General features: G+C 51.5%; 52 protein-coding genes (1 of these 52 running past the window's edge). 43 read left to right on the top strand and 9 right to left on the bottom strand.

Translation table 11 applies throughout. The features are described from left to right. Both asnB and ACI7RC_RS21635 read right to left on the bottom strand, forming a co-directional pair. Positions 1-14 carry the 5' portion of an asparagine synthase (glutamine-hydrolyzing) gene (asnB, locus tag ACI7RC_RS21640; protein ID WP_408110272.1) on the bottom strand. Its footprint begins 1,831 nt before the window's first position, so 14 of the gene's 1,845 nt are visible here — the first part of the coding sequence; the start codon lies at positions 12-14; the stop codon falls past the left edge of the window. Positions 15-110: 96 nt separating this feature from the next. Beyond that, positions 111-482: a MerR family transcriptional regulator gene (locus tag ACI7RC_RS21635; protein WP_408110271.1), complete on the bottom strand. Its 372-nt coding sequence runs from the start codon at positions 480-482 to the stop codon at positions 111-113. Positions 483-773: 291 nt separating this feature from the next. On the opposite strand from ACI7RC_RS21635, the gene glnA reads away from it, so the two are divergent. The 15 genes from glnA to ACI7RC_RS21560 all read left to right on the top strand — a co-directional run bounded on the left by glnA (position 774) and on the right by ACI7RC_RS21560 (position 15,634). Next, entirely contained in the window at positions 774-2,114 is a 1,341-nt protein-coding gene (gene glnA, locus ACI7RC_RS21630; RefSeq protein ID WP_408110270.1) for a type I glutamate--ammonia ligase, read from the top strand. Continuing rightward, complete coding sequence (locus tag ACI7RC_RS21625; protein ID WP_408110269.1) at positions 2,081-2,407, top strand: hypothetical protein; 327 nt, start codon at positions 2,081-2,083, stop codon at positions 2,405-2,407. The genes glnA and ACI7RC_RS21625 overlap by 34 nt, the downstream gene beginning before the upstream one ends. A 196-nt stretch (positions 2,408-2,603) precedes the next feature. Beyond that, complete coding sequence (locus tag ACI7RC_RS21620) at positions 2,604-2,819, top strand: WYL domain-containing protein (RefSeq protein ID WP_408110268.1); 216 nt, start codon at positions 2,604-2,606, stop codon at positions 2,817-2,819. Positions 2,820-2,955: 136 nt separating this feature from the next. After that, positions 2,956-4,101, top strand: coding sequence for a GerAB/ArcD/ProY family transporter (locus ACI7RC_RS21615; protein ID WP_408110267.1), 1,146 nt, complete (start codon positions 2,956-2,958; stop codon positions 4,099-4,101). Further along, entirely contained in the window at positions 4,098-4,844 is a 747-nt protein-coding gene (locus ACI7RC_RS21610; protein ID WP_408110266.1) for an SDR family NAD(P)-dependent oxidoreductase, read from the top strand. The genes ACI7RC_RS21615 and ACI7RC_RS21610 overlap by 4 nt, the downstream gene beginning before the upstream one ends. Before the next feature lie 15 nt (positions 4,845-4,859). Then, positions 4,860-5,672, top strand: a complete 813-nt coding sequence (locus ACI7RC_RS21605; protein WP_408110265.1) for a MerR family transcriptional regulator — start codon at positions 4,860-4,862, stop codon at positions 5,670-5,672. Between the two features lie 34 nt (positions 5,673-5,706). Beyond that, the gene (locus tag ACI7RC_RS21600; protein ID WP_408110264.1) at positions 5,707-6,999 is read left to right on the top strand and encodes an MFS transporter; all 1,293 of its coding nucleotides are present in this window, start codon (positions 5,707-5,709) and stop codon (positions 6,997-6,999) included. Positions 7,000-7,745: 746 nt separating this feature from the next. After that, positions 7,746-8,744: a LacI family DNA-binding transcriptional regulator gene (locus ACI7RC_RS21595; protein ID WP_408110263.1), complete on the top strand. Its 999-nt coding sequence runs from the start codon at positions 7,746-7,748 to the stop codon at positions 8,742-8,744. Continuing rightward, positions 8,741-9,670, top strand: a complete 930-nt coding sequence (gene rbsK / locus ACI7RC_RS21590) for a ribokinase (protein ID WP_408110262.1) — start codon at positions 8,741-8,743, stop codon at positions 9,668-9,670. The genes ACI7RC_RS21595 and rbsK overlap by 4 nt, the downstream gene beginning before the upstream one ends. A 4-nt stretch (positions 9,671-9,674) precedes the next feature. Next, a complete protein-coding gene (gene rbsD, locus ACI7RC_RS21585) occupies positions 9,675-10,070 on the top strand; it encodes a D-ribose pyranase (protein WP_408110261.1) in 396 nt (131 codons plus the stop codon). 17 nt (positions 10,071-10,087) lie between these two features. Continuing rightward, on the top strand, positions 10,088-11,596 hold the full coding sequence (locus ACI7RC_RS21580) for a sugar ABC transporter ATP-binding protein (RefSeq protein WP_408110260.1): 1,509 nt from the start codon (positions 10,088-10,090) through the stop codon (positions 11,594-11,596). Further along, positions 11,586-12,542 carry an ABC transporter permease gene (locus ACI7RC_RS21575; protein WP_408110259.1) on the top strand — a complete coding sequence of 319 codons (957 nt, stop codon included), beginning with the start codon at positions 11,586-11,588 and terminating at the stop codon, positions 12,540-12,542. The genes ACI7RC_RS21580 and ACI7RC_RS21575 overlap by 11 nt, the downstream gene beginning before the upstream one ends. A 23-nt stretch (positions 12,543-12,565) precedes the next feature. Then, entirely contained in the window at positions 12,566-13,516 is a 951-nt protein-coding gene (rbsB, locus tag ACI7RC_RS21570) for a ribose ABC transporter substrate-binding protein RbsB (protein WP_408110258.1), read from the top strand. Between the two features lie 395 nt (positions 13,517-13,911). Next, positions 13,912-15,120, top strand: a complete 1,209-nt coding sequence (locus ACI7RC_RS21565; protein ID WP_408110257.1) for an MFS transporter — start codon at positions 13,912-13,914, stop codon at positions 15,118-15,120. A gap of 34 nt (positions 15,121-15,154) precedes the next feature. Beyond that, complete coding sequence (locus tag ACI7RC_RS21560) at positions 15,155-15,634, top strand: YbaK/EbsC family protein (RefSeq protein WP_408110256.1); 480 nt, start codon at positions 15,155-15,157, stop codon at positions 15,632-15,634. Here the strand turns inward: ACI7RC_RS21560 and ACI7RC_RS21555 are convergent. After that, positions 15,624-16,091 carry a DUF3995 domain-containing protein gene (locus tag ACI7RC_RS21555; RefSeq protein WP_408110255.1) on the bottom strand — a complete coding sequence of 156 codons (468 nt, stop codon included), beginning with the start codon at positions 16,089-16,091 and terminating at the stop codon, positions 15,624-15,626. The genes ACI7RC_RS21560 and ACI7RC_RS21555 overlap by 11 nt on opposite strands. A gap of 158 nt (positions 16,092-16,249) precedes the next feature. Here ACI7RC_RS21555 and ACI7RC_RS21550 point away from each other — a divergent pair, with 158 nt between their 5' ends. From ACI7RC_RS21550 to ACI7RC_RS21520, 7 genes are all read left to right on the top strand, one after another. Beyond that, positions 16,250-16,447: a hypothetical protein gene (locus tag ACI7RC_RS21550; protein ID WP_408110254.1), complete on the top strand. Its 198-nt coding sequence runs from the start codon at positions 16,250-16,252 to the stop codon at positions 16,445-16,447. 43 nt (positions 16,448-16,490) lie between these two features. Continuing rightward, positions 16,491-16,952 (top strand): NUDIX domain-containing protein, encoded by a 462-nt coding sequence (locus tag ACI7RC_RS21545; protein ID WP_408110253.1) that lies wholly within the window; start codon positions 16,491-16,493, stop codon positions 16,950-16,952. A 45-nt stretch (positions 16,953-16,997) separates the two neighbouring features. Further along, positions 16,998-17,387 (top strand): VOC family protein, encoded by a 390-nt coding sequence (locus ACI7RC_RS21540; protein ID WP_408110252.1) that lies wholly within the window; start codon positions 16,998-17,000, stop codon positions 17,385-17,387. Between the two features lie 42 nt (positions 17,388-17,429). Next, a complete protein-coding gene (locus ACI7RC_RS21535; protein ID WP_408110251.1) occupies positions 17,430-18,566 on the top strand; it encodes an MFS transporter in 1,137 nt (378 codons plus the stop codon). A 114-nt stretch (positions 18,567-18,680) separates the two neighbouring features. Further along, on the top strand, positions 18,681-20,885 hold the full coding sequence (locus tag ACI7RC_RS21530) for a sensor histidine kinase (protein ID WP_408110250.1): 2,205 nt from the start codon (positions 18,681-18,683) through the stop codon (positions 20,883-20,885). Positions 20,886-20,896: 11 nt separating this feature from the next. Then, on the top strand, positions 20,897-21,538 hold the full coding sequence (locus ACI7RC_RS21525; protein WP_408110249.1) for a response regulator transcription factor: 642 nt from the start codon (positions 20,897-20,899) through the stop codon (positions 21,536-21,538). A 221-nt stretch (positions 21,539-21,759) separates the two neighbouring features. Continuing rightward, on the top strand, positions 21,760-23,139 hold the full coding sequence (locus ACI7RC_RS21520; protein ID WP_408110248.1) for a DJ-1/PfpI family protein: 1,380 nt from the start codon (positions 21,760-21,762) through the stop codon (positions 23,137-23,139). A gap of 3 nt (positions 23,140-23,142) precedes the next feature. On the opposite strand, the gene ACI7RC_RS21515 is transcribed toward ACI7RC_RS21520, so the two are convergent. After that, the gene (locus ACI7RC_RS21515; protein WP_408110247.1) at positions 23,143-24,663 is read right to left on the bottom strand and encodes a sensor domain-containing diguanylate cyclase; all 1,521 of its coding nucleotides are present in this window, start codon (positions 24,661-24,663) and stop codon (positions 23,143-23,145) included. 332 nt (positions 24,664-24,995) lie between these two features. On the opposite strand from ACI7RC_RS21515, the gene ACI7RC_RS21510 reads away from it, so the two are divergent. Both ACI7RC_RS21510 and ACI7RC_RS21505 read left to right on the top strand, forming a co-directional pair. Next, entirely contained in the window at positions 24,996-25,523 is a 528-nt protein-coding gene (locus ACI7RC_RS21510) for a GNAT family N-acetyltransferase (RefSeq protein WP_408110246.1), read from the top strand. Between the two features lie 282 nt (positions 25,524-25,805). Next, positions 25,806-27,866, top strand: a complete 2,061-nt coding sequence (locus tag ACI7RC_RS21505; RefSeq protein ID WP_408110245.1) for a HelD family protein — start codon at positions 25,806-25,808, stop codon at positions 27,864-27,866. Positions 27,867-28,551: 685 nt separating this feature from the next. Here ACI7RC_RS21505 and ACI7RC_RS21500 read toward each other — a convergent pair. Further along, entirely contained in the window at positions 28,552-28,857 is a 306-nt protein-coding gene (locus ACI7RC_RS21500; RefSeq protein WP_408110273.1) for a transporter, read from the bottom strand. Here ACI7RC_RS21500 and ACI7RC_RS21495 point away from each other — a divergent pair. The 16 genes from ACI7RC_RS21495 (at position 28,794) to ACI7RC_RS21420 (ending at position 47,544) form a co-directional block, all read left to right on the top strand. Next, positions 28,794-29,012 (top strand): hypothetical protein, encoded by a 219-nt coding sequence (locus ACI7RC_RS21495; protein ID WP_408110274.1) that lies wholly within the window; start codon positions 28,794-28,796, stop codon positions 29,010-29,012. The two genes, ACI7RC_RS21500 and ACI7RC_RS21495, sit on opposite strands and share 64 nt — an antisense overlap. A 270-nt stretch (positions 29,013-29,282) precedes the next feature. Next, the gene (locus tag ACI7RC_RS21490) at positions 29,283-29,627 is read left to right on the top strand and encodes an aminoglycoside 6-adenylyltransferase (protein WP_408110244.1); all 345 of its coding nucleotides are present in this window, start codon (positions 29,283-29,285) and stop codon (positions 29,625-29,627) included. Positions 29,628-29,896: 269 nt separating this feature from the next. Beyond that, positions 29,897-30,736 carry a DUF6612 family protein gene (locus ACI7RC_RS21485; protein ID WP_408110243.1) on the top strand — a complete coding sequence of 280 codons (840 nt, stop codon included), beginning with the start codon at positions 29,897-29,899 and terminating at the stop codon, positions 30,734-30,736. A gap of 296 nt (positions 30,737-31,032) precedes the next feature. Beyond that, the gene (locus ACI7RC_RS21480) at positions 31,033-32,358 is read left to right on the top strand and encodes an MFS transporter (RefSeq protein ID WP_408110242.1); all 1,326 of its coding nucleotides are present in this window, start codon (positions 31,033-31,035) and stop codon (positions 32,356-32,358) included. 164 nt (positions 32,359-32,522) lie between these two features. Then, positions 32,523-33,998: a protein adenylyltransferase SelO gene (locus ACI7RC_RS21475; RefSeq protein ID WP_408110241.1), complete on the top strand. Its 1,476-nt coding sequence runs from the start codon at positions 32,523-32,525 to the stop codon at positions 33,996-33,998. Between the two features lie 245 nt (positions 33,999-34,243). Further along, positions 34,244-34,918, top strand: coding sequence for a PspA/IM30 family protein (locus ACI7RC_RS21470; protein ID WP_408110240.1), 675 nt, complete (start codon positions 34,244-34,246; stop codon positions 34,916-34,918). Between the two features lie 27 nt (positions 34,919-34,945). Then, positions 34,946-35,977 (top strand): TFIIB-type zinc ribbon-containing protein, encoded by a 1,032-nt coding sequence (locus ACI7RC_RS21465; protein ID WP_408110239.1) that lies wholly within the window; start codon positions 34,946-34,948, stop codon positions 35,975-35,977. Then, positions 35,950-36,768, top strand: a complete 819-nt coding sequence (locus tag ACI7RC_RS21460) for a TPM domain-containing protein (protein ID WP_408110238.1) — start codon at positions 35,950-35,952, stop codon at positions 36,766-36,768. The genes ACI7RC_RS21465 and ACI7RC_RS21460 overlap by 28 nt, the downstream gene beginning before the upstream one ends. Before the next feature lie 20 nt (positions 36,769-36,788). Beyond that, a complete protein-coding gene (locus ACI7RC_RS21455) occupies positions 36,789-37,775 on the top strand; it encodes an SPFH domain-containing protein (RefSeq protein WP_408110237.1) in 987 nt (328 codons plus the stop codon). A gap of 597 nt (positions 37,776-38,372) precedes the next feature. Beyond that, positions 38,373-40,445 (top strand): thioredoxin domain-containing protein, encoded by a 2,073-nt coding sequence (locus tag ACI7RC_RS21450; RefSeq protein ID WP_408110236.1) that lies wholly within the window; start codon positions 38,373-38,375, stop codon positions 40,443-40,445. A 287-nt stretch (positions 40,446-40,732) separates the two neighbouring features. After that, positions 40,733-41,557: a transketolase gene (locus tag ACI7RC_RS21445; RefSeq protein ID WP_408110235.1), complete on the top strand. Its 825-nt coding sequence runs from the start codon at positions 40,733-40,735 to the stop codon at positions 41,555-41,557. After that, positions 41,558-42,511, top strand: coding sequence for a transketolase family protein (locus ACI7RC_RS21440; RefSeq protein WP_408110234.1), 954 nt, complete (start codon positions 41,558-41,560; stop codon positions 42,509-42,511). A 105-nt stretch (positions 42,512-42,616) separates the two neighbouring features. Then, a complete protein-coding gene (locus tag ACI7RC_RS21435; protein ID WP_408110233.1) occupies positions 42,617-44,347 on the top strand; it encodes a thiamine pyrophosphate-binding protein in 1,731 nt (576 codons plus the stop codon). A gap of 80 nt (positions 44,348-44,427) precedes the next feature. After that, a complete protein-coding gene (locus tag ACI7RC_RS21430; RefSeq protein WP_408110232.1) occupies positions 44,428-45,339 on the top strand; it encodes a sugar phosphate isomerase/epimerase family protein in 912 nt (303 codons plus the stop codon). 86 nt (positions 45,340-45,425) lie between these two features. After that, positions 45,426-46,193 carry an IclR family transcriptional regulator gene (locus tag ACI7RC_RS21425; protein ID WP_408110231.1) on the top strand — a complete coding sequence of 256 codons (768 nt, stop codon included), beginning with the start codon at positions 45,426-45,428 and terminating at the stop codon, positions 46,191-46,193. 94 nt (positions 46,194-46,287) lie between these two features. Then, on the top strand, positions 46,288-47,544 hold the full coding sequence (locus ACI7RC_RS21420; RefSeq protein ID WP_408110230.1) for an ArgE/DapE family deacylase: 1,257 nt from the start codon (positions 46,288-46,290) through the stop codon (positions 47,542-47,544). A gap of 78 nt (positions 47,545-47,622) precedes the next feature. Here the strand turns inward: ACI7RC_RS21420 and ACI7RC_RS21415 are convergent, their stop codons facing one another. From ACI7RC_RS21415 to ACI7RC_RS21405, 3 genes are read right to left on the bottom strand one after another with little or no spacing between them, the layout of a single operon-like run. Further along, positions 47,623-48,957, bottom strand: a complete 1,335-nt coding sequence (locus tag ACI7RC_RS21415; RefSeq protein WP_408110229.1) for an allantoinase — start codon at positions 48,955-48,957, stop codon at positions 47,623-47,625. A 21-nt stretch (positions 48,958-48,978) separates the two neighbouring features. Continuing rightward, positions 48,979-50,367, bottom strand: a complete 1,389-nt coding sequence (gene allB / locus ACI7RC_RS21410) for an allantoinase AllB (RefSeq protein WP_408110228.1) — start codon at positions 50,365-50,367, stop codon at positions 48,979-48,981. Positions 50,368-50,382: 15 nt separating this feature from the next. After that, entirely contained in the window at positions 50,383-51,786 is a 1,404-nt protein-coding gene (locus ACI7RC_RS21405) for an NCS1 family transporter (protein ID WP_408110227.1), read from the bottom strand. A 289-nt stretch (positions 51,787-52,075) separates the two neighbouring features. Between ACI7RC_RS21405 and ACI7RC_RS21400 the strand changes: the two genes are divergently transcribed. Both ACI7RC_RS21400 and allC read left to right on the top strand, forming a co-directional pair. After that, positions 52,076-53,767, top strand: a complete 1,692-nt coding sequence (locus tag ACI7RC_RS21400) for a PucR family transcriptional regulator (protein WP_408110226.1) — start codon at positions 52,076-52,078, stop codon at positions 53,765-53,767. 216 nt (positions 53,768-53,983) lie between these two features. Beyond that, positions 53,984-55,216, top strand: coding sequence for an allantoate deiminase (gene allC / locus ACI7RC_RS21395; protein WP_408110225.1), 1,233 nt, complete (start codon positions 53,984-53,986; stop codon positions 55,214-55,216). Between the two features lie 74 nt (positions 55,217-55,290). On the opposite strand, the gene ACI7RC_RS21390 is transcribed toward allC, so the two are convergent. Further along, positions 55,291-56,991 (bottom strand): pyruvate oxidase, encoded by a 1,701-nt coding sequence (locus tag ACI7RC_RS21390; protein WP_408110224.1) that lies wholly within the window; start codon positions 56,989-56,991, stop codon positions 55,291-55,293. Between the two features lie 182 nt (positions 56,992-57,173). Between ACI7RC_RS21390 and ACI7RC_RS21385 the strand changes: the two genes are divergently transcribed. Continuing rightward, on the top strand, positions 57,174-57,602 hold the full coding sequence (locus ACI7RC_RS21385; RefSeq protein ID WP_408110223.1) for a DUF2935 domain-containing protein: 429 nt from the start codon (positions 57,174-57,176) through the stop codon (positions 57,600-57,602). The last annotated feature ends 69 nt before the right edge of the window (positions 57,603-57,671 follow it).

The following is a 57,671-nucleotide window of genomic DNA, read 5'->3' as shown; positions in this document are numbered from 1 at the left end:
GTAATGCCGCACATGTCAAATCATCTCCTTGAGGTAGGTAGAATGGTCCCGCACGAGTTTAGATTATGTTTGATCTTAGGCTGTGGTTAGTCGAAATTATTGGAGCGGGATTAATCAGAATTCAACATATTTGTTATATAATGTAACATACTGTTGGATTGATTGAGCGTCTGATGCCGGTTAAACTGGGCGTTGATCTGACCCTTCAGCAACTCCTCGCGGATCTTCTCCTTGCTAAAGCGGGTCTTCTCTTTTTCCCGCAGCTTGCGGATCTCAAAAGTATGCAGGCCGTCTTCCATTTTATTTGCGATCTCCACCAGAGTGTCGACATCTTCAAACGAAAACTTTCGCGTACCGCCCTTCGTGCGATCCGGGATTACCAGCTTTCGCTCTTCGTAATACCTGATCTGTCTTACGGACAACCCCGTCAATTCGCTGACAGTACCGATTGGGATCACTTTTTTCTCTCTGTATGATGCCACTTTCAATCCCTCCTTGTGTTCAATCTTCGTTCTGAGAGAAGCGAATATCACGGAGCTGCAAGTTATTTACAGGTAAAAATAACACAAGACTTATGCTTGAAAAACATTTATGTCAGATAATATAACATATAAATTTCCGTATTGACGTAAGGGAAGAAAAAAAGAAGGTAGGCAGGTTGAAAATCCGTGAATTTTGCACATTTTGTGTTAGATTATCTTACATAACTATGGTGCAAGAGGATTTTGTGTGAAAAAATGATCTTGTCATTGATCAGACTTGGAGGGGTGCATATGGTTGCGAAAAACTACTCAAAAGAAGACATACTGCGAATCGCGAAAGAGGAGGATGTCAGGTTTATCCGCCTGCAATTTACCGATTTAATGGGCATTATCAAAAATGTGGAGATTCCCGTCAGCCAACTGCCGAAGGCGCTGGACAATAAAATGATGTTCGACGGCTCCTCGATCGAAGGCTTCGTCAGGATCGAAGAATCAGACATGATCCTTCAGCCCGAATTAAACACCTGGATGATCTTCCCCTGGTTGACCGGGAACGGCAAGGTGGCCCGTTTGATCTGTGATGTGTACAATCCGGACGGAACGCCTTTTGCCGGTGATCCGCGCGGAGCTTTAAAGCGCGTGTTGAAACAGGCGGAAACACTGGGCTTTACCGCGATGAATGTCGGCCCGGAACCGGAGTTCTTCTTGTTCAAGACCGACGCCAACGGGGATGCGACGCTGGATGTGAACGACCAAGGCGGCTACTTTGACCTGGCCCCGAGCGATCTGGGCGAAAACTGCCGGCGCGACATCGTTCTGACGCTGGAAGACATGGGCTTTGAAATCGAGGCCTCACACCATGAAGTGGCTCCCGGTCAGCATGAGATCGATTTTAAATACGCCAACGCCATCGAGGCAGCTGACAATATCCAGACGTTTAAACTAGTCGTCAAAACGATTGCCAGACAGCACGGGCTGCACGCCACCTTTATGCCGAAGCCGCTGTACGGCATCAATGGCTCGGGGATGCACTGCCATCAATCGCTGTTCAAAGGCAAGGAAAACGCATTTTACGACGAATCCGACGAGTTGGGTTTAAGCGAAACAGCCAAACACTATCTGGCGGGCCTGCTCAAACATGCCAGGGGATTTGCCGCGATCACCAATCCGACCGTAAACTCCTACAAGCGTTTGGTTCCCGGCTATGAGGCTCCCTGCTATGTGGCCTGGTCGGCGAAAAACCGCAGTCCGTTGGTTCGCGTACCCGCCAGCAGAGGACTTAGCACCCGAATTGAACTGCGCAATCCGGATCCCGTTGCCAACCCGTATCTGGCGCTGGCCGTCATGCTGGCAGCAGGCTTGGACGGCATCGTAAACAAACTGCCGCTCGGCCCTGCCACCAACCAAAACATCTACACGATGGACGAAGCGGAAAGGAAAGATAAAAATATTGACAGTCTGCCGGCCACACTGAAGGAAGCGCTGGAGGAATTGAAACAGGATGCGGTAGTGACAGATGCGCTGGGCGAGCATATCGTCTCCCGGTTTATCGAAGCGAAAGCGATTGAATGGGACCTGTTCCGCGTGGAGGTTCATCCGTGGGAGCGCAACCAGTACATGAATACGTACTAACAGTGACGAACCCCTGCATTTTTCGGATGCAGGGGCTCTTTGTTATCAAGCAACGGCAGCAGGTACGCCGATTGCCGGGAAAGCATCTCGCTCTGTATGCTGGCATGGAAGTGACTGGCAAGATCGCAGACCCCCGGCATTTTCCAGCTATCAAGGGAACAGCTCCAACAGTAGAGTCGCTTGGGGGCAAATGGGCGCAGGATTCAGATGATGGGCCGATTCTATCCGCGTTTATCGCGGTTTTTTTATTTAATAGGTCCAAGTACTTGATAGTTGCCGCGATGGAACTTTAATCCTCAGCACAGACGGTAGACAAGGGGATGTCAGTCTACAACATGATTTCCATCAAACATAGGTTGCGAACTTGTGTTCTTATTTATATACTAATCATACAATTGCGCATGATAATACTTTCCTTCATTCAGCGATCTTGTGCTCAGTTTCGTGATTGGTTTAGATAACTAACGTTCCCGTATGGAGGCGAACACGATGAAAAAGGAATTGGAACGGGCATGTAAAAACCATCAGCTTGTGCGGATGATCTACCTGGATCAGAATGGACAGACGACAAAACGAACACTGCGGCCATTGCACGTAACGAACCATCATTTGAAGGCATATTGCATGGTACGCAGGGCACCTCGGGTATTCGCTTTGGAGAACATCCTAGCCATCGAACCAGTGGTGAATCGACACGCAGTCTGACCCCAAGCAAAAGTTCCTGGCGATATGATGTGGCGAATCAAGTACTGGAAGCACGCTTAATATCCTCCTAAGGACTGGTTACAAAAACCGCCGTATGTAAATAATGAGAAAGGCTTGAACAAATTTACCAGAGGGAATGACTGCATGCATGCTGCAAAACGGCCAAATATCCCTGAAACAGTTTACAGTGTTGGTAATACTAGCCACAATTGGAGATTCGATCCTGGTTTTGCCTGCCATTCCCGCCATGGAAGCAAAACAAGACGCTTGGATCGTAGCCGTTTTTAGCGTGATCGTCGGATCCTTGCTGGGATTTTTGTATTATGCGGTTTGGAAACGGCATCCTGATTTGACTTTGATCGAGTATAGCGAAGAAATCCTCGGGAAGTGGTTGGGAACGGTTGTCTCGCTGTTATTTTTAGGGTATTGTTTCATTAATTCAGCAGCGTATCTGAGGGAAATTGGAGATTTTTTAACGACCAACATCCTGCCGCAAACTCCGATCGAAGCCATTCACATCATCTTTCTTCTCATCGTGCTGATGGGAGTCCGGTTGGGATTGGAATCCATTGCCCGCACGGCAGAAATCTTTTTCCCTTGGGCGATCATCCTTGTCTTGTTTTTAACCATCGCTTTGCTGCCTCAAGCCCATTTCCAAAACATAAAGCCAGTCCTTGAGGGTGGGGTTAAACCCATCTTGCGAGGATCAATCACATTTATTGCCTACCCGTTTATGGAACTGGTGATTGTTCTGATGGTTTTGCCTTATGTGAACACCGATGCGAGAAAAAAAGTGAGAAACAGCCTGGTCGCAGGGATGGTATGGGGAGGGGCGGTTTTATTCCTTGTAACCACTTTGGCCATTCTCGTTCTTGGCGTCGATTTTACGACCAGACATTTATACCCCAGCTATACGTTAGCCAAAAAAATTAACATAGGTGAATTCATCCGCAGGTTCGAAGTGGTTGTGGCGATTATCTGGTTCCTGACGATTTTCTTCAAATTCATTTTGTATGTTTATGGACTAAGTATTGGGTTGGCGCAGATGTTGAGATTAAAGGAGTATCGGGCGCTGACGCTTCCGCTGGGGATGATTCTCATTCCACTGTCGATCATCATCAGTCCGAATATCGCTTACCTGCTTACTGTAGAGAGGATTTACTGGCCCTTATTTGATGCGACATACAGTCTGCTTCTGCCATTATTGTTGATCTGCGCAGCTGCCTTGCGGAAAAAGAGGCGAAAACAGATAAATGACAAAGGAGAGGAGAAAAAACAATGACGATAGCAGGAAAAGCAGTAATCGTGACGGGGGCAGGAAGAGGAATTGGCCGTACGATTGCCATAACATATGCCCAACAAGGAGCAAGCGTGATCATCGCAGATAAAGATCCGGACGGTTTGCAGCAGACTGCCCGGCTTATCGAGGATGCGGGAGGTTCCGTGTACTCACGGGTTCTCGACCTGAGCCGGCCTGAGGAGATCGAGCGTTTTTTTGGCGACATACAAGAAACGGCTGAAGGAATCGGGATTCTGATCAATAATGCCGGGCTCAGCAAGTGGAAGTCGCCTTATGAACTGACTGTCGATGAATGGGATACCATCATCGATACGAACCTCAGAGGAACGTTCCTCTGTTCCCGTGAAGCGGCAAAAATCATGAGAAAGCACGGCGGCGGGTCGATCATCAATCTCGCTTCAACCCGTGCGCTGATGTCAGAACCTGACTCAGAAGCTTATGCCGCTACAAAAGGAGGGATCCTCTCCTTGACCCATGCGCTCGCCGTCTCGCTCGGACCGGACCACATTCGGGTAAATGCCATCAGTCCCGGGTGGATTGAGACGGGGGATTACGAAAAACTCCGGCAGGAAGACCATCTGCAGCACCCGTCCCAGCGGGTAGGCAAACCGGAGGATATTGCCCGCGCCTGTTTGTTCCTTACCGATCCAAACAACGATTTTATCAACGGGGTAAATCTGGTGATAGACGGCGGGATGACCAGAAAAATGATCTACCTGGAGTAAGGAGAGGTTTGGGCAATGTTGAAAATCGGGGATTTTTCCAGATTAAACAAAATTTCCATAAAAACGCTCCGCCATTACGACGAGATCGGCCTGTTCAAACCGGAAAGCATTGATCCGCAAACCGGTTATCGCTATTATTCGGCAAGCCAATTGCCCAGGCTGCACCGCATCTTGGTACTCAAGGATTTGGGTTTTTCTTTAGCCGAGATCGCCCAAATGGTCGACAACCCGCTCACGACCAATCTTGTCGCTACCACGCTGCGCCATAGAGAACGTGAACTGCAGGCGGAGATCAGGGAGCTGCGGGAGAAATTGGCTCGTTTGCAGTCCTTTATTCGAAATATTCAAGAGGGGAAACCCGACTTGTTGAAATACGATGTTGTCATAAAAGAAGTGGAGCCATTGCGGGTGATCTCCATTCGGGAGTGGACGGAAGATTACGCCAAGCAGCATGCCTTGTGGGAAGAGCTTCTGTCACATATTGGCGGGAAGCATCCCAAAATGCTGACGCCTATCGCCCTTTATCTGGACGTCGAAGCCGCGGGCGGGGCCAATATCGAGGTTGCTGTCCCATATGCAGGCGACATGTCTGAAACAGAGCGGATTCGTTTTCGGACATTGGAGCCGGTAAAGGAAGCGGCCTGTGTCATTCACAGAGGGAGCAGTGAAACGTTGGCTGATGCCTACACCGCGCTGCAGAAATGGATCGAGGAAAACGGGTATCGGATGTACGGTTCTGTTCGGGAAGTGCATCTGGTAGGATATTTGACCACGGAAGACACAGACAAACACATTACCGAAATTCAGATTCCGGTGACACGCTTGTAGACTTGCGCTTGACTCTCCCCCGACAGGAGGATTTATGGTAGGACGGTACCATCATCCAGGAAGGGAGAGGATTGCGTTGTCATCTCCAAAGGCAGTCTTGCGTCACCCGTTTGTCCAGGTCAGTTTGCTTTCCAGCGTATTTTCTCAGATCGGCATTTGGGTGCGGAATTTTTCTGTTTTGCTCTTTGTCATGGAGAAAAGCGGCGGTGACGCTTTTGCCGTATCCATGATCTCGGTGGCCGAGTACGGGCCGATTTTTCTGTTTTCTTTTATTGGCGGTGTCTTTGCGGACCGCTGGAAGCCGAAAAAAACGATGGTTTGGTGTGACGTCCTGAGTGCTGTCTCGGTATTTCTCGTGCTGGCGGCGCTGCTCTTCGGAGAATGGCAGGCGGTTTTCCTGGCGACTTTAGGTTCTGCCATCTGTTCCCAGTTCTCACAGCCGTCCGGGATGAAGCTGTTTAAGCAGCACCTGCCGGATGAGCAAATGCAAACCGGAAGCATCTCGCTGCTGCAAACCGTATTCGCAGTGTTTATGGTGCTGGGGCCGTTGCTTGGAACCCTTGTCTACCAAAGCTTTGGGATCGTGACAGCGATGGTGTTGACAGGAATCGCTTTCCTGCTGTCCGGCGCGATGCTGACACTCATCCCGGCAGACCGCGAGCTATCGAGGGAGGCTGGTGCCGGACAGCAGACTTCCCTGTTCAGAGAAATGGCCGAGGGTATCCGCTGCGTGTGTACTCAAAGGAACCTGTTGTTCTTAAGCTTGTGTTTTGCGGCGGTTGGCCTGGGAGTGGGACTGATCTCGCCGCTCTCGATTTTTGTTGTGACCGAGAAACTTGGGCTGCCGCCGCATTACCTGCAGTGGATGTCGATTCCATACGGATTGGGGGAGATCATCGGAGGCGTATTAACTTTCGCTGCAGCCAGCAAAATCGCACCAGAGAGGCTGCTCGCTTTGGGCCTGTTGGTAAATGCCGCAGCGATTGTCGGGATCGGACTGTCCCAGGTATTGTGGCTGACGCTTTTGGCCCAGTTTGTCCTGGCGTTGCTGCAGCCGGCCATCTTTGTCGGGAACAACGCACTGGTGATGCGGCAGACGGACGCAGCATTCATCGGCCGGGTGATGGGGATTCGCACGCCGCTGATGACAGGGTCCATGGTTGCGATGATGAGCGTGGCCGGCATCCTGAAAGAAATGTGTTCTCTGACCAGCTTGTTTTTACTGGCGGGCGGATTCTTTCTGATCGGCCTCTTGTTTACCTTGCCTGTTTATCGGGGGAGCGCGAATGCGTCTGGGTCAATTCGCTCTGAAGCGGATCATGCCTGAATCGCCGTTCTTTTCCAATTATGATAAAGGGTAATTTCAAAGACAGGGGATGTCTTGATGTCTGCGTGGGTTCTTAACTAAAGAATTGGATAGAGGCAATCCAGTTGTAGAAAAAACCGCTTTATGAGTGGTTTCTGTCCGCATGGGAAAATGGATTTGCCCCGATTAGTTAAGAACATGGGACATCATCTATTATCTGTGACAGGTAATTGACGGCAAACAACTGTGTTCTTATGCACAGTTTTTTTATCTGTACGGTTTGCAGCCAATTCATGAGGACAGAAGATGGACGTTATGTTCATTTTCTGTCCTTTTTTTCATGGGAAAAAATGCGGGCTCTTCTCTGTCAGCTGCAAACAGCTCCCGCCCCAACGTACCAGTGAATCGCCTCGCCGAGCAGCAAGCTGCCTGACAGTACCCCGAAGAGCGGCGCTAAAAACAAATGAAAAGACGGATGTCGTTTTTATCTATCGGAAGGACGTTTTTCTCACTAGTGTGTTCAAGAAATTTCTTGAATTCCTTTCATGATGAAGGCCTTCTTTACGGGGAGGCCTCTGCCATGCAAAGAAAGCGTCTATGGCGGCGAACAACTTTTGACAAAGAAAGGCTCTTGACACCGCTCACTGGCCGAGCGTATAGTATAAGCAGAAAATGTGTAACCGGTTACAGATGATAGATATGATGTTTTTTCTTTATTTTTTTATATGATGTGTAACCGGTTACACATATATGGCGGTGGAGAGGGAATGGCGACGATTCGCGATGTAGCAAAGCTGGCGGGGGTATCAGTAGCCACGGTATCACGCGTAATAAACAAGAATGGCTATGTCAATAAAGAGACGGAACAGAAGGTAACAAGGGCGATTGAGCATCTTCGGTATGAACCGAATGCCGTTGCCAGAGGCTTGGCAGGCAAGCAGACGGGAACGATCGCGCTGGTCCTGCCGGACATCTCTAACCCGTTTTTTCCGGAGGTGGCGCGGGCGGTGGAAGACATGGCCCAGTCGCACGGCTATACGGTGATCTTATGCAACTCGGATGACCAAGGTTCAAAAGAGAAGTTATATATCGAAGTGTTAAAAAAGAAGTACATCGACGGCATTATTTTCGCCTCCAATACGCTGGAGCAGGACGATGTAGAGAGATTGGGCAAGGTTCCGCTGGTGGTGCTCGACCGGGCGCCGATGAGCAATATTTGCAGCGTGATCCGCTCCAAAAATCAGGAAGGGGCCAAGCTGGCGGTCAAGCATTTGCAGGAGGTGGGCTGCAAAAAAATCGCCCATATCTACGGACCGCAGGAATTGGTCACGGCGAAAAAACGGCTTTCGGGATATGAGGAAGCGGTCAAGGAGTTTTCCTGGTTTTCGCCAAGCTTGATGGTCCCCGGCTTTTTCCGCATTGACGGCGGACTGCGGGCGGTGCAGGAGCTGATGAGCAAGCATCCGGACGTAGACGGCATCTTTGCAGGAAACGACCTGATGGCGATCGGCGCGATCAAGGGACTGAACCGGATGGGCATCCGTGTGCCGAAGGATGTGGCGGTTTGCGGGTTTGACGGCATCGGCCTGACAGAAGTGACCGAGCCGGAGTTAACCACCATCGCTCAGCCGATTTATGATATGGGTGCCTTGGCCACCCGGGTCCTGATCGAGAAGATCGTGACGGGAACAGAGGAGATAAAGCTGTATGAGCTTGATGTAACGCTGGTACAGCGCGATTCGACGAGGAGGGTGAACGAGCGATGAAAACGGCTCCGCAGGTTGTCGTGATCGGCAGCTTAAACATGGATATCGTGGTGGAAGCAGACAGACCGCCGGCAATGGGCGAGACAGTGAGCGGCAATCAGGTTCATTTTATCCCCGGCGGCAAGGGGGCCAATCAGGCGGTTGCGGCAGCCAGGTTGGGCGCAAAGACACGGATGATCGGAGCCGTGGGAGATGACGCTTTTGGTGCGCAATTGCTCGCCTCTCTTGAACAGGACGGCATCGGAACTCAAACGGTGAAAACGGTTGCGGAAGTGGCGACGGGCATTGCATCGATCCTGCTGTCGCAGGGAGACAACAGCATCATCGTCGTGCCGGGAGCCAATTACCGCTGTCTGCCTGAAGATGTTGACCGCCACATGGAAGCGCTGGAGCAGGCGGATGTCATTCTCCTGCAGCTGGAGATCCCGCTTGAGACAGTCGTCCATGCGGCGAAGCGGGCAAAAGCGCTGGGCAAGAAAGTGGTACTCAATCCGGCGCCGGCACGCGAGCTTCCCGACGAGCTGTATCAACATGTCGACGTGATCATTCCCAACGAGACGGAGCTGGCATTGCTCTCCGGAATATCCGGCGAAGGGGATGAGCAGTTGACGGGAGCGATGAAGCGCCTGCTGGCAAAAGGCGTACAAACCGTCATCACCACGCTGGGGGCACAAGGAGCGGCTTACCTTGTACGCGGCGGGCAGCTTGGCAAAGCGGCCGGCCACAAAGTAGAAGTAGTCGACACGACGGGAGCGGGCGATTCGTTCAACGCAGGATTTGCCGTTGCCCTGGCAAGCGGAAAATCTCTTGCCGAGGCTGTCTCTTATGCCGGCAGAGTAGCTGCCCTGGCCGTAACCAGGCTGGGAGCCCAGCGCGGAATGCCAACGAGCGATGAAGTAGCACATTTTGAACAAATACAAGGGTGACATCATGAAGAAAACAGGTTTGTTAAACAGTGAACTTTCCAAGGTCATCAGCGAATTGGGACATACGGATCAAATCGTGATTTGCGACGCCGGATTGCCGATTCCGCCAAACGTGAAACGGATCGATTTGGCTCTGACTCCGGGCCTTCCCCCGTTTCTCGATACACTTCGAGCGGTCCTCTTGGAGATGCAAGTGGAAAAGGTGATTGTGGCCAAGGAGATACAGACCGCCAGCCCGGATTTATTGAAACAGATCGATTCGCTGTTGGCCGGTGTCGAGCAGGCAAGCGTCAGTCACGAAGAGTTTAAACAACGGACCAGTCAGGCAAAAGCAATCATCCGAACGGGAGAATGTACCCCCTATGCGAATGTGATTTTGCAAGCAGGGGTTATCTTCTAAAAGGCAGGGGTGTTTTCATGACCGAATTACTTTTGGAAATGAAGGAAATCGACAAGTCGTTTCCCGGCGTGAAGGTGCTCGACGGCGTGGAGCTTACCTTGCAGCGAGGCGAAGTTTTGGCCTTGATGGGGGAAAATGGCGCGGGGAAATCGACGCTGATGAAGATATTGGGCGGCATTTACGAGCGGGACAGCGGTTCCATCACCGTAAAAGGCCAGGCGCAGCAGCAGATGTCAACCGATCTTGCCGCCAGGTTGGGGATTGCAATTATCCATCAGGAGTTAAACCTGATCCCCCATTTGACCATCGCAGAAAATATGTTTCTTGGCCGGGAGTATACCTGGGGTAAAACAAGGGTGATCAACTGGCGGAAAATGGCCGCGGAAGCAAGGCGCTATCTGACCGAGCTCGGCATGGAGATCGACCCGAACACCGTAGTCGGAGAGTTGTCCGTCGGTCAGCAGCAGATGGTAGAGATCGCGAAGGCGCTTTCGATTCAGGCAGACATTCTTGTGCTTGATGAACCGACAGCGGCATTGACCAACCGAGAAATTGAATCGCTGTTTCGGGTCATCGATTCCCTGAAGAAACGCGGCGTCGGCATGATTTATATCTCCCACCGGATGGAGGAGATTTTCCAGATCAGCGACCGGATTACGGTTCTGCGAGACGGCCAGTACGTAGGGACGAGAGTGACGGCGGAAACGAATATGGATGAGCTGGTCAAAATGATGGTCGGACGCGAGATCAAGGATCGCTTTCCCAAAATAGAGATTCCGTTGGGCGCAGAACGGCTGCGGGTAGCAGAGTTATCCCGCAAAGGAAAGCTGCAGCACATCTCGTTTGCCGTCAACAGCGGCGAAATCCTGGGTATAGCCGGTCTGATGGGAGCAGGACGGACGGAGCTGGCACGAGCCTTGTTCGGTGCAGACGCGTTCGATTCGGGCAAGATTTATCTGGATGGCGAGGAGGTTCGCATCGCTTCGCCGAGTGACGCGATCAGCGCCGGGATAGCCTTGATTACCGAGGACCGCAAAGGAGAAGGGTTGATCCTCTCCCAATCAGTCAGAGAGAACCTTTCCCTGCCCAATCTGTCCAGCTTGTCCGCCCTGCGGGTCGTCAACCGCGGCAAGGAGTCGGAGCTGGCGGATGTGACGATCAAAAAGCTGTTGATTAAAACAGCCGGGATGGAACAAACCGTAGGCTCGCTCAGCGGCGGCAATCAGCAAAAGGTAGTAATTGGAAAGTGGCTTGCCGCCAAGCCGAAAGTGCTCATCCTGGACGAACCGACGCGCGGTGTGGATATTGGGGCAAAAAAAGAGATTTACGATGTAATGAACAAACTGGCCCAGGAGGGTGTCGCAATCATCATGATCTCCTCCGAAATGCCGGAAGTCCTGGGGATGAGCGACCGGATTCTGGTGATGCATGAAGGGCGCATAACAGGGGAATTCAGCCGCGAGGAAGCAACCCAGGAAAAAATTATGCATGCTGCGGCAGGAGGGGGGAATATGTATGCAAGCTGAGGTTGTGCAAACGAAAAAGAAAAATGTGGGCTTTTTTCAAAAGCTGGGCCCGTTCGTCGGGCTTGCCTTAATCGTCATTGTCCTTTCGGTCGTAAGTGATAATTTTCTAACGGTCAGCAATATTTTCAACGTTTTGCGGCAAATCTCCATTAATGCCTTGATTGCCTTTGGGATGACCTTTGTCATTTTGACAGGCGGAATCGATTTGTCGGTCGGCTCCATCCTTGCCCTCTCCGGTGCGATCACAGCCGGACTCATGGCGGGCGGAATGGATACATGGCTCTCCGTCCTGATCGGACTGCTTGCCGGCGCGGTGATGGGAAGCATCAACGGCATTTTGATCTCCAAGGGGAAAGTGGCGCCTTTTATCGCCACCCTGGCCACGATGACGCTGTTCCGCGGTTTAACCATGGTCTATACCTCGGGAAAACCGATTACCGGCCTGCATGACGGATTCGGTATGCTGGGCAAAGGCTTCTTTCTGGAGATCCCGATGCCGGTCATCTGGATGCTGATCTCTTTTGCCATACTTTATTTTGTGCTGAAGCATACAACCTTTGGCCGCCATGTATACGCCTTGGGCAGCAATGAGGAAGCGACACGGCTGTCCGGGATCAAGACAGACCGGGTAAAAATCCTCGTCTATACCATCAGCGGTCTGTTCGCTGCCTTAAGCGGCGCCATTCTGACATCGCGCCTGAACTCCGCTCAGCCGACGGCAGGCACTTCCTATGAGCTTGACGCGATTGCCGCGGTCGTGCTCGGCGGTACCAGTTTGTCCGGCGGTAAAGGCTGGATATTCGGGACGCTGATCGGCGCGATGATCATCGGTGTGTTAGATAACGGCCTCAACCTGCTCAATGTCTCTTCCTTCTATCAGTTAGTGGTAAAAGGCGGCGTCATTTTGATCGCAGTGTTGCTGGACCGATCTAAATCTAATAAATAAATCAATTAAGGGGAGATGCAGCAATGAAAAAGTTTATCAAAATGGCATTGGCTTCATCGCTGGTTTTGGCAGCGCTTGCCGGTTGTTCCACCCAATCCAGTCTGGAGAACAACGGGTCGAAGGCTCCTGAACAAGCTTCCGGCGGCAGCGCTTCCGGCAAAGTAACGATTGGTTTGGCTATTTCCACGCAGAACAACCCGTTCTTCGTCACCTTGAAAGAGGGGGCCGAAAAAGCTGCGAAAGATGCGGGCGCCGACCTGATCGTAGTCGATGCGCAAGATGATACGGCAAAACAGATCAGCGGCATTGAAGACCTGATTCAAAAGAAAGTGGACGTCATCCTGATCAACCCGACAGACAGCGCAGCGGTCGGAACTGCAGTTGAAGCGGCTAATAAGGCGAACATCCCGGTAATCACCGTTGACCGTTCCGCCGACAGCGGCAAAGTCGTTTCCCACATCGCTTCCGACAACGTAAAAGGCGGAAAGATGGCAGGCGAATATATCCTGAACGCGATTGGCGGCAAAGGAAACATTGTCGAACTGCAGGGGATTGCCGGAACATCGGCAGCCAATGACCGGGGAAAAGGGTTCCATGAAGCGGTTGACGGCAAAGACGGCGTAAAAGTAATTGCATCTCAACCGGCCGATTTTGACCGCGCCAAAGGGATGTCCGTCATGGAGAACATCCTGCAAGGAAACCCGGACATTCAAGCTGTATTTGCCCACAACGATGAAATGGCGCTGGGCGCACTGCAGGCGATTGAAGCGGCCAACAAGAACATCCTCGTGGTCGGCTTTGACGCCACTGATGACGCTGTAAAAGCGGTAAACGACGGCAAAATGGGCGCAACCGTTGCGCAAAAACCGGCTGACATCGGTGCAAAAGCAGTAGAAACCGCCATTAAAGTAAGCAAAGGGGAGCAAGTGGACAGCTCCATCCCGGTCGATCTGGAATTGGTCACGAAGAAATAAACAAGTCGGGAAAAGCATACCCTGTTTATCGGGTATCTCTGTAAGGGAACCGACAGACAGGTCTTGACGAGAGGAAAAAACAGGAATATAATGCCCTTAAGCTATTTTCCTGAAGGCTGTCGGCCGGCAATCTGGCCAGTCCCAGGGAAAAAACGGGGGCGCACACGTACCGTTCCTACGATTCAGGCTTATGCGAAGTCGACTGGTCTGGATGAAAATGAGGCTGCGTGCGACAGTAGTGTGCGGTATATGTGGGTGGTACCACGAAAGGTGGGCAAAACTCCTTTCGTCCCTTTTTACGCGGTCACAAGCGTAGAGGGGATGAAAGGTTTTTTTATTTAGGTATGGCTGGGTAGAAAGAAAGATTCGATGTGGGAGATGGGGAGGAATTAACAGTGGCACAGACTGCCGCCAGAACGGCAACGGTATCAACGACTGTCTATTCGATCCTACTTGCGATCAGTGCAGTCCATTTGTTGAACGATTCCATGCAGTCCGCAATATCTGCGCTTTTTCCGATTCTAAAGCAATCGCTTGGCCTCACGTTTACGCAGGTTGGGCTGATTACGTTTGCGATGAATATCACCGCATCCTTGCTGCAGCCTGCAGTCGGGTGGTATTCAGACGTCCGGCCCCGCCCGTCGATGCTGCCGATCGGGGTCTGTTTTACGTTTCTCGGGATCGTGTCGTTGTCCGTGGCGCCAAATTTTGCCCTTGTCCTGTGTTCCGTCATTGCGATCGGGATCGGTTCGGCGGTGTTTCATCCTGAATCCTCCCGGGTCGCGTATTTGGCGGCAGGCTCGAAGCGGGGATTGGCCCAGTCCATTTTCCAAGTGGGCGGAAACATCGGCAGCTCGCTTGGTCCGGTCATGACGGCCGTTCTGTTCGTTCCCCTGGGGCAATTCGGCGTGATCTGGCTCGCTTTTGCCGCCATGGCCGGGATCATCATCCAGGTATACGTGGCCCGGTGGTACCGCCAGCAGCAGCTTATGCCGCGGGTGAAGGGGAAGGGGCAGGCTGCAGCCGGCCCCGTCGGCTTGACCAGGCGGCAAGTCGGCGCTGCTATCGCGATCCTGGTCCTGCTTACCTTTTCGAAAAACGTCTACTCGGCCGGCATCACCAGCTTTTATTCGTTTTATCTGATCGGGGATTACGGGCTTTCCGTGGAACGAGCCCAGTTGTACCTGTTCGCATTCCTGGCGGCGTCCGCCGTAGGCACGTTTGTCGGCGGTCCGTTGGCAGACCGCTACGGCAGGCGAAACATCATTTGGATTTCCATTCTGGGGGCAGCTCCGTTTTCGCTGCTATTGCCTTATGCCGATCTGTTCTGGTCCGGGGTTTTGTGCGTGGGGGCAGGTTTTGTGATGTCATCCGCTTTTTCGATCATCGTCGTCTATGCGCAAGAACTGCTGCCCGGTAAAGTCGGATTGGTGTCAGGCTTGTTTTTCGGCTTGGCGTTCGGACTGGGCGGGCTCGGTTCAGTGCTGCTGGGATCGATTGCGGACGCGACGAGTATCGCTTTCATTATGAAACTGTGCGCTTTCCTGCCGTTGATTGGAATGATCACGGTGTTTCTGCCTAAGGATGAAGCCTTGCGCGGCTGATGCTAGCATACTTGAAAGATGAGGGGAATGGACTGTGGAACGAACCAGCAAGAGCATGCAAAGGGTGAAAGATGTATTGGATCGACTCGGCCTGGAACTGCAGGTCGTCGAATTTGCCGAATCCACGCGGACCTCGCAGGAAGCGGCCAATATGATCGGCTGCCAGGTAGGCCAAATCGCCAAAACGCTGCTGTTCAAAACGAAGCAATCGGCAAGACCGGTATGTGTCATCGCCAGCGGAATCAACCGGGTAGACGAGAAGAAAATCCAGCAGCTCGAAGGGGAAAAGATCGAAAAAGCGAATGCCGACGAAGTTCTGAAGTTTACCGGATACGTCATCGGCGGGGTTGCTCCCGTCGGCTTTCAAACCGGCATTCAGCCCTATATCGATGAGGATTTATTTCAATACGAAGAGATCTGGGCGGCAGCCGGAACCCCGCATTCCGTCTTTAAGCTGACGCCGGAGGTATTGGTGCAAATCACCGGCGGACAGGTTGTGCAAGTCAAAAAGTGACGGCAGCCTTTTTGAACTCCCGTGCGGCGAGCGTCACGAGAACGCCGCCCAGCATCCAGAATGGCTCCCAAAAAAGCAGCCGCCACCAAAGAGCAAAGTTGTCCACCTGCAAGGCCAACAGACCGAAAGCGGAAAGGGCAAGGGAGAGAAAGTTTGCCATCCCGTATAAAAACAAAAAAATGCCTGCCAATAGGGAGAGGGAGTATAAAAGGCGGTTTATGGTTCTCGGCCATTTGCCGAGAAGCAACAGGAGAAATAACCCTCCGCATACCTTAACAATGCCGGTCAGCCAAACCAGCATTATAAAGGAAGCTTCTCTTTCCAGTGCCTTTTGATAGATGAATCCTCCCAATGAACGTACGCCGATCATTCCTCCGCCTGCCCAATAAAAACTCATCAGGGCAAACAGAAGGCACCAAATGGATCCGGCATAGACGTAAAGCTTTTGTCTTTGCATCGCTTTGTTCACTCCCTTATTCTCATAGCACTTGGAAAACAGGATTCCAACCATTTTACATTGGCGTGTGGCAATTGGTCCACCCTGAGAAAGCGGGGAACGAGCATGCAAGCGATGTCACTACCAGAGCCATTGGTTACATGGACAAATGAATTTGCTTGGCACAGAATTACCATCGGACATTCACCAGCACGGACGTATTTGCTGATAGGTACCAAGATTTGGCTTTGGCCATCAGGAGCGTCATCTATTACTTTGGCCGGGAACTGGTCCCGTATTTTCTCGAGGCGTACGGCATAAAAGCGGTGGATGAATCCAAGGTGCGTTTTTATCAGTTGTTGGACGAGTTTTACTAGTCATCGCTGCAGAAGCGTTGAACGGCAGGAGAGGTGAAAACAGGTGATAAGAAATTCAGCAAGAGCCGTCATTATCCAGTATGATAAAATCTTAGCTGTGAAAGTGCGACAGCCTTATGGCGATTGTTACTTTCTGCCTGGCGGTGGACAGCAGCACGGGGAGGATCTGCAGCAAACCGTACGCAGGGAGTGCATGGAAGAAATTGGACAAGAAGTGGATGTAATCGAACTGCTCTTTGTACGCGAATACATAGGAAAAAATCACCAGTTCGCCGAATACGATGCAGATATTCACCAAATCGACCACATCTTTCTGTGTGAATTGAAAGCTCCTTCGAGCGACATACAGCCTGGTCTAGACCCCGACAATGATCAACTGGCGATCGAATGGATTCGGTTTGACGACTTGTCACACGAAAACTTCTTCCCCAAAGCCATGATTCCCTATTTGTTTGATCATGTCAACGGCAAGCCAATCCCTACATATCTTGGGGATGCCTTGTGAATAGGGAAATGAATCGAAAATGCAGCATATCGAGGAGGGACGGATATGATCAAGCGGTTGGATCACCTGGTGTTGACTGTACAAGACATCGATAAGACGATCCACTTTTATACGCGTGTGCTTGGGATGGAGGAAGAAACCTTTGGCGCGGGAAGAAAGGCGCTGCGCTTCGGCGAGCAAAAGATCAATTTGCATGAGGCAGGCAAGGAATTTGAACCGAAAGCAAAACAGCCGACGCCGGGATCGGCCGACCTGTGCTTCATATCTGACGGGATGAAGGCTGAGGAAATCCTTGCGCACCTTCACAAGCATCAAGTTCCGGTCGAGGAAGGTCCTGTCAGGAGGACAGGCGCTCTGGGGCCGATCCAATCTGTCTATATTCGGGATCCAGATCAAAATTTAATTGAGATCTCACACTATCCGGAGGAGGAATGAGTCGCTCGGTACTCAAGCCAAATGGAAGAAAGGAATTCATCTATGTCCGTATACAAATTGCGCTTGTTTAACTACAGCTACTTCTCCTTGTTTGCGATCTTTCTCTCCTTTCTCCCCCTTTACCTGTCAGCAAAAGGGATTCCCAAAACGGAAATCGGGATGATTTTAGGGGCGGGTGGCGTGATCGGGATATTCTCTCAGCCATTTTGGGGGATTGTCTGCGACAAGCGAAAGACGATCAAAAGAGTGCTGCTGGCGATTATCGGCGTTTCCATCGGTTTAGGCGTCCTGTTGTTCCAATCTTCTGCCACGCTGCCGCTGGTCGTATTGGTTGGGCTGATGTACTTTTTTTTCATGCCCACCGACCCGCTCTGCGAGAGCCTCAATTACCAATCCGCACAGAGGTATCGCGTTCACTACGGTTCCATCCGCATGTACGGAGCGATGGGATACGCAACTGCGTCCCTCATCATCGGTACTGTTACCAATCATTTTGGCATTTCCAGTATCGTGTACCTGTTTTTGGGATATGGAATCGTGACGTTCATGACCTGTATCACCCTGGATGACGTGCAAGCCAACCAGAAGCCGCTTAGGTTCCGAGATCTGAAAAGATTTCTTTCGCAAAAAACGACGCTGGTTTTCTTTATGATGGTGTTGATCATCGCCATCCCTCATCGAATCAATGATACGTATATTGGCATCTACATCGAACGAAGCGGTGGAAATCTGCAATACGTCGGGTACGCCTGGTTTATCATGACGATCATTGAAGTCATTTTTTTTGCCATCGTTCACCGGTTCCAAAAACCGGGTAACGAATTGAAGATCATATCCATCGCGGGCCTTTTTTACGCGGTGCGCTTTTTCTTGACTGCTGTCACGAATAACCCAGTCTTGATTGTCTTCCTTCAACTGCTCCAGGGGGTTACCTTTGTCTTTTTTTACGCTTCTTCGATGCAGTATCTCTACTCCGTCATACCCGACGAATGGAAGGCGACGGGTCAGACGATCCTTGCCGTCTTGTTTTTTGGCGTTTCCGGGATTATCGGTTCGGTCGCCGGCGGGTGGGTACTAGATACACTGGGGGGAAGTGCCTTATACAAGATGATGGCGATGCTGTCCGCTGTAGGTGTCATCCTGGCGATGGTGATTCGGAGAACGGGCAGCCGTTCATAAATTGCGGGCGATCCCCATTTTTTTGCGGGGCAAAAACCACAATCTCCAACTATAATTGTCTTAGATAAGCTGTGACGGAAACCAAGACAGGTCAAGATGGAGGAGATGGGACGTATGGACACATCCCGCGAAAAAAGCCTGCCGCGTACGGCCAAGGAAGACATGGAACGACCTGACGAAAGATATAAAATCATTGCTGAAAACACTTCTGACACGATTGTTTTGGTCGATGATCAAGCGATGGTCCGGTATGTATCGCCCTCCCTGCAACTTATTTCGGGGTACCGCATCGAAGAGTATGAAGGGATGGATGCTTTTGACCTTATTCATCCCGATGACAGACAGCGAGTCCGCTCTTTATACAACCAGGTGCTGCTCGCAAAGAAACCGGTGGACACCGAGTATCGTATTGTCCACGCCCAAGGCCATCTGGTCTACGTAGAGGCCCGGGTAAAACCTGTACAGGGCAGCGACGGAAATGTGTTGTATGTCGTAGCGGTCGTCAGGGATGTGACAGAACGGAAAAAGACGCTGGAACTCTTGGAAAATATTTTGGACAATGTCAACGCCGCTGTCTGGTCGGCGGATAAAGATTTTAGCCGGTACACGTTTTGTTCCGAGAGTATTAAGAAGATTTCCGGAATACCGAGAGAAGAGATCTTGTTTCATCCGATTCGTTTACACGATCATATTCACCCGGAGGACAACGCGGTTCTCATGGGAGAAGTAAAGGCGAAGCTGGATCTGGGCATCCCCGTCAGTCAGGAATTTCGCTTTATCCATGTGGAAGGAGAGACCAGGTGGGGCAGGCTCATCGTCCATCCCACGGTCAACCAAGCCGGGGCGATTGAGCGGTTAGACGGGATCATTTTGGACATGACAGAAAAAAAGCGTTCTGAGCTGGCATTAGAAGAGAGCGAGCAGAGGTACAAGTCTTTGTTTGAAAACAACCTGGACGGGGTCTTCTCCATCGAACTGAACCATTTCTATTTCGTCAATGCCAATCACGCCTTCGAGACGATCACCGGCATTACCTTAAACCAACTGCCTGATCGCTGCTTTCTGGGCTTGATCCACGATGAGGACCATGCTGCGGTCTATCAAACGCTTTTCCATGTGATTGAGCGAGGAGAGTCGCGGGATATTGAATGCCGCTTGGCATATCCCCGGCCGGGCGAGAAAATCGTCAGCATCACATTTGTGCCGATCTTTCTTTCCGGAAAATTAAACGGCATTCATGGAATCGTCAAGGACATCACAAAAAGGAAACATGACGAGCAAGAGCTGATCAAAAGCGAAGAAAGGTACAAAGCCCTGCAGCGAAGCTTAAATCGTTTCTCTTCCGACCTGGCCAATGTCATGAAGGTATCCGAGTTGGAGCATCGGCTGATCGAAGAAGTGGAAGCAGTGCTGCAGGTTGCGAGCGCATCGATCGAAGAAGTGCCGAAGGGTCAAGAGCCAGCCACCCCAGACGGGCAAGAAATCTGGATTCGCATCGGCGAAAAGCAGCAGCCCGTCTACCTGCGGATCAAAGCAGAGCAGCCGCTGCGAAAGATTGAGCTCGAATGGCTTGAGACGGCTGTGCGTTACGTTACCATTCTCTACGATAATCTCCACCTGCTTGAGGATTTGATGAAGCGGCTGGAAGATACGGTCGCGAAGAATGAAACGCCCAGATGGATGCTGCGTCTGCTGTTCAAGCTGTCTGAGAAGGAGCGGGCATCGCTGTCCGGCGACTTGCATGATTCCGTGCTGCAGGATTTGATCATCTGGTATCGCAAACTGGAATCGTTACGATCTTCTCACCATTTCGAAAGCGACACGGCGGCGGAATTGATGCAAATCGAAGAGGGATTGCTGGACGCCATACACCAGATCCGCATTACCTGCAATGAACTGCGTCCGCCGTTTTTGCTTAAAATGGGTCTGGTGGAATCGTTGAAAAGCCTTTTTGCTTATACGCGCATGTTTTCTAATTATGAAATTGAATTTTCTGCCGAGCAGCTTGACACCGCTTTAAACGAAGAGCAGATTCTCGGCGTGTATCGAATCGTTCAAGAACTGCTGAACAATGCATCGAAACATGCGAAGGCCAGGAAAGTGACGATGGCGCTGACCAGTACGAAGGATCAGCTTGCTTTTTCCTACTCAGATGATGGGATTGGCATGGATCTATCCGCTTTGGCAGGTTCATTTCAGCATATGGGGATTGCCGGGATTGAAAAAAGAGTGCTGAGTCTCGAAGGGAAGGTGGAATTCCATTCCGCCCCCGGGCAGGGGTTTCACGTGGCGATTCAATTTCCCCATACTATAGGGTAAAGGTGATTGTGATGGATATCTTATTGGTTGATGATCATCGCTCGGTCGTGGAAGGAACGAAAATGCTGATCGAATCCGAGCCGGACATGAATGTTACGATCGAGACGGATGTCTATTGTGTCCGGGACCTGGTTCGAATCAAAAAATTTGACGTCATTCTGTTTGATTTATACATGCCAAATAGTAACGGCGCCGATTTGGCTCGCCAGGTGCTCGAGTTTGTACCGGATGCCGTGATTTTGATCTATTCAGGGTTCGAGATCGCGCCCCATTTCAATTTATTAATGGAATCGGGCATCTCCGGCTTTATCGCCAAGACATCCACCAGGGAACAACTGATCCAGGCCATACGCTGCGCGGCTCGAAAAGAGGCCATCGTCCCGATGCATCTGCTCAAACAGCTGAGGCGTCAGGAAATTGTTGTTCAGGGGGGGCTCGAAGCGACGACGATCACCCGGGAAGAAGAAAAACTGCTGCGTGAATTGGCCAAGGGCAAGAGCAACAAAGAAATATCAAAAGAGCTGATGATCAGCCAGCGTTCCCTGGAATACAGCTTGACAGAACTGTTCCAAAAGCTCCATGTCAGCTCGCGGGTCGAGGTCATTAAAAAGGCCAAGAGTCTCGGGATTCTCCCGGCAGAGGACTTATACTAGTGAGTGTCACTTAAAAAACAGCATAATGTCTTGGTTTTCCCTCCAGGTACGCAGTTTGGCAGAACTGTGCGGCTGGAGGATTTTTTTTTTTTGCAGGTCCTGACATCTTTTGCGTGCCGAGCGCAATCTTTTGCGTGTTCCTGTTCAATGTTTGCGCGTTGCCATGTTGTTTATCCAAGTAAGATGAGATCAGAAAATAAAACTAAAGGAGATCGATTCACATGTTGCGTTTTTTATTGCGGTCAGCGGTTTATGCTCTGATTCTCATTCTGGTTGCGGGAGGAATCGGTACATTCGGCTTTCTGCGTTCCCAGAAGCAATTTTGGCTCTCGGTTCGCCAGGAACCCATTCCCACTCTGCAAGGTGTGGAAAAACCGGTTCACGATCCGAATAAACCTACGGTCGCTGTGCTGTTGGGGAATGAGAATACAGAAGGATTGGATTTCACGATTCCGTATCAAATCTTTTCCATGACCGGCGCCTATAATGTGTATGCCGTTGCCGCCGACAATGAGATCAGGTCGCTGACGGGCGGGCTGGAAGTCGTGCCTCATTACTCGTTTGCACAGCTGGATAAACTGCTTGGCAAAAGTCCGGATATCATCACCATTCCTTACATGACCATGTTTGACGCCTCAACCTTTCAGCCAGTCCGGGAATGGATCCTGAAACATAAGGAAACCACTCTCGTGAGCATTTGTGCCGGAGCGGATAACCTCGCCTCTACCGGGCTGCTGGATGGCAAGCTGGGAGCATCGCACTGGCAAGTCATGCCCATCCTGACAAGGAAATATCCCGAAGTGGACTGGAAACAGGATCAACGCTATGTAGTCAATAACGGCGGGAAGATGGTCTCCTCGGCCGGGATCTCATCAGGAATTGACGCAGTCCTCCACGTCATTTCACAGCAGCTCGGGGAACCGATGGCGGAAAAAATCGCGAAAGAAATGAATTATCCTTCTTATTCATTCGTGAAGAATCCAAAGGTGGAGCCCTTCCAGCTCGACTATCGCTTTTCAACCTATGTGTTGAATAACGCTTTTCAATGGAACAAAAAAGAGGCAGGCGTGCTGCTGTACAACGGTGTGGAGGAAATGGCGGTCGCTTCCGTCTTTGACATCTATTCAGACAGCGGGACGACAAGGGTCCATTCCTTTTCCGGCACGGGTCAGCCGATCGTAACGAAGCATGGCCTGATCCTGCTGCCCCGGTATGAGATGTCCCATCTCCCCAAGCTGGATAAAATCATAGTCCCGGGCACCGAGGCAAAGAGACTGGCAGAAAGTGAAATCAAAGCCTGGAATAAAGTAGGGAACGGGCAGGAGCTTCAATTGGTTCACAGCGGCTCGAATCGGTTTCTCTTCGAACTGCAGCTTGAGGATTTAGCCAAGCAAGAAGACGTCTTAACCGCGGCGCATGCAGTAAGGCGACTGGAATTTCGCGCCAATGACTTTCAGCTAGAGGGCAAGTCGTTTCCGCTTGAAACCTATGCAGATTTGCTGCTTACCTTGGCCGGAGCTCTGCTGATTGCGTTTTTCATCGACAGGCGATTCATTTCCAAGCGAAAAGGAACCGTCCGCTCATGCCCGCTGCACAGATGATTGCTATGATTTGGAGCGTCTTTTGTTGCGGTACATTTCCGCGTCAGCAAGCTTAATCATTTCTTCCGGTGTGATCTGCATGCGCGAATGGTACTGAAACAGCCCATGACTGACCGAAATGGGATATGGTTTTTCGTGGCGAATACTGGCCTGGGAAAAATCTCTATGCAGGTGTTTCCAAAGCGTCTGCACTTCATGCAATTGCTTGTGGTCAAAAAGAATGATAAACTCATCGCCGCCATATCGGAAGAGCATGTCATTTTCTCCGATATGGCTTTTGATCGCGTTGCAAACGATTTGGATCAGTTCGTCTCCCTCTGCATGGCCAAACGTATCATTGACAAATTTGAGGTTATTCACGTCAACAAAGCAGACGATAAACGCCAAATCTTCATCCTGTGCCCGCTCGAGAGCCCGCTTGAGCCGTTCCATCCCGGTTATCCGGTTCAAGACACCCGTGTGCATATCCAAAGAGGCGTGCCTGACGAGCTCCGCTTCCATTTTTTTCAGTTCGGTGATGTCGGTCACGCCCAGCAGCATGCATTTTTCATCCGCGTAATCAATCGTCTCTGAACTGGCCATGGCCCAGCGCGAATGACCGGAAGAAAGCTGATGTTCCATGATGGTATTCTTTACCATTCCATGTTGGTGCAAAAGCTGCAAAAAGGAATGTTTATCCTCAGGAGTCTGGAAGAGCTTCGTCTCGTCCAAGGTGGCACGCTCAAGCGGGGAAAACGCAAAATACTCCGCTGCGCGCTTGTTATACAGCAAAATTTCCCCATCGCTCAGGCGGGAGAGGAAGAGGGGGAACGGATTCATATCGATGAGCTTTCGCAGGTTCTGTTCATTTTCTTCCAGTTTTCGCTTATCTTCGAAATGCTTCCATCTGTAAGAATAGAAAGAAAACGACAAAAGAAATGAGAATCCGACAGCAATCGTACTGTTGATTTCCTTTGATATGAGGGCGTACGTGCCAGTTTCCGCCAGTTGCAAGCCGGTGAGAAAAAAGGCATGGATGACCAGCAGGATGGATAGAAAATGCTTGGGCCTGATCGGAAACATCGCCGCCACACAAATCATCACAATGACGTATGCATCAATATTTCCGATTAGTCTTAGGCTATTGATGGAGGCTGACGCACCCATAAAAAGATAGAGGAAAATTGTGCTGTTGATAATGATCGCGGTTCGCCTGGGGGATAAAGAACGCTGCTTTCTCTTTTGCCATGAATAAAAAAGCAGGTATGCGATTGACATCAGCAACCCGGTGAGATGAATGCCTGTAAGCGTCTGGGCGAATATTTGATCCTGAACATCCCGGTACAGAACGAAATCTGTATAAAAGTAGATCGGGTACAGCAAGATCAGTGTATAGGAACCCAGCTTGATTCTGGCGAGGATGAGTTGATTGTTTTGTTCGATGAAGTCTTGTAGATAGGGGGAATGCCTGTCTTTTCCCATGTCAAGCATCGTCAGCATCAACAGATCCAGTCCTTTTTTATGCGATAATACGTATTCTAGCATGTTTCCCGCGCTGAAAGAAATGGTTCGCCTGAAATCAAGCTGCAAAATTCCAGCTTTCCCGGATTTGCTGACGATTGATGTGATTTAAATAGGCGAGCGATTGCCGGGCGATTCCAACAAGTAGATTCAAGAAGATCGTTCTCGATATTCCGGATTTTTCTATGAATTTTATTGTGTCTGACATATCCTTCCCATTAGAAATACATCGCAGCTGTGGCGGTAAGAAACGACAGACATATTTTTCTAATTCGACGAGTGTTCTCATGTTCCTTGCCAGCAAAATAAGGTACCATAGGTGTAAACCGCAAAGATTTTATCCTTGGGAGGCTGCCATGGTATCGATTATTCCAATGAAACGGGAAAACTCGTATAAAATTCGCGAGATTGACCGCTCGGAAAAAATCGAGCTGATCTACAAATGCACCGGAGGAGTTCTTGAAGAAATAAAGGCAGGACATGAATGCCCCAATTGGGATGAAGACCATTACCAGGAGATCATTGGCCGCTTCGAGGATGAACTCGCGAAAGGTGGAACGGCTTTTGGAGCCTTTGACGGCGATACATTGGTCGGGTTTGGCGTCTTGGCTCATACATTTAGGGGAAGTAAAAATGATCAACTTCAGCTTGACCTGATGTATGTGACGCGAGCATACCGCCGACAAGGAATCGGTCGCCGGATTTTCGGTGCACTTAGCGCTGTGGCGGTCAATAAAGGGGCGAAATCTTTATACATCTCTTCAACTGAAACGGAATCTGCAGTCAAGTTTTATGCAAGCTGCGGTTCCGCAATAACCACAGAAATCGACGCGGAACTATTTGAGAAAGAACCGTACGATATTCATATGCTGAAAAAATTGTGAGTTTTTCTTGATATCTTCTGTGGGGACCGCTGCCACTCCCTGAGACCTCCGGTGCTCCTTTGAAGCCAAAAGTAAAAAAAGGCATTCGAGACTTTTTGGTTTCTCGACTGCCTTTTTATGTATTAAAATGGGAATTATTAACAATACTATTTTGGGGCGTACATTATCATTAGAATAACGGATCGGGAAAAAAAAGTCTACTCTTTTTTTCGGTATTTTTTTATATTGAATATGCTGTTTCCGTCAAGTGTGATTCATTTTTGGAAGGGGAGGTTTGTAACGGTGATTAACAGTACTGAAGCGGAAGAGAGAAAATACCTGGAGCTTATTGTCAGCAAGCTTCATCAAGCATTAAAGGAAATGGATGACAAAGTAGCTTCCACTTATAACGCCGTGATCGAAGCGAAGAAGTACCTGTGGGAGAATCTAGCGATGCTGGATTCGGCAGAGAGAGCAGCCCATCGGATGGATATTTCACTGACGATTGACGTTGGAGAAAAAGAAGTTGCCAGGCGCAGAAGAATTCAGAGACTGATCCAATCACCTTATTTTGGCAGAGTGGATTTCGCCGGTACTGATCAAACAAGAGCAGATTCCTTTTATATCGGGATCCATTCGTTTGCAGAGGAAAACGGACACGAAAATTTGATTTACGATTGGCGTTCACCGATCGCCAGCCTGTTTTACGACTTTGGAATCGGCAGCGCCCACTACACAGCCCCGGCAGGGAAAGTGGAAGGAGAGATTAGCTTAAAGCGGCAGTACAAAATCAAGAACAGTGTCATGGAGTACATGATTGAAAGCTCGCTGAATATCAACGACGACGTCTTGCAAAAAGAACTCAGCAGCACTTCTGACGAGAAAATGAGGAACATTGTCGCTACCATCCAAAAGGAACAAAACGTCATCATCCGTAACGAAACTTCCCATGAACTCATCATTCAGGGAGTGGCGGGGTCCGGCAAGACATCCGTCGCTTTGCACCGGGTTGCCTTTTTGCTGTATCGGTATAAGGAAAGCTTAACGTCAAGGAATGTTCTGATCCTGTCTCCCAATAAGGTTTTTTCCGATTACATTTCGAATGTGTTGCCGGAGCTTGGGGAAGAGCCGATCATGGAGATGAGCTTTGATGAATTGGCATCGAGAGAGCTGTCGGGAATATGTGATTTCCAGACGTTTTACCAGCAAGTCGGAGAGCTTTTGCATGGTGCCGATGACAGCGTGATTGAACGGATCAAGTATAAGGCTACGATGGATTTTGTTCATAAGTTGGATTCTTTTATCGAGTATGCGGATCAGGAATTTTTTTCTCCTGCGGATATAACCATTGATCGCGTCTCCATTTCGAAAGAAGCACTGCTCGCCGGCTATCAGTCTTTGAAAAGAATGCCGGTAAAACAGAGACTGGAAAAGCTCGCTATGCAAATGATCGGCAGCAGCAAAGTAGAAAATGGACAAAGAGTGGCGCCGTCCACTGAGAAAAAAATCAAAACCGCGGTCAAGAAAATGTTTGCTTGTCAAAACGTGCTTTCTTTGTACAAGAATTTTTATCAATATACCGGAAAACCGGAAATGCTCAAAATGAAACGAGCAAAAACGCTTGAATGTTCCGATGTCTTTCCTCTGATCTATTTGAACATGTATTACGAGGGGGCAAGGCCGCTTGATTTTGTCAAGCACTTGCTCATCGATGAGATGCAAGACTATACGCCGATCCAGTACGCGGTGATCGCGAAATTGTTTCCCTGCAAAAAAACAATTCTCGGGGACAGCAGCCAATCCGTCAATCCTTATTCTTCGTCTTCCATGACGGACATTCAAAAGGTCTTTCCTGAGGCGGAGACTGTCGAGTTGGTGAAAAGCTATCGCTCCACTTGTGAAATTACGCAGTTTGCCCAGAAGTTGAAGGAGAACAAGAAACTCGTTACAATCGAACGGCATGGAGAAGAACCGCAAATCACAAAATGCCGCAGCAAAGCGAAGGAATGGGATGAAATCAGAAGACTGATCGCCGAGTTCACCGCATCACAGCATCGCTCGTTGGGGATCATCTGTAAAACTGAAGCGCTATCGAACGAAGTGTATGCCAATCTGAAGGGGCTATGCACCGATCTTTACTTGTTGGATTTCGACAGTAAAGCCTTTCATGAGGGGATCATCGTAACCACTGCCCATTTGGCGAAAGGCTTGGAGTTTGACCAGGTCATCGTGCCCTTCGTCGACGCATCGACTTATCGGACGGAGCTGGATAAAAGCATGCTGTATATCGCCTGCACCAGAGCGATGCATAAATTGAATTTGACTTGCACAGGCGATTTGACGCCTTTCCTGGATGAGGTTTGAGATTTACTGAACCATCAGCGGGAAGATCTGCTCGCTGGGAAAATGATGTTCTTCCTTGAATGGTGGTGGTGTGTAGTACAGCTGAAAGGCCACACGAGCGGCGGTATCGACACCGACCGATATGGGTGAAGATATCGCCCAATTCGATGGTTTCCATCTGGAGAAATAGAGAGGAACAACACGTTTGCTTGAAGGAGCTCTCCGGTGGTGGGAGTATTCATAATAGTCAAAAGGAAGCGGGGGTGAACAATGGCAGATGAAGAATTAAGCAATAGCACAATCTTTCCATTGGGAGAGAAAGTTAAAGCAAACTTTATCGGAGATGCATACTTGCTTATGGTGTTTACCGATCCGAACCCGTAAATGCCTCAATCGGAAATGTAACTTTTGCCCCTGGAGCCCGCAATAACTGGCATTCTCATAAAATCGGACAAGTTTTGTTAGTTACAGGCGGTGAGGGTTGGTATTGGGGCATAAACCGATGCTGCTGGATCCACAGCATCTCGCCCGGGATTGCCCGATTGGTTGAGATTCTTCGCTTTCCTTATCTGCCAACGTAATCAGGTTTTCACGGACCAAGGTTGATCACGACGTGGTATGGGGCGGCCTGGTAAAAAATAAAGCGCCATCGGGCAGATGGCACTAATGGTTTCATAACTTGTTGTAAAGGCAGGGAATCTTGGTTTTAAAAACAGGAAAATGAAATAATTAATCTTAAATCAAATCCGGTGTATCTCCAAAATCTTCCAGTCCATCTGAAGCCTGCAATTGATCTGGGACCTATAAAAACAGGAAAAAACCAGAATTGATCCCGATTCACGAGCCAAACATACGTCATGCGAAATCTACAACCAGCAATCGCTCCGGGATCAACTGCAAAGGGGGCTGGCTGTTGGGGAATGAATGTTGGGGGAGGAAATGACGGCGGTGAAAATTGCTGTGGTCCTGGAGGCTGACCAGGAAACTGACCAGGAGGCGGCCAAAATGCCATTCGATTCCACTCCTTTTTACAAATTATTTTCCACATTGTACGTTGGAACAAATCATAATGATTGGGCAGAAAACTCAATTTTGGCTTATCCAGATGTAAATGATACAAATTTGGCTCAAGAAGAAAAAGTCCGAATTTGGAAATTCGGACTCTAGAATTAACGGCGGCGGAAACGGTGACGAATACGGCGACGAATACGGCGACGAATACGGCGGCGGCGACGATGGAAGAAAAACGGCATAAAACCACCTCCTCCGTGTTAATATTTTATTTTATGAACGATTGTTAAAAATGATTGGACAAACTAACGAGTTAAAACGTTTGTTTTGCAGAACGGTTTGTACCGCCAGGAGAATCGAATCGAGAAAAAGTAGCAACAAAAATTGTTGCCACCCCAATGATCATGCATCAAATTTTTCGAATTGATGTTGCAGCATCTTCATCGCTTCGTGAGACCGATGCTTTTCAAGATGCTGGAGTGGCAGGCCGGCATTCAGACCGACTTTTCCGTCAGCATCGGCAAAAGCGGCAAATACCTGGAGAAATACCTTTCTGCGGACAACTGGCAGCAGCTTTTGGACACCTATCCTGAGGGGAGTTATGAAGCGGTATGGGAGGCGCTGTTCACGATGGGGGATTTGTTCCAAAAAACAGCTCAGAAAGCGGCGGCCCAATTGCAGTACGAGTACCCTCTCGAAGAAGCCCGGCGCGTCATGGAGTATTTGCGGCGAGTCCGGGAATTGCCACCGGATGCCGCTGAGATTTTTTAAATTTGCGAAGAGTCACCCGTACTTTTCCATCTGTGGCGCTCTCACTTGGGCGCCTTCGCTATTGAAACGATGTACCTTTTTATCCCGCCTCTTTCCTGACCATCAGCCAGTGACCGCCATAGGCCGCAGCAGTAAACTAGTTCTTTATTACCATATTCTTATTCAATTATATTTGTCTTTTTGGGACTATTTCCCCTGTTACATAAATTGGAATTTGATTATTATGGTTAGGTATGAAAAATGTTACAGATATTGGGAGGAAGCTGGAGTTGAAAAAATTTACACTCACTTTATTAGGGGCAATCTTGGCACTAGGGATCACAGCATGTGGCGACAAAGGAACCAACGGCACGAACACAAACAATCAGGGGGAAACACAAACAGAAAAGGCAATCACCGTGGATGAACTGCTCACCAAGTCTGCGGAAGCTAGCCAGAAGTTGAATAGCTTTTCTATGGAAGCGAACATGAACCAGAACATCACAATAGCGCAGGGCGATCAGAAGCAAGAACAAAAGATCGATATCGCGATGAAAGCAGATGCGAACAAAGAGCCGTTCGGCATGTACCAGGAAATGAAGATGTCCATGCCGGGCCAAGGCGAGCAGGATATCAAGCAGTACATCACGAAGGAAGCGATTTACACGCAAGTGCAAGGAAATTGGGTGAAGCTTCCGGATGAAATGATCGGCAATATGATACAGGCGCTGGAAGAGTCCGCAAAACCTGAGAAGCAGCTGGAGCAGTTCAAGTCGATCGCCAAAGACATGAAAGTAGCGGAAGACGGCGACAAGTACGTGATGACAGGCGATCTTTCCGGCGACGGACTTAAGGACTTGGCCAAATCGCTGATGAGCCAAGCGGGCAGCGGCGAAGATCAGCAGGCCCTGGAAATGATCGAGAAAATGAATATCAAGAACATCAAAGTCACCTACGCGGTCAACAAAGATTCCTTCCTGCCGGTACAGTCGGACATCGACATGGTAATGGAAATGGAAGAGGGAGGTCAAAAGATCTCCATGGATATTGCGATGAAGAGCTCGTTCTCCAAGTATAACGAAGTTGGCGAGATCAAGGTGCCTCAAGAGGTTGTAGACAGCGCGCAGTAATCTGGGCGTTCAACCGCCGAATCCATCATCAGGATTCGGCGGTTTTCTTGTCCGGTCATTGTACGTCTAATTTGATTGGCGTTGTCTTTTTTGGCAGGCGACGATTTTGCCTTTCCTCTTTTTTGCTCTTTTCATTTTGCCCAATCTTCCTTATTCTGGAGATGTTATCAAAGTTGAACCAGAATAGAGGGGATCGTGTGACTTTCTTGAAAAGCAATAAAGTTGAAAATCGTGTAATATGTATACGATGACACGGTTGGATAAAGCCAAAGCCAATGAAAGGCGGTTTTACAGTGATGAATGAACCAGATGATGTAGGCGGAAGCAGAAGTCAAACAGCCCCGTTACCCAGTTACATCGATACTCCTAAGATGCAGGAACGGCTATATAAACGGACGCTCGTAATCGTCGTCATCTCACAAATTTTCGGCGGAGCCGGTCTCGCGGCAGGAGTCACGGTCGGAGCGCTCCTCGCCCAGGAAATGTTGGGAACAGACAGCTTTGCCGGCCTCCCTGCTGCGCTGCTCACTCTCGGATCTGCCCTCGCTGCATGGCTAATCGGACGGCTCTCTCAACGCCACGGACGCCGTTTCGGACTGGCGGCGGGATTTTTGACGGGAGGCGCAGGCGCGGTCGGGGTCATCCTGGCCGCTGTAGATCGCAATATTCTGCTGCTTTTTGTTTCGCTGTTTCTCTATGGTGCCGGTACTGCTTCCAACCTGCAGGCACGCTATGCCGGCACAGACTTGGCAAAGCCTTCACAGCGGGCGACAGCCGTCAGTATTGCCATGGTATCTACCACATTTGGCGCTGTTGCCGGTCCCAATCTCGTTGATGGTATGGGGCGCTTCGCCGAGTCGATCGGTGTTCCGGCGCTTGCCGGCCCTTTTATTCTGGGAGCGGCGGCCTTTACCCTGGCCGGCCTGGTCCTCTTGGTCTTCCTCCGTCCAGACCCCATGCTCCTGGCCAAAGCAATCGCCGAGGCACAGAGAACGGATCAGAGCCAAACCACAGGCAAGACCGCGAATATTCCGGCCATCAACAGCCGGGGGATTATCGTCGGGGCAACCGTGATGATTTTGACCCAAATCGTGATGGTGGCGATAATGACGATGACTCCAGTACATATGAAGCACCACGGACATGGGCTGGGGGAGGTAGGATTGGTCATCGGGATTCACATCGGGGCGATGTACCTGCCATCGCTTGTGACCGGCATCCTCGTCGACAAGGTAGGGCGGATTGCCATGTCTTTCGTCTCCGGTGCCGTTTTGCTTGCCGCCGGTATACTTGCCGCAGCAGCGCCTGCCGATTCCCTGCTGCTGCTCATCACCGCTCTCGCACTGCTGGGGCTGGGCTGGAATCTTGGCCTGATCAGCGGCACAGCGCTCATCGTAGACGCAACTCACCCGTCCACCCGGGCAAAAACGCAAGGGACCATTGACGTCTTGATCGCTTTGGCCGGGGCTTCGGGCGGAGCGCTCTCCGGGATGGTCGTGGCGCAAACGAGTTACGCGACACTCTCGCTGGCTGGAGGGGTCCTGTCCCTGCTGCTGATTCCAGTCGGTATCTGGCTGCGCAGCAGTCGCAAGCGGGAGAGTGTTGAGAAGCCTTCCTTCTAACCGGCCGGGATGAAAGCGGCTTATGGCTCGGCTGACGTTTTTTTGTTACATGTCTTTTTTGGTTGCAATCGGGTATCATCTTACTAACATGTGGAAGGGCATAACCCATTGGCAGCAGCAAACACTAAACAATCAAACATACATATAGAAGAAAAGGAGATGCGATGACGACGCAAAACGAATTATCAAAAACAGGGTGGAACTTTGACAACAGCTATGCACGCCTGCCGAAATCCTTTTTCAGCAGCCAGAACCCTACCCCGGTGCGCTCACCGAAATTGATCATTCTCAACGAGCCATTGGCAGCATCCCTGGGGTTGGACGCGCAGGCGCTGAAAAGCGAAGAAGGGGTAGAGGTGCTTGCCGGCAACCGGATTCCCGAAGGGGCTGCACCTCTTGCGCAAGCTTACGCGGGGCATCAATTCGGGCATTTTACCATGTTGGGCGACGGCCGGGCACTGCTGCTCGGCGAGCAGATCACTCCTCGGGGTGAGCGGGTCGACATTCAACTCAAGGGTTCCGGCAGAACGCCATATTCCCGCGGGGGCGATGGCCGGGCGGCACTTGGACCAATGCTGCGCGAATACATCATCAGTGAAGCCATGCATGCGCTTGGAATTGCAACCACCCGCAGCTTGGCAGTGGTGACAACCGGTGAGCCAGTCTTCCGCGAAACCGACTTGCCTGGTGCCATTCTGACCCGCGTGGCTGCCAGTCATCTGCGTGTCGGCACCTTCCAGTACGTTGCCAATTGGGGCACTGCCAGTGATCTTAAGGTCTTGGCGGACTATGCCTTGCAGCGCCATTTTCCAGATATAAGTGCGGATGAAAACCGCTATCTTTTGCTGCTTCAGGAAGTGATCAAGCGTCAGGCGGCACTGATCGCCAGGTGGCAGCTGGTTGGCTTTATTCACGGGGTGATGAACACCGACAACATGGCCATCAGCGGGGAAACCATTGATTACGGACCTTGTGCTTTCATGGATGTCTATGATCCGGCAACGGTATTTAGCTCCATCGACATGCAAGGCCGCTATGCCTATGGCAACCAGCCATATATTGCCGGCTGGAACCTCGCGCGATTTGCCGAAGCCCTGTTGCCGCTATTACATGCCGATCAGGATCAGGCTGTCGAGCTGGCCCAGGATGCCCTTTCCGAATTTGGCAAGTTGTATCACCGGAATTGGCTCTCGGGAATGAGAGCGAAATTGGGACTGGGTAACGAAGAGGCAGAGGATGAAGCCTTGATTGAACACCTCCTCGAGATGATGCAGAAGTACCGCGTGGACTATACCAATACCTTCCGGGCATTGACCTTTGATGCTCCGGAGGATACGGCCCTGTTTGGCAGCCCGGAATTTGCCGAATGGCATGAGCGGTGGCAGGAGAGACGGGGCAGGCAGCAGGAATCGAAAGACGCCTCACAACAGTTGATGCGGAAAAGCAATCCGGCGGTGATTCCGCGGAACCACCGGGTGGAAGAGGCTCTGGAAAGCGCGGTGACAGATGGAGACTACAGCGTGATGGAGCGGCTGCTCGAGGTGCTTTCAAGCCCCTATGCCCACTCACCCGAACAGGCTGAATACGCCACTCCGCCTGCACCATCAAACCGCCCCTACCGAACCTTTTGCGGTACTTGATGATAACGCAGCTAGAATTATTTTATCATTTCGCCGAGAAGACTCCCTCTTCACCGAAGCAAGGGGGAGTTGAATCGGCTTTTTGTTAAGAAGCTTCTGCCGTCGGAGGCAGGAGCTTTTTGATTGAATCCGAGTGTTATTCGGAACATATCTGGCATTGAGCTGGGAGAACAGTTGAAAAAATGAATCCTTTTGCCCTTAATAGATGTATTATTATAGGAGCTAATTTTTACGGGGAGGTCCTTATGGGAATCTTGTCTAGGTTTAGAGAGATGATGGCCAGCAATATTCACGCTTTACTAGATAAGAGCGAAGATCCGGAGAAGACGATCGACGACTTCATGCGGAACGTGAACAGCGATCTTGGCAAGGTCAAAGCGGAAACAGCCTCGATGCTGGCGGAGGAGAGAAGGGCGAAGAGAGCGCTGGATGAATGCACGACCGAGATCAGAAAGCTGCAGCGTTATGCCGAGAAGGCCGTGGAAGCCGGCGATGACGAGAGTGCCAGAAAGTTCCTGGACAAGAAAGCGGCGCTGGCAGAGAAAGAGGCTGAGCTGCACGCCGCGTATCAGGCAGCCTCTGCGAACGTCGCCAGCATGAAGCAAATCCAGGATAAGCTGGCAGCGGATATCGGACAATTAGAGGAGCGGCGTGCGAAGCTGAAGGGAAAGATAGCGGCGACCAAGGCGCAGCAGAGCTTGAATTCCATCGGCTCGTCTGGCGGCGGCAAAGAAGCTGTGTTCGACGCTGTGGAGGAGAAGGTAAACCGAGCCTATGACGAAGCCATGGCGATTGCCGAGCTGCGGACAGAAGCGAAGGACGATTTTGACGAGTTGTTCGCGCAATTTGAGAAAAGTACGAGCGCGAATGCCGAAGATGAGTTGGCTGCGATCAAAGAAAAAATGAAAAAGAAGGAATAACTGTTTTTTTCCTACAGAGGTGAGCGCATGCAGATTATCGATTACAAATGCCCGAACTGCGGCAGCGACATGGTTTATGACAGTGAAACAGGGATGCTATCCTGTCATAGCTGCGGAAGAAATGACAATATTGATCAGATGCCGGATCCTCTGGAGAAGAACGTTTTTTCAGAAGGTGAGGCGATCGAGTACCATTGTAAAAGCTGCGGAGCCGTCATCATCACCGAAGCTGAGACGACGGCAACGTCCTGCAGTTTTTGCGGGTCGGTCGTCGTACTTGGCGATCGGTTGACGGGGAAGCTGGCTCCGGTGTCGGTCATCCCTTTTGCCATTAGCAAGGAAGAAGCGATGCAAGCTTTTCGGAAATGGTGCAGGAATGGCCGCCTGACGCCAAAAGGGTTTATGACGGCGGATCGGATCAAGGGGATAACCGGGATGTACGTCCCCTTCTGGCTCTATGATTTGGATAATGCGGTTGAGGTTCAGGCCCACGCTACGCGGGTGAGAACGTACGAGCAGGGGGACTATCGGGTTACGGAAACACAGCATTTCGATGTATACCGGAAGATCCGCCTTAATTTTGTCAAGGTTCCCATCGATGCTTCGGAGAAAATGAACGACAGACTGATGGACAAATTGGAGCCGTTTCCTTACGATCAGCTAAAAAGCTTTAAAACCGCCTATCTCGCCGGCTACGTCGCAGAAAAATACAGTTGCGACGACAAGGAGCTGTTTCCGCGGGCGAAAGAAAAAATCAGCGATTACATCGATTCGTATATTCGGTCTACGATGGGACAATATACCACGGTGAATTATACGAACAAGCACGTCGATACGCGATCCAAGCGTACGGAGTACACGCTGTTTCCAGTCTGGGTGCTGCACTATGATTACAGAAAATTGGAGTATACGTTTGCCATGAACGGTCAGACGGGCAAGGTGGTCGGCAAACCTCCGATCAGCAAGGCGAGGGTGGCAAGCTGGTTTGCCGGCATTTCCGGCGTCTCCTTCCTATCACTAAAGCTGATCGCATGGATGATGGGGGGAGGATTTTGGTGAATAGGAGCGGTGTGATCCTGGCGGTCTTGCTCTGCTTCGCTGTATCCCTCATCTTTCCCTTAGGAATGAAGGCGAGTGAGGCTGCCGCAGCGGAAATGAAGCAGTTGGTTTATGACGAAGCGGGCCTGTTGAATCAGGAAGAGCATGATCTTTTGAACGAGATGGCGAATGAATACAGTGCTCGAAAAGAAACGGACATGATCATTTTGACTTCACAAAACACTACAAATGCCGATGTGGAGAAAATGACGGAAGATTTTTATGACGAGCACGCATTTGGATACGATAAACCCCATGGCAATGCAGTTATTTTGACGCTGGACATGAAAAATAGAGAGGTGTATCTGGCCGGGTTCTATAAAGCAAAGACGTACCTCGATGACGAGCGGCTTGACAAGATCCGCACCAAGATCACCCCGTATTTAACCGGCGGCGAATACATGCTTGCATTTGAAACGTATATGAAAACCGCGGACAAATACATGGGTTTCCGCCCAGGCATAAACCCGGATAACCTATTTTATAACGGTTGGTTTCAATTGGCGGTTTCATTGCTCATCGGAGGGATTGTCGTCGGCATGATGGCCATTCGATCCGGTGGCCGTGTTACAGTCAATGGGCACACCTACGAGGACGCCGCTGCATCAGGGGTTTTAGATCATCGAGATCAGTATCTTCACACAACGGTAACGAAACAGAAGATTGAAAGAAACAAGAACAGCAGCTCGGGCGGTGGCGGCGGGACTACCAGCGGCGGCCATTCGCACAGCGGCAGCAGAGGATCTTTTTAAACGGAAGGGATGGGTTTACAATGTCGTTTTTCGGAAACCAATTTGCAAATGTGGTGGAATGGGAAGAGTTTCGGGACGATATGATTTTTTGGAAGTGGAGCAACCGGGAGATTAAAAAAGGCAGCAAGTTAATCATCCGCTCCGGCCAAGACGCGATTTTCATCCATAATGGCAAGATCGAGGGGATATTTGAGGAGGAAGGGGAGTACCAGATCGCCTCTGAGATCATTCCGTTCTTATCCACGTTAAAGGGGTTTACATTTGGCTTTAACAGCGGGATGCGGGTGGAAGTTTTATTCGTCAATACGAAGGAGTTTACCGTCAAATGGGGGACGCAGAGTCCGGTTCTGATCCCGACTCCCCAACTCCCGGGCGGCCTGCCCATTCGGGCGAACGGCACGTTCAATTTTAAAGTGAACGATTACGTAACGCTGATCGACAAGGTAGCCGGAGTGAAAGACAGCTATCTCGTCGAGGACGTCAAAATCCGGATTACTTCCGTACTGGACCAGCTGCTCATGAAGTGGATCAGCCAGGAAGGGAAGGACATGTTCAATCTGCAGGCAAATGCGCTGGATATTGCCAATGGCATTCGGGAAGATCTGGATATGCAAGTGATGGACATCGGCATGACCATTACAGGTTTTCACGTGATGAGCTTCAATTACCCGCAGGAAATTCAAGATAAGATTACACAGGCGGCCTCCTACGAAATGATCGGCAATCTGCAAAAGTACCAGCAGGTCGCGATGACAGACGGTATGGCATCCGGCAACGTAAAAGGCGCCGGCGCCGCTTCAGACATGGCAGGCATGATGATGGGGATGAACATCGCCAACGAAATGATGAAAAATATAAATGCCGGCCAAACGCAAAAGCCTTCAGAGGATGCTACTACTGCTCCTTCAGTACCGGCTGGCGGGAAAAAGCCGAATTTCTGCCCAAACTGTGGCACGAAAAACGAAGGGGCCAACTTCTGTCCGAATTGCGGGCAGAAACTGAGTTAGAATAGGATCACGGAAGACATGCATTTGGATAAAATTGGTGCATAATAATCCTGTAAGCCCTGTATTCGATCAAACGCACTAACCTCAGCCGTTAGTGCTTTTTTTACTTCATCGGAAAGTTGTAGAATTTCACCCCTATCCATGTCTCTCTGAAATACCTGACTCATTCCTTTTCACTGCCAAACATCGGATATTCTGCTGATCAGGTAATATCGGTTCCTTGTGTTTATCCATGCTCCACTGCGATTCCGCGAGGGAAAAATACGAAAATTATGTCCGACATTAACCGCGACTGCTTGTTTCATCCCTTCATAAGTTATGAGCAAGCCTGAGTGAAGGGAGCTGGAAAAAAACAATTCATCGTCGTGAAAATTTTCCAAAGGTCAACTGCGAGAGCGGTCGGAGGAAACGCATTGGCGATCAATGCTGCGAATGTCCGGAATTGTTTTCCTGATCCCCTTCCATTTCATTGGCAGCCCCTTGTTCATTTTGATGATTGAGGTAGTCACACGACAAAAATCACGGTGCCCAGATTAGGAAAATACTCGTGCATTTTTGTGTATACTTAGGGATAGAAAACTGGCAGGAGGTTCCAATATGGGCAGAGAACATACACATGCAAACCGTCTGATTCGGGAAAAATCACCATACTTATTACAACATGCCCACAATCCAGTCGATTGGTATGCGTGGTCGGATGAAGCCTTTGAAAAAGCGAAACAGGAAGACAAGCCAATATTTCTATCTATCGGCTACTCCACCTGCCACTGGTGCCACGTCATGGAACGCGAATCATTCGAAGACGAAGAAGTAGCATTCCTCCTAAACCAGCACTACATCTCGATCAAAGTAGACCGCGAAGAACGCCCGGACATTGACCACATTTACATGGCGGTGTGTCAGGCGATGACCGGACATGGCGGCTGGCCGATGACGATCATCATGACGCCACAGAAGCAGCCGTTCTTCGCCGGAACGTATTTCCCCAAGGCCTCGAAGTGGGGCAGACCCGGCTTGATGGATATCCTGCATCAGGCAGCGGAGCTCTGGGAGAAAGAACCGGAGCGAATAGCCCATATCGTTGAGCGGATCACAGAGGCAGTCTCTGGGCACCTGACGGGGGACGCCGATGGGGAACTCACGGAAGATACGATGGCCCATGCCTACCAGCTGTTTCGCCAACAGTTTGAACACCGCGATGGCGGGTTCGGCGACGCGCCGAAGTTCCCTACGCCGCACAACCTCCTGTTTTTGCTGCGCCACTGGAAACTGACCGGCGAAGAACAGGCCCTGGCGATGGTGGAACAGACGCTTACCGCCATGCACCGTGGCGGGATTTACGACCACGTGGGGTACGGATTTTCCCGTTATTCGGTCGACCGGGAGTGGCTCGTTCCCCATTTTGAAAAGATGCTGTACGACAATGCGCTGTTGGCCTATACCTATCTGGAAGCCTACCAGGCGACGAAGCGGCCGCTGTACGCCCAAGTGGCGAGGGAGATCTTTACGTATGTTCTGCGCGACATGACCGATCCGGAAGGCGGTTTTTACTCGGCGGAGGATGCCGATTCGGAGGGAGAAGAGGGCAAATTTTACGTCTGGACTCCCGAAGAGATCCGCAATGTGCTGGGCAGCGAGGTCGGGGAGCTGTACTGTGCTGCCTACGACATCACGGAATCGGGCAATTTTGAAGGGAGCAGCATCCCCAATCTGATTCGGCATTCTTTTGCGGAGACGGCAAAACGGCTGGGCAAAGGCGAACCGGAGCTGCGGCAGCTCTTGGCAGACGCGCGTGAACGGCTGTTCGCGGCTCGGGAACAGCGCGTTCATCCGGGCAAGGACGATAAAATCCTGACGGCATGGAACGGTCTGATGATTGCCGCCCTGGCCAAAGCAGCTCAGGTGCTGGGAGAAGACAAGTACGAGCAGGCGGCGGCGCGGGCGGTCCAGTTCGTGCAGGGCAAGCTCAGCCGCCAGGATGGGCGGTTGCTCGCTCGTTACCGTGATGGCGAGGCGGCTCATCTTGGCTACGCAGACGATTACGCGTTTCTCGTTTGGGGGCTGTTGGAACTGTACGAGGCCACCCTGGATTCCCGGCATCTGCAGGATGCGGTCCGATTGACAGACGACCTGCTCCGGCTGTTTTGGGATGCGCAAGCGGGCGGACTGTTCTTTTACGGCAGCGATGGAGAAACACTCATCGCCCGGCCGAAGGAGATCTATGACGGGGCCACACCGTCGGGAAACAGTGTCGCTGCGTATAATCTGCTTCGTCTATTCCACCTGACCGGCCGCACGGAGTATCAGGAGCGGGCCGAGCAGCTACTGCAGGCATTCGCCGGAAGCATCGAGCAGTATCCGCCAGGATACAGCTTTTCCTTGATGGCTTTGCAGCTTGCCACTGGTCCGGTAAGGGAGATCGTGATCGCCGGAGAGCACGGGTCGGAAGAAGTGAAGCAGCTTCGCGCTGCCTTGCGGGACAGCTACCAGCCACTGGCCGTGATCGCCTGCCACGACCCGAACGACAACGACACCTTGGCAGACATCGCCCCGGCGATCCAGGAGAAGACGATGCAGGCCGGCAAAACCGCTGTCTACGTGTGCGAAAACTTTACCTGCAGCGCTCCGCTTACCGATCTGCAGCAGGTAAAACAACTGCTTGCCGATTAATGGTCTAAACGGATCCCCGTCACCAGCTGTACAGCAGGTGGCGGGGACTTTTTGATTGGCATGATCGGCTTTACCTGGGAGCAAAGAAATCAGAAAACTAAAATTAGTGCGAAAAACACATTGAGTTTCTTGTTATAAGCTGGTAGTATATAGAATAAATAAGAAATATCGTTTCTTAATAAGAAACAATAAGGAGGATAGATGTAAAGCCGTCGGGCTGCTTCTTTTTTACACCTAATTAGAAACGTTGTTTCGTAATAAGAAACAAACAAATGAGGGAGGATTCTATGGCACTTCAAACGGAACAGCTGGCCCGTTATGGCGAGCTGACCAAGACGATCCGCCGGCACATCGTCAGGATGACCCATCAGGCGGGCAGCGGTCATCCGGGAGGGTCCTTGTCGGCAGCCGAAATCTTGACCGTTCTGTTCTTCGAGCACATGAATGTCGATCCGCAAAACCCGAAATGGCAGGGCCGCGACTACTTCTTCCTGTCGAAAGGGCATTGTACGCCGGTTTACTATTCCGTATTGGCGGAGAGAGGATTTTTTCCGGCGGAGGAGCTGCTGACGTTCCGCCAGGTTGACGGCCGTCTGCACGGACACCCATGCAGTGAGAAGTGTCCGGGAGTAGACATCTCCTCCGGCTCGCTCGGCCAGGGGCTGTCGGTAGCCAACGGAGCCGCATTGGCAGCAAAGCTGAATGGGACCACCCAGCGGGCCTATGTGATGATCGGGGATGGGGAGCTTCAGGAAGGACAGGTTTGGGAAGCGGCAATGACAGCATCGCATTACCGTCTGGACAACGTATGCGCCATCATCGACTGGAATAAAATCCAGCTCGACGATTACGTCGAAAACGTCAAAGGCGTCGGCAACCTGGCGGACAAATGGAGGTCATTCGGCTGGCATGTGGTGGAAATCGACGGGCATAACCTCAATGAAGTCGACGATGCCCTCCGCGAGGCGAAAGCGACGAAAGGAAGGCCGACGGCGATTCTGGCCAACACGGTCAAGGGAAAAGGCATTTCTTATATGGAAAATACGCATAAGTGGCATGGCTTGGCTCCGAATCGGGAGGAACTGGAATTCGCTTTGAAGGAGTTGGTGTAGATGACGATCGCAGCAGCTGCACGAAAGGCCCCGCGCGAAGGATACAGCCAAGCATTGATCCGGTTAGGCGAGCGGCATCAAGACCTCGTTGTTCTGGATGCGGACTGCGCCAAATCGAACATGACCAATCTGTTCAGGGAGAGGTTTTCCGACCGCTTCTTCAACGTCGGGATTTCCGAGTGTGATTTGGTCGGAACGGCAGCCGGATTGGCACTGGGAGGCAAGACGCCGTTTGCCAATGCATACGCCAATTTCTTGACGGGTCGCGCTTTCGACCAGATGCGGATTTCTGTCTGCTATGCCAACAACAACGTGAAGATCGTCGGGCATAACGCAGGCACATCGGCTGCCCAGGAGGGGGCGACGCATCTGCCGCTGGAGGATATTTCGCTGATGAGAAGCTTGCCGCGAATGACCGTGATCGTTCCCGCCGACACAGTCGAAATGGAGAAAGCGGTGGAAGCCGCGTACAACTGCCAGGGTCCCGTTTATTTGCGGGTCGGCAAGCTGCCTGTGCCAATCGTGACGGGAGCCGGGGACCCGTTCCAGATCGGCAAGGCGATCCGCTATCGCGAAGGCAGTGACGTCTCGATCTTCAGCACAGGCATGATGCTGAGCGAAGTGTTGCCTGCAGCAGAAGAGCTGAAGAAGCGAGGCATCAGCGCCGAGGTGATTCACTTCCATACGATTAAACCGATTGACGTAGAAGCTGTCGTAGGATCGGCGGACAAGACGAAACTGGTTGTAACGGCTGAGGAGCACTCCATTATCGGCGGTCTGGGCAGTGCTGTCGCGGAGGTCCTGGCAGAACACCGGCCCACCAGACTGCGCCGCGTTGGCACGCGGGATCGCTTCGGCGTATCCGGCAAAATGGATGAATTGCTGGATTGGTTTGGCCTCAGGGCTGCCAATATCATCCAAACGGTTGAGGAGAGCATCCAAGGGGAGATTTGACATCGTTTTTCCCGGCAATGCAGGCGGACCGCATACGTTTGCCGATCTGATCGGCACGAACAATCGTGTGAACAAGAAGAACCAATCAAAGGAGGAATGACGACAATGGCAAAGCAAAAGCTGCAAGTTGCCGAAGCGATCGCGCTCTACTTGCAGAAGAAGGGCGTAGCGCACATCTACGGCGTACCGGGCGTAGCGATTTTGCCTCTGTACGACGCCATCCGCGAATTGACGGATATCCGGGCATTTGTCGTCCGGCATGAGCAGACAGGAGCTTTCATGGCGGATGCCTATTCCCGGGTAACGCGAAAAGTGGGAGTTTGTGCGGCGACTTCCGGACCAGGGGGGACGAACATGATCACAGGCTTGTACGGAGCCTATATGGACTCTATCCCGATGATCGCCTTCACCGGTCAGGTGGCTTCTCACCTGGTAGGCACACAGTCTTTCCAGGAGGTTGCCATCACAGAAATCGCAAGGCCGGTTACGAAGGGCGCATATCTGATCAACGATGCACAGACGGCGTTGGAAAAGTTCCATGAAGCGTGGGAAACGGCTACGACCGGGAAGATGGGTCCGGTACTTGTCGACTTGTGCGTCGATGTCCAAAAAACGGTAGTGGAAGTCGATCTGGACGAATTGACCAGCGTCTCTGCCGAGCTTCCCCAGGCTGCCGACGAAGATATCGCCATCACGATCGAGATGCTTCGCGAAGCGAAGAAACCGGTTCTTATCTCCGGCGGCGGCGTCAACCTGGCCGATGCCCATGCCGAACTGAAGGAGCTTGCGGAAACACTGCAAATCCCGGTTGTAACCTCCGTGATGGGGATCGATACGTTTCCCAACGACCATCCCCTGTTCGCCGGACGCATGGGTACGATGCTGAACACGCCGCTTGGCAACAAGACAGTACTTGAAGCGGATCTCGTGATTAACCTCGGCGGACGCTTCGGCGATCGCAGCATCGGCAATTTTGAAGAGTTCAAGCACAATACGAAAATCGTACACGTCAATCTGGACAAAAAACAAATCGGCAAATATCTCGAGACGGAGCACGGTGTCGTGGCGGACGTCAAATCGTTCATGAGAAAGCTGACGGATACCGTAAAAGCGCTCAACCAGGAGGTGGCTACTGCCAATGCTCTGGAAATCAAACCGCTTGACTTGACGGAGGAGCGCCATCGGCTTGCCCGCAAAACGGATTTTGATTCGGTCCCGATCAAACCGCAGCGCGCTTTGCGAGAGCTTCGCGAGTATTTGGAGCGCGATGCCTTCGTGAGCCACGATTGCGGGATCAGCCAAATCTGGTCATGCCAATTGTTCGAGGTGTATGAGCCGCGCACCTATCTGATCACGGGCGGGGCGGGGACGATGGGCTGGGGCCTGGGAGCTGCCATGGCGGCGAAGCTGGCATTCCCGGAACGCCAAAGCGTCAATATCGTCGGAGACGGAAGCTTGGGCATGTCGCTGCAGGATCTTGCGACAGCGGCAAAATACAACATTCCGATCATCGTGTTCGTCCTGAACAACTCCTTGTACGGCTTGATTCGCCAGCAGCAAAACTGGTGGTATGACGAGCGCCGCATCTCTACTGACCTGATCTACAAAAACGAGCTTTGCAACAATGACGAGCGAGGCATCGACTTTGTAAAAACAGCCGAAGGGATGGGCGTTCGCGGAGAACTGGTCACCGACTGGAAGGACATCAAACCGGCGCTTGAGCGCGGTTTTTCCCTCAACAAACCGTACCTGATCGAGGTTGTTGTGGATCCGGAAGCCGTTTGCGGCTTCTCCTTCAACGGCAGACTTTCTACGGTAGACTATTCGATCCATTAGGCAGTCAGGTCCCACCCCCAGACTAAATACTGTCCCCCTTCAGCGGGAAGGACAGGGTAACAAAGGAGCGTCCTTACACGATGAGAGGCACTATTCACGATTACATGCAAATTGGGATTGTTCATTTTATGGCTTATCCGCAGACGATGGCCGGAGACGGCCCTATCGCAGAAACCATTCACAAAATCATCACCGATGATTTTTTCTCCGCCATTGAGATTACCCAGGTGAATGATCCGAAGCAGCGGAAGCTGGCAGCCCGGATGCTGGAATCCGGCCGGATGACGGTCGGCTTTGGAGCGCAACCTGTGCTGCTTCGAAACAAGGGCGATTTGAATTCCTTCGACGAAGAGAAGCGCCGGTCTGCGATTGAACTGGTCAAGGGGGCGATCGATCAGGCGTATGAAATGAACGCAGGCAAGCTCGGATTGCTCAGCGGACCCAAACCGTCCCAAAACGAAGAGAAGGCTGTCCAGCTTCTGGTCGACTCCTTGAACGAGCTTGCCCGCTATGCGAGAAGCAAGGGCGATCTGGTGCTCTCCCTGGAGACGTTCGACGACGAAACAGACAAGAAATGCCTGATCGGTCCGAACCGTTTGGCGGTTGAGGTAGCGCAGGAAGTAAGAAAAAACGATCCGACCTTTGGCCTGATGCTTGACCTCAGCCATCTGCCGATGCAGCGCGAAAGTTCCCGCGATGCGCTGTTCACGGCCAGGGATTACATGAATCACGCCCATATCGGCAATTGCTGCGTGAAAGATCCCTCTGATCCCGCCTTTGGCGATACACACCCGCGTTTTGGCTACCCGGGCGGCGAGAATGACATTGACGAGCTGGTCGAATATTTGAAGGTGCTGCTGGACATCGGCTACATCGGGGAAGGCTCCTCCAACGTCGTCGCTTTCGAAGTGAAGCCAGTCGGAGACGAATCGCCGGATATTGTCGTGGCCCAATCCAAGCGCACCTTGATGCAGGCGTGGAAGAAGCTGTAAAGTTGGAATTTTTGCCAATGTGGGATATAGTAAGATGATGGATACTTGTCAATCTCAACTAATAGAAACGCTGAGGTGTCTCACATATGGCAAACGATAACATCGTACAATCGGTCGATCGCGCCTTGAAAATTCTGGATATTCTGGCTTCTAAGCGAGAGGGATGCGGCGTAACGGAAATATCCAAAGAGATGGATTTGAATAAGACGTCCGTCTACCGGATGCTGTCTACCTTCGTCAAGCATGGTTATGTCGAGCAGGATGCCGGAACAGAGCGATACAAGCTGGGCTACAAGGTGCTGGAGCTGAGCTCGAGTCTGCTGGATTCGATTGATTTGCGCACAGAGGCGAAGATGTACTTGGAAGAATTGTCACAGTTTACCAATGAGGTGATTCACCTTGTCGTGTATGACCGGGGCGAGGTTGTGTATATCGAGAAGCTGGAAGGCAATGAAACGCTTCGCATGCATTCGAAGGTCGGATCAAGAGCCCCGATGCATTGCACCTCTGTCGGTAAAGTCATTCTGGCCTATCTGCCGCCTTCCGAAGTGTCAAAAATTCTCGAAGACCACGCCCTGGAGCCGCATACCATTTATACCATTACGGATAAGGAAACGCTGTACCAACAGTTAAACCAGATTAGAACCCAAGGGTACGCGCTGGATTTGGAGGAGAACGAACTTAGCATCTCCTGCATTTCCGCTCCGATTTTTGATCGAACAGGCAAAGTGGCCGCCGCCGTCAGTGTCTCCGGACCGACAACCAGAATGACGATGGAGAAGTTCGACCAATTAAAGGATGTCATGATCTCGATTGGCAAAAAGATCTCGGCGAGACTCGGATACCGGGAATAGCTGTATAGTGCCGGGAGTAAAAATTAGCTGACGGGCCATTCAGCTTCAACAGGTGGAAGCACTTTACAAAAAATATCGAAAAGGGTGATGAGGGTTGAGATTGGTCGATGATCAGGCAAAACAGGAGATTCTCGAATGGATCGATTCCGAGCAGGAGCGGCTTGTCCAATTTGTTCAGGAACTGGTGGCGATTCCATCGGATAATCCGCCGGGCGATTGCTTGGCGATCGCGGACTTTATTGAACGAAAATTAAGGGAATTGCAATTTCATGACACGGCACTTTTGGAAGTGGCAGAGGAAGAAGTGAAGGCGAACGGCATGCTTAAAGTGTCCAACGTGCTGTCGACGACTGTGTTCGGCAGCGGAGCGGGTGTCGATATCGCGCTTAACGCTCACGGGGATGTCGTTGCGCCGGGCCTCGGATGGACGCATGATCCGTACGGCGGCGAAATTGTCGACGGCAAGCTCTACGGTCGGGGTGCCGCCGTATCGAAGTCGGATATCGGTACGTATACCTTTGCCGTCATGGCGCTGCGCAAATACGCCGATCAGTTGAGCGGCAAAGTGTCGCTGGCGTTTACCTTTGACGAAGAGGCGGGAGGGCTGGTCGGTCCCAAGTGGCTGCTGGATAATGGCTATATCCGTCCTGATCTTGCCATAGCGGCAGGCTTCACGCATTCAATCGTAAACGCACATAACGGCTGCTTGCATCTGGAAATCCGGGTCAAAGGCAAGTCTGCCCATGCCGCCCTCCCCGAGACAGGACACGACGCGCTGGAAGCGATGACCGGTGTTCTGCAGGCGCTGTACGGATACCGCCGGACGCTTGGTCAGGTTCGTTCACAGGTGGCAGGAATAAAGTCGCCCTCCCTGGTCGTAGGCTTGATCTCAGGCGGGATTAACACGAACGTCGTTCCCGACCAATGCGTCATCCGCCTAGACCGCAGGCTGATTCCGGAGGAGAACGGGGAACAGGTGGAAGCAGAGATTCGCCAATTGGTCGAGAATGCGGCCGGCAGTTACCCGGGCATAACCGTGGAGATTGAACGCATTCTCCTGGCCAACAGCTACGGCCCTGTTCCGGAAGATTCACTGCTTGTGCGGACACTTTGCGCTAACTGGAAGGAAGTCATGGAAGGCGAGCCGGAGATCCACGGGGTACCGCTGTACGCGGACGCCAGACTGTTTGCCGAAGCCGGCATTCCTGTCGTCATGTTTGGCGCTGGTCCGCGGACGCTTGAAGAAGCCAATGGCCACCGTGCAGACGAACATGTAAGAGTCGACGATTTGATCAAAGCGACCAAAATCGTTGCCCTGACTCTGTACGATCTGTTGAAGAAACCCGCATAAGGATACTTGAAGTGCCGACACAAAAGAAGGACCCGGCAGTGACAGCCGCCAGGTCCTTCTTCACGGTCAACGAAAAGCTTATATCAATATGCTGTCGTTCTGGAAGACGACACTCCCGTTCACGATCGTCGTCACGACTTTTCCTTGGAACGTTCTGCCGACGTACGGCGACTGCTTGTGGCGATAGAACAGGTCTTCCCGCCTCAGTTCAAAGCTTTCCTTCAGGTTGACAATAGCCAGATCGGCATCGCTGCCTGCGGCAATGGTTCCCTTTTGCGGATAAAGGCCAAACAGCTTGGCGGGATTGGCAGACGTCAAAACGACGATTTGCTCCAGCGGCAAGCCGCGTTTGAAGTGTCCTTCTGTCAGCATGATATTGAGTGTCGACTGAGCGCCCGAAATGCCGCCCCAGGCTGTAAAGTAATCGCCATTCTTCACTTCCTTCATCGAAGGCGGGGCAGGGGAGTGGTCGGAGGCGATGATGTCGATTTGGCCGTTGACGACAGCAGCCCACAATTGTTCGACTTCCCGCTCGTCCCTGAGCGGCGGGCAGCATTTGGCGATGCCGCCCATGCGTTCCAGATCGGCGACTGTCAGCGACAAGTAGTGGGGGCAGGTTTCGACGGATACATCAACTCCCCGCTCCTTGGCATCCTGGATGACCTCTACCACCTTCCGGCTGCTCGCGTGAACGACGTGGACTCTGCAGCCGGTTGCTTCCGCATAGGAGATTACCCTGTGAACCGCTTCGATTTCCGACAGGATCGGCCTGGAATCTGCAAAGTCTCTGGCCGAAGTTTGGTTCCGGCTGCGTTTGTCCGCGGCCAACTGATCGCAGATGACGGTGCTCTCCGCGTGAACGGCCAGCAAGGAGTTGAGGGAAGCGATTTCTACCATGCCTGTAAAGAGGCTGACATCGTCAACATGTTGAAAGTCGGCAATACCGCTGGGGGACATAAATGCTTTGAAGCCGATGACACCGGCTTCGTGCAATTCTTTCAGATTCCCGATATGCTCCGGTACCAGGCCTCCCCAGTAATAAGGGTTGACGATGGACTTTTGTTCGGCAAGCACCCGCTTCAGATCCAGATTTTCTTTCGTGACCGTCGGCGGAGTATTGTTCAGCGGCATGTCAAAGAACGAAGTGACACCGCCGGCCGCCAGGCTCCTGCTTCCGGTCTCAAGACCCTCCCATTGTGTGCGTCCCGGTTCGTTAAAATGAACATGTGTATCGATCAAACCGGGAAATACGTGCAATCCTGTCGCGTTGATTTCACTCGGGGCTCTAGATTCAAGCCGCTTGCCGATCGCCACTTCGTTTATCTTCCCGCCCTGAATCCCGATGTCCGCTTGGGCGGTAAACTCTGCCGTTACAATGGTGCCATTTCGGATAATCAGATCGTGATGACGCATTGCCTGTCTCCTTTCGATTGGTCATAATTTTCTGGCAGATACGGCTTTGTTGTTGGTGATCCATTGGCCGATCGGCTTGCCGACGATACCTTGATAGAGATCGAAGACAAGATGGCCGCGCACAAAAGTTTTGGTGACTCGGCAATGGATGGTTCTTCCAATATAGGGGCTGTGCTGATGACGATAATACAAATCTTCCTTCGCGACGGCATAGGACTGGGTGTCGTCTACGAGAATGAGATCTGCATCCTTGGACACGGCGATCTCTCCTTTTTGCGAGAGGCCAAAGCGCTTGGCTGGATTGGCAGCGATCATCCGCACGAAATCGGTTACGGGGAGACCGCGCTTCCGAACGGCTTCGTCGAACATCAGATCAACATTGTTTTGACAGCCGGTAATGCCGCCCCATACTTCAAAGATGTTGTTTGACGAGCTGTGCTTCATCTCAGGGGGACAGGGGGAATGATCAGAGGTCAGCATGTCGATCTTGCCTTCAAGCAATGTATCCCACAGCTTGGCTTGCTCTTCATCGCTGCGGAGCGGGGGAGCGCATTTGGCAACCGGCCCGATTCGCTCAAAATCGTCCGTTGTCATCGTAAAGTAGTGAGGACATGATTCCAGCGTAACATCCTGACCCTCCTCGCGAGCTTTCACGATTTCTTCAACCGCTTCAGCTGAGCTGATGTGAACAAAGTGCAGCTTGCAGCCCGTTTTTTTTCCGAAGTAAAGCGCTCGTTTAACGGCTTCGACCTCGGCGAATACGGGGCGTGAGTTCACGTAGTCGGCGGCAGTGGTCTTGCCTTGTTTCACCATTTCTTCGCCGAGGCGGTCTGTCAGGTTGGCATCCTCGGCATGGATGGAGAGGATGGCCCCTAGCTCAGCCAGTTTTTTCATCCCGTTGTAAAGCGTGTAGTTGTCTACATTCTTGAAATCGTTTGGAATATCGGACCCGCAGGTAGACATGAAGCACTTGAAGGCGACGACGCCTTCCTCGGCCAACTCTGCCAATTTGCCCAGGTTTCCGGGGACAAGGCCGCCATACAGGGCGTAGTCGACATAGTTTTTGCCTTTTGCTGCCTGAATTTTGAGATGAAGCGCTGCCTTATCGACGGTCGCTGGCAGCGCATTCAGCGGCATATCGACGTAAGAGGTCGTACCGCCCGCTGCGAGAGCCTTGGTTCCGCTGAGGAAGCCTTCCCATTCGGTACGTCCGGGCTCGCATATATGCACATGGGTGTCAATCATGCCGGGCATGACATATTGGCCTTCCGCATTGACGATCTGCCTGGCAGGCTCGTCGATGGATTCCGCAATGGCGGAGATCACTCCGCCGCTTATAGCTATATCTGCGACTCTGACCTCGTCGCCGAAGACGACTTTGCCGCTTTTGACAATCAGATCGTATCTCATATTCTCGCTCCTTGTTCACATCGATTGGTCAAATATCGTCCCCTTTTTGAAGGGAGAATCTTTCCATGCATACTTCATCAGCAGGTAATAGGCAATGCCAGCGACGAATACGCCGACAAGCCAAGCCAGCTCCACGACGATAAACGCCGCACCGGCACCGATGAACATCGCGAGCAGCGCGCACGGATTATATCCGGCGAAAGGGCCGTCTTCTCTGTACAGCTCGGCGATATTCACTTGTTGTTTTCTTAAAAGATAGTACTCAACCAGCAAAATGGAGATGATTGGGCCTAAGAAGGCGGAGTAGATCAGGATGAACAAGCCAAGCCCTTGCGCTGAAGAATCTTGCACGAGCACCCAGGGGAAAGAGCCGATCGCGAGCAATCCGGTTATCGTCACCGCAGGCTTATACTTCAGTTTTGTAAGCAAGGTAATGACGTAGGCCGGCGGAACAATATTGGCAACCATGTTTACGGCGATCGCACCGATGACGATAAAGGCAGATACGCCTACCGTGATATATGCATTGTCCACCACGATCGCGAATGCCTTTACCGGGTTGGATATCCCGGTAGCAGAAGCAAGCATGGCACCGATCGTCAGGACGAATCCGTACGCCAAGAAGATAGGTGAAAAGTACAAAAACCCGCGTTTTGCATCGCTCACACCCGATTTCAGTTCTCTTGAATAATCGGCTGCGCTCAAGAAGATCGCCGCATAATTGCCTAAAAACATCACGATGAATCCGAAGAACGGAAGCCCCCAGGTACCTTTCGCATTCACCCAGTTTTCGGTGATCGCGGCTCCGTGGGATGTCAGAAGAACGCCAAATACGTAGACAAGCGCCAATATAATGACAACAGAAGCAAGGATCTCGACCCACTTGATGGCGTGGAAGCCGTACAACGAAAGGGCGATTTGCACCAGCTGCAGCACGACAAAGCAAGTGGCCACACTGTCAAAGGAACCGCCCGTTGCGACTTTGGCAATTTCATTGAGGGCTGTGCCGCCGATCCAGCTTTGAAAGCCGTACCAGATGATGGCCGGGATGCCTCGCATCAGCGACGATACGACAGAGCCCTTGAATCCGAAGGACATTCTGAGCTGGACGACGTACGGTATTCCCGTTCTGTAACCAAGACGGTCATTGAGCGCAAACACAACGGAGATGATGCCAATGGCGATAATCGCGGCGGCGAATGTCTGGATGAGGTTTAGCGTTGCAGTTCCCGCTACCACCATGCTGGCACCGAGCGTCATGTTGCCCAGATTCACGCCATCTCCAAGCCACATAAAAAAATAGGATATCGGGCCTACCGTCCTGCCGCCCTCCGTTTTCGGCTTCAGCGATTCATCCAGGGCCGCCGGCTGGTGGGGCAGCGACTCGGATTGGATGGAATCTTCCAAATGTACTGACATTTCGTGACCAACTCCTTTTTATCCTTGTTTCTGGATCCCTGTTAACGCTTACAAAAAGCGTAATCACTTTCAAATGGGATGTCATTGGCTAAGATGGATAATATTCGCATCCCGATTTTATGCAAAATCAGCTATAGACTTATAAAAGGAGTCCGATCGCACCAGGAAGGCGGGGAATGTGCAGCGCCATGCAGGATTGACGAAGGAGATTCACGGGTTTACCATATCTTATCATCCCTTTGTGTGAAACATGACTTGCGCAGTCACTGAATAGAAGGAGGCGAATGTGATGGAAGTAAGGGTGGAGCATCTGCTCCGGATGGAACGGCTGCGTCATGCGGTTGTGGTTGCGGGAACCGCAGGGCTGGCGAATGTCGTCAAGGGCATTACGATCATGGAAGCTCCCGACATCGCCGATTGGCTGAGGGGCGGAGAAATGCTGTTGACGAGCTTGTATGCGATCCGCTCGTTCACCGATGATGAGAATCGAAATTTTGTTCTTCGCCTCGGCGAGAAGAAGGTGAGCGCAATTCTGATCAAGCATCAGCGGTTTGTCACAAGCATTCCGCATACGATCATTGAAACAGGTGAGAGAATTTCCCTGCCTGTCATTCAAATTCCGGAGGACGTCCCCTATGTGGACGTGCTTTACCCCGTTATGCAAAAACTCTTCAATACCCAGGTCGTCAAGCTTAGTTATTACAGAACGGTCCATGACCGGTTCACCGCGCTGTCTCTGAATGATGCAGGGCTGGAGGCGATTGCTTCGACCTTGGAGGAATTGATCGGAAACCCGGTCGCCGTCTATGACCGCCATCGGACGTGCATTTCCGCCAGTTCCGGATATACGGAGCCGGTAGGAGAAAAAGTACGGAACGAAGCTCGGGAGAAGGCGGTGGATACCAAGTTTCCCTATTACTGGGTCAAGATTCAATCCGCGAGTGCGGCTGGAAGGACAGAGGAACTGGAACAGGTGGTGGTTCCGATCCATACCGTTAATCACATCAAAGCATATCTCGTCGTATCGGAAGTGAATAAGCCTCTGGAAGAGCTCGACTTCATTGCGATTGAAAGCGCAGCTACGGCCTTGTCCCTGGAACTGGTTAAGCAGTTCGCCGTTTCGGAGGTTGTACGGAAATTCGAGAATGACATTATAGACGACCTGCTTGCGGGCAAGGTCCAGAACGCGGAATTGATTTACCAGCGGGCGGAGATGATCGGATGGGATTTGAAACGAGCCTATGCCGTGATGCTGTTTCAGATTAATGAAGAGAAATTGTTCAGCAGTGACCGCGAACTGCCCAAGCCGGGGGACTCTCACCGATATCTCAGCAAAACCAGCACGTACCTGCAGGATGCGATCCGCGACCGTTTTCCGGAGGGCATTATGCGCAGCCGCAGTGACACCATCATCGTTCTTTTGCCGGCAGACGATTGCGAAAGGAAAGCGAGGGGCTGGTTGTCGCCGGTCAAGGAGAAAGCCAGAGATATCCGGAAATGTGTAAAGCGCAAGGCACCGCATTCAGTCGTGCAGGTTGGAATTGGCAACATAGCGGAGTCGGCGCTGGAGATCGCGGACAGCTACGTGCAGGCCCAGCATGCGCTGGAGCTGGGTGGCACACTGCACGGCTGCGAATCGGTCACCGCTTATTCGGAGTTAGGCTTGTACCGCATTTTATGCCAGTTCCCCGATCCTGCGGCTCTGGCAGCTTTTATCCCGCCTTCGTTAAACAAGTTGGCCGAAAGCAAAAATGCGATGAAGCATGAACTGCTGCGTACGCTTGAGGTTTTTCTCCAGCACAATCAAAACGCGACCAAAGCTTCCCTAGAGCTGTTTGTTCACTACAAAACCGTGATGTACCGCCTGGAGCGCATAAAAGAAATGACGGGAATGGATTTTGACGATCCGGAAGAGATGTTCGCTGTGCGTGTGGGGTTGAAAATTTTGTACTTGCTAGATAAAACAGGAAAAATCCGCTAAATCTATTCTGAATATTCTGTATAAAATTGGTGTGAAGACGGGTGAATGTCCCGTCTTTTTTCCTTCCATGGATAAAGAATGGCCAGGAGTTTTATCCTCTGCTGTCAATGACTCCCGGGAAAAAAGCGTTTACCCTTGAATACAATACAACCACTGTACTGAGATGATCGCTACTGGATGCGAGTACGACAATCAATCGAGGAAAGGAACAAGAGGATGGTGGATTTAGAGAAAGAGATCGTGCAAATGCTGGAGTGGCTCGGGGCTTACGGAAGGGACCCGGAAGGAGGCGTCACCCGACTCCTCTATACCAAGGAATGGCTTGATGCCCAAAAGGCATTAGAGAGCTGGATGATACAGGAAGGATTCGACACGTATTTTGATGAAATAGGCAACCTGTTCGGCGGCCTTAGAGGCAGCAGGTATGGGAACGAGACGGTGTTGACTGGTTCGCATGTAGATACCGTGTGCAACGGAGGCTTGTACGACGGACAGTACGGCATTATCGCCGCTCTCATGGCTGTCAAATACCTGAAAGAAAAGTACGGTGAGCCCTTGCGCAATCTGCAGGTCGTCTCTATTGCGGAAGAGGAAGGAAGCAGGTTTCCTTACACCTTTTGGGGAGCCAAGAACATCGTCGGCACGGCAAAGCGCGAGGAGGTCGAGGGGATAACCGGCTTTGACGGCGCGTGTTTCGCTTCGGCGATGAAAACATGCGGCTTTGATTTCCCCCGCGAGTCAGCGGGCATGCGCCGGGATATCAAGGCGTTCGTCGAGGTTCATGTCGAACAGGGAAGTGTGCTGGAGAAGGAGAAGAGGTCGATCGGCGTTGTCACCGGCATTGTCGGCCAGTGCAGATACAAGGTAGAAGTAAGCGGGCAGGCGAACCACGCCGGAACGACGCCAATGGGCTATCGTCGTGACGCGTTGCATGCCGCCAGTCTGATGATTTTGGACATTTACAGGCGGGCCCTTGATTACGGCGATCCGCTGGTGGCGACGATCGGCAAGATAGAAGTGAAACCGAGTGTTGCCAATGTCGTTCCCGGCCACGCTCTGTTTACGCTGGACATCCGTCACCCAGACAAAGAAGCGCTTGCCCGGTTTTGCGCAGAGATCACGGACTCGCTTCAGGCAATCGCTGACGAAAGAGAGGTGGGACTTGCCGTTGACAAGTGGATGGACGCCTGTCCAGTCCCGATGGACGCCAGAATCGTGGAGGTCATCAGGAGACAATGCGAACAGCAAGGGCTGAATTACAAGCTGATGCACAGTGGAGCCGGACACGATTCGCAAATTTTGGCCCCTTACATTCCGACAGCGATGATTTTTGTTCCCAGCCGTGACGGAGTGAGCCACAATCCTGCTGAATTCACCGAACCTCGCGATCTGGCTGAGGGGTTAAAATCCCTGATCGGCACGCTGTACGAATTGGCTTATCAAGAGTAGAAGCGGCTTCTTTTGACCGGTGTAGGTGGGTTCCCCCGCATCCAACCGTGCAGTTGGGTGCGGGGGAGTTTTTCTTAGAGGGGAGGCATTTTTACTTTTCCTTCCTCGAACAACTCTTTTAACAAGTGTCGGGCATACCCTGCCGCCTGCCCAAAGGTCACCTTTGCCGGCATTGGCGCTTCGTTGGCGTCGACGACAACATCGACGATACACGGTTTGCCAAGGGTGACAGCCTGCTGCAGCGCAGGGAGTATCTGATCCGGATATTCTACCCGGATGCCGACCCCGCCGCAGATGTCGGCGTACTTGGCGAAGTCGGGGTTGTGCAGATCGGTGGCGTATTCGAGGTTGCCCATGACCTCCTGCTCAAACTTGATCATTGCGATCTTGTGGTTGTTTAACACCACGACGATGATCGGAAGCTTGTACTTGACCGCGGTAAGAAAATCGCTCATCGTCATCGCAAACCCGCCATCTCCGCAGACGGCGATCACCTGCCTGTCCGGATAGGCGATCTTTCCGGCGATCGCTCCCGGGAGGCCGCAGCCGAGCGTCGCCAGCCAACTGGAGATGACCATTTGCTGGTTGGTCATCTTCAGGTGGCGCGCCACCCAAACAGTCACATTTCCGACATCAACGGACAGGACGGCATCGTCAGCCAATACCTTCTGCAGCTCCTGAATGACGCGCTGGGGCTTGATTGGCACCTCGTCGTTTTGGGCGACATCATCCATTCTGGCCCACCACTGATGCAGACTTTGCTGGCAGCGTTCCAGAAACTCCCGGTCTTTTTTCGGGTTGATCTCATTGGTCAGCCAGCGCAGTACCTTGTTGGCGTCTCCTGTCAGCCCGATGTCGACCGGATACCTCTTTCCGATCTGAGCGGGATCGGTATCGACTTGGATGGTCATGGCCCGTTCCGGCAGATAGCCCGTAAAGGGATAAGAAGTGCCGACCATCAACAAGGTATCTGCTTCCTGCATCGCTTCCTGGGCGGGCCGCGTGCCGATCAGTCCCAAACCGCCCAGGCAGAGCGGATGGTCGTCTGGAACCACTCCCTTGCCAGGCAGAGACAGGATGATCGGGGCTGCGATTTTCTCGGCAAAAGCCAGCAGGTTGTCCCTGGTCCCTCTGGCTCCGCGTCCGGCGAGAATCACGGGTTTCTTCGCCTTCTCCAGGACTTGCTTGGCTTGCATCAGATCCATCAACTGGGGAAGGATGACCGGCTTGGAGAAAAACGTACTGGTCCGGCGGGCTTCGCCTTTCACTTCAAATTTGGGGATGTCGTCAGGAACGGTGAGGACGGCGACGCCTCTTTTGGTGTAGGCGCTTCTGATCGCTTGGTTGACGACTGCCGGAAGCTGTTCGGCGGACATGATGCGCTGGTTGTAGACGGCGACGTCGTCAAACATCCGCTCCAGGTTCACTTCTTGAAAGAAATCGGTTCCGATCAAATCAGACTCCACCTGGCCGGTGATCGCAAGCACTGGGGCTCTGTCCAGCTTGGCGTCGTACAGTCCGTTTAACAGATGGATCGCGCCGGGTCCGGCGATCGCCATACAGACGCCCAGCTTGCCAGTCAGCTTGGCGTAGGCTGCCGCCGCGAGGGCGCCTGCTTCTTCGTGTCTCACCTGAATGAACTTGATCTTGTCCTGAGCCTTGCGCAGCGGCTCGATCAAAGAATTGATCGAATCGCCCGGCATTCCGTAGATGTGGTCCACGCCCCATTCAATCAACAGCTCGACCAAGACCTCTCCAGCCAATTTTCCAAACATATGATCTCTCCTCCGCAAAAGAAATGCTCTCCGTAGTCTTTCGCAAATCTCGAAAAAGAAACCGTTGATTTCTTCATGAACAGGTATGAAAAAGGGGAGAACCCATTCGGGAAGATAGGCACCGAACCAGTCAGGCGGCAATAAACTGATCAAGAAAAGAGAGAAAGGAGGATCGCTTCTGTATGCAGTTTTATTACGAGGAGAAAATGCCGCTGAGAATTTTGGACGAAGGAGAGTTTTGGAAACTTCAGGAAAGCGAACACACCGATGTCATCCGGGCATTGGTGCCTGATCTGGAGCAGCCGTTTGTCGAGGCGCTGAAGACTTGGGAGCAGTCCCTGGCCCAAACGCAAGCCTTGTTCGTCCGCTATATAGAACTCGTCGTCCGCTCCAAACATGTCAGCCGCGCGGTTTACTGGCAAATTATGGAACTGGTTCGCTTTGCCCTGAAACAAAGCGAGCAGTTCGTTCAACTGCTGAATCAGTTGGGGAAGGAGAGCAAAGCACTAAGCAGTAATCCGACGGCGATTACCGTCCTCAACCATATCCGCCGCGAATCGGAGTACTTTATCGGCATTGCCATGGCGGTGCTCCAAAAAGAGTCTTATTAAACAGCAGTCTCCTGCCGTTCCGACCTGAACTGTGACCTTAAATGTAGACAGTTTAAAAAAAGTCCTGCT

This window comes from Brevibacillus sp. B_LB10_24 (assembly GCF_046036945.1).
Taxonomy (GTDB): Bacteria; Bacillota; Bacilli; order Brevibacillales; family Brevibacillaceae; genus Brevibacillus_C.
Note: the sequence above shows the minus strand (reverse complement) of the source record. Positions and strands in the feature narration are given on the sequence as shown.

Excerpts from the sequence above, each read along its gene's own strand:
- glnA (WP_408110270.1), top strand. The coding sequence starts at position 774 with ATGGTTGCGAAAAACTACTCAAAAGAAGACATACTGCGAATCGCGAAA.
- ACI7RC_RS21620 (WP_408110268.1), top strand. The coding sequence starts at position 2,604 with ATGAAAAAGGAATTGGAACGGGCATGTAAAAACCATCAGCTTGTGCGG.
- ACI7RC_RS21615 (WP_408110267.1), top strand. The coding sequence starts at position 2,956 with ATGACTGCATGCATGCTGCAAAACGGCCAAATATCCCTGAAACAGTTT.
- ACI7RC_RS21610 (WP_408110266.1), top strand. The coding sequence starts at position 4,098 with ATGACGATAGCAGGAAAAGCAGTAATCGTGACGGGGGCAGGAAGAGGA.
- ACI7RC_RS21605 (WP_408110265.1), top strand. The coding sequence starts at position 4,860 with ATGTTGAAAATCGGGGATTTTTCCAGATTAAACAAAATTTCCATAAAA.
- ACI7RC_RS21600 (WP_408110264.1), top strand. The coding sequence starts at position 5,707 with ATGGTAGGACGGTACCATCATCCAGGAAGGGAGAGGATTGCGTTGTCA.
- ACI7RC_RS21595 (WP_408110263.1), top strand. The coding sequence starts at position 7,746 with ATGGCGACGATTCGCGATGTAGCAAAGCTGGCGGGGGTATCAGTAGCC.
- rbsK (WP_408110262.1), top strand. The coding sequence starts at position 8,741 with ATGAAAACGGCTCCGCAGGTTGTCGTGATCGGCAGCTTAAACATGGAT.
- rbsD (WP_408110261.1), top strand. The coding sequence starts at position 9,675 with ATGAAGAAAACAGGTTTGTTAAACAGTGAACTTTCCAAGGTCATCAGC.
- ACI7RC_RS21580 (WP_408110260.1), top strand. The coding sequence starts at position 10,088 with ATGACCGAATTACTTTTGGAAATGAAGGAAATCGACAAGTCGTTTCCC.
- ACI7RC_RS21575 (WP_408110259.1), top strand. The coding sequence starts at position 11,586 with ATGCAAGCTGAGGTTGTGCAAACGAAAAAGAAAAATGTGGGCTTTTTT.
- rbsB (WP_408110258.1), top strand. The coding sequence starts at position 12,566 with ATGAAAAAGTTTATCAAAATGGCATTGGCTTCATCGCTGGTTTTGGCA.
- ACI7RC_RS21555 (WP_408110255.1), bottom strand. The coding sequence starts at position 16,091 with ATGCAAAGACAAAAGCTTTACGTCTATGCCGGATCCATTTGGTGCCTT.
- ACI7RC_RS21540 (WP_408110252.1), top strand. The coding sequence starts at position 16,998 with ATGATCAAGCGGTTGGATCACCTGGTGTTGACTGTACAAGACATCGAT.
- ACI7RC_RS21535 (WP_408110251.1), top strand. The coding sequence starts at position 17,430 with ATGTCCGTATACAAATTGCGCTTGTTTAACTACAGCTACTTCTCCTTG.
- ACI7RC_RS21530 (WP_408110250.1), top strand. The coding sequence starts at position 18,681 with ATGGACACATCCCGCGAAAAAAGCCTGCCGCGTACGGCCAAGGAAGAC.
- ACI7RC_RS21525 (WP_408110249.1), top strand. The coding sequence starts at position 20,897 with ATGGATATCTTATTGGTTGATGATCATCGCTCGGTCGTGGAAGGAACG.
- ACI7RC_RS21520 (WP_408110248.1), top strand. The coding sequence starts at position 21,760 with ATGTTGCGTTTTTTATTGCGGTCAGCGGTTTATGCTCTGATTCTCATT.
- ACI7RC_RS21515 (WP_408110247.1), bottom strand. The coding sequence starts at position 24,663 with ATGCTAGAATACGTATTATCGCATAAAAAAGGACTGGATCTGTTGATG.
- ACI7RC_RS21510 (WP_408110246.1), top strand. The coding sequence starts at position 24,996 with ATGGTATCGATTATTCCAATGAAACGGGAAAACTCGTATAAAATTCGC.
- ACI7RC_RS21500 (WP_408110273.1), bottom strand. The coding sequence starts at position 28,857 with ATGGCATTTTGGCCGCCTCCTGGTCAGTTTCCTGGTCAGCCTCCAGGA.
- ACI7RC_RS21490 (WP_408110244.1), top strand. The coding sequence starts at position 29,283 with ATGTTGCAGCATCTTCATCGCTTCGTGAGACCGATGCTTTTCAAGATG.
- ACI7RC_RS21480 (WP_408110242.1), top strand. The coding sequence starts at position 31,033 with ATGAATGAACCAGATGATGTAGGCGGAAGCAGAAGTCAAACAGCCCCG.
- ACI7RC_RS21475 (WP_408110241.1), top strand. The coding sequence starts at position 32,523 with ATGACGACGCAAAACGAATTATCAAAAACAGGGTGGAACTTTGACAAC.
- ACI7RC_RS21470 (WP_408110240.1), top strand. The coding sequence starts at position 34,244 with ATGGGAATCTTGTCTAGGTTTAGAGAGATGATGGCCAGCAATATTCAC.
- ACI7RC_RS21465 (WP_408110239.1), top strand. The coding sequence starts at position 34,946 with ATGCAGATTATCGATTACAAATGCCCGAACTGCGGCAGCGACATGGTT.
- ACI7RC_RS21460 (WP_408110238.1), top strand. The coding sequence starts at position 35,950 with ATGGATGATGGGGGGAGGATTTTGGTGAATAGGAGCGGTGTGATCCTG.
- ACI7RC_RS21455 (WP_408110237.1), top strand. The coding sequence starts at position 36,789 with ATGTCGTTTTTCGGAAACCAATTTGCAAATGTGGTGGAATGGGAAGAG.
- ACI7RC_RS21450 (WP_408110236.1), top strand. The coding sequence starts at position 38,373 with ATGGGCAGAGAACATACACATGCAAACCGTCTGATTCGGGAAAAATCA.
- ACI7RC_RS21445 (WP_408110235.1), top strand. The coding sequence starts at position 40,733 with ATGGCACTTCAAACGGAACAGCTGGCCCGTTATGGCGAGCTGACCAAG.
- ACI7RC_RS21440 (WP_408110234.1), top strand. The coding sequence starts at position 41,558 with ATGACGATCGCAGCAGCTGCACGAAAGGCCCCGCGCGAAGGATACAGC.
- ACI7RC_RS21435 (WP_408110233.1), top strand. The coding sequence starts at position 42,617 with ATGGCAAAGCAAAAGCTGCAAGTTGCCGAAGCGATCGCGCTCTACTTG.
- ACI7RC_RS21430 (WP_408110232.1), top strand. The coding sequence starts at position 44,428 with ATGAGAGGCACTATTCACGATTACATGCAAATTGGGATTGTTCATTTT.
- ACI7RC_RS21425 (WP_408110231.1), top strand. The coding sequence starts at position 45,426 with ATGGCAAACGATAACATCGTACAATCGGTCGATCGCGCCTTGAAAATT.
- ACI7RC_RS21415 (WP_408110229.1), bottom strand. The coding sequence starts at position 48,957 with ATGCGTCATCACGATCTGATTATCCGAAATGGCACCATTGTAACGGCA.
- allB (WP_408110228.1), bottom strand. The coding sequence starts at position 50,367 with ATGAGATACGATCTGATTGTCAAAAGCGGCAAAGTCGTCTTCGGCGAC.
- ACI7RC_RS21405 (WP_408110227.1), bottom strand. The coding sequence starts at position 51,786 with ATGTCAGTACATTTGGAAGATTCCATCCAATCCGAGTCGCTGCCCCAC.
- ACI7RC_RS21400 (WP_408110226.1), top strand. The coding sequence starts at position 52,076 with ATGGAAGTAAGGGTGGAGCATCTGCTCCGGATGGAACGGCTGCGTCAT.
- allC (WP_408110225.1), top strand. The coding sequence starts at position 53,984 with ATGGTGGATTTAGAGAAAGAGATCGTGCAAATGCTGGAGTGGCTCGGG.
- ACI7RC_RS21390 (WP_408110224.1), bottom strand. The coding sequence starts at position 56,991 with ATGTTTGGAAAATTGGCTGGAGAGGTCTTGGTCGAGCTGTTGATTGAA.
- ACI7RC_RS21385 (WP_408110223.1), top strand. The coding sequence starts at position 57,174 with ATGCAGTTTTATTACGAGGAGAAAATGCCGCTGAGAATTTTGGACGAA.